57 protein-coding genes, 2 tRNA genes and 1 pseudogene (2 of these 60 only partly in view) are annotated in these 57671 nt (G+C 39.2%); 38 read left to right on the top strand and 22 right to left on the bottom strand.

The genetic code is table 11. From position 1 onward, the window contains the following. Positions 1-621, bottom strand: the beginning of a protein-coding gene (gene fruB / locus ACERCF_RS03660) for a fused PTS fructose transporter subunit IIA/HPr protein (RefSeq protein WP_373624650.1). Its footprint begins 855 nt before the window's first position; only the first 621 of its 1476 coding nucleotides appear in the window; it begins with the start codon at positions 619-621; its stop codon lies off the left edge, out of view. A 277-nt stretch (positions 622-898) separates the two neighbouring features. On the opposite strand from fruB, the gene glgB reads away from it, so the two are divergent. The 5 genes from glgB (at position 899) to ACERCF_RS03635 (ending at position 10634) form a co-directional block, all read left to right on the top strand. Further along, a complete protein-coding gene (gene glgB, locus ACERCF_RS03655; RefSeq protein WP_373624649.1) occupies positions 899-3154 on the top strand; it encodes a 1,4-alpha-glucan branching protein GlgB in 2256 nt (751 codons plus the stop codon). 24 nt (positions 3155-3178) lie between these two features. Next, complete coding sequence (glgX, locus tag ACERCF_RS03650) at positions 3179-5185, top strand: glycogen debranching protein GlgX (RefSeq protein ID WP_373624648.1); 2007 nt, start codon at positions 3179-3181, stop codon at positions 5183-5185. A gap of 1 nt (position 5186) precedes the next feature. Continuing rightward, positions 5187-6500 carry a glucose-1-phosphate adenylyltransferase gene (gene glgC, locus ACERCF_RS03645; protein WP_373624647.1) on the top strand — a complete coding sequence of 438 codons (1314 nt, stop codon included), beginning with the start codon at positions 5187-5189 and terminating at the stop codon, positions 6498-6500. Between the two features lie 98 nt (positions 6501-6598). After that, positions 6599-8035, top strand: a complete 1437-nt coding sequence (gene glgA / locus ACERCF_RS03640; RefSeq protein ID WP_373624646.1) for a glycogen synthase GlgA — start codon at positions 6599-6601, stop codon at positions 8033-8035. A 97-nt stretch (positions 8036-8132) separates the two neighbouring features. Continuing rightward, positions 8133-10634, top strand: a complete 2502-nt coding sequence (locus tag ACERCF_RS03635) for a glycogen/starch/alpha-glucan phosphorylase (RefSeq protein ID WP_373624645.1) — start codon at positions 8133-8135, stop codon at positions 10632-10634. 110 nt (positions 10635-10744) lie between these two features. Here the strand turns inward: ACERCF_RS03635 and ACERCF_RS03630 are convergent. The 3 genes and pseudogenes from ACERCF_RS03630 to trmJ all read right to left on the bottom strand — a co-directional run. Beyond that, a pseudogene (locus ACERCF_RS03630) lies at positions 10745-11122 on the bottom strand (DUF3037 domain-containing protein); the annotation flags it as partial. After that, positions 11119-11859, bottom strand: coding sequence for a HipA family kinase (locus ACERCF_RS03625; protein ID WP_373624644.1), 741 nt, complete (start codon positions 11857-11859; stop codon positions 11119-11121). The pseudogene ACERCF_RS03630 and the gene ACERCF_RS03625, both read right to left, overlap by 4 nt. A gap of 20 nt (positions 11860-11879) precedes the next feature. After that, positions 11880-12599: a tRNA (cytosine(32)/uridine(32)-2'-O)-methyltransferase TrmJ gene (gene trmJ / locus ACERCF_RS03620; RefSeq protein ID WP_373624643.1), complete on the bottom strand. Its 720-nt coding sequence runs from the start codon at positions 12597-12599 to the stop codon at positions 11880-11882. Positions 12600-12808: 209 nt separating this feature from the next. Between trmJ and pntA the strand changes: the two genes are divergently transcribed. Together pntA and pntB are read left to right on the top strand one after the other, a co-directional pair. After that, positions 12809-14347, top strand: a complete 1539-nt coding sequence (gene pntA, locus ACERCF_RS03615) for a Re/Si-specific NAD(P)(+) transhydrogenase subunit alpha (protein WP_373624642.1) — start codon at positions 12809-12811, stop codon at positions 14345-14347. A gap of 11 nt (positions 14348-14358) precedes the next feature. Next, the gene (pntB, locus tag ACERCF_RS03610) at positions 14359-15810 is read left to right on the top strand and encodes a Re/Si-specific NAD(P)(+) transhydrogenase subunit beta (RefSeq protein ID WP_373624641.1); all 1452 of its coding nucleotides are present in this window, start codon (positions 14359-14361) and stop codon (positions 15808-15810) included. A gap of 94 nt (positions 15811-15904) precedes the next feature. Here pntB and ACERCF_RS03605 read toward each other — a convergent pair whose 3' ends face one another. From ACERCF_RS03605 to udk, 3 genes are all read right to left on the bottom strand, one after another. Further along, positions 15905-16063, bottom strand: a complete 159-nt coding sequence (locus tag ACERCF_RS03605) for a DUF1328 domain-containing protein (RefSeq protein ID WP_373610832.1) — start codon at positions 16061-16063, stop codon at positions 15905-15907. A gap of 96 nt (positions 16064-16159) precedes the next feature. Continuing rightward, positions 16160-16741, bottom strand: a complete 582-nt coding sequence (gene dcd / locus ACERCF_RS03600; RefSeq protein WP_373624640.1) for a dCTP deaminase — start codon at positions 16739-16741, stop codon at positions 16160-16162. Between the two features lie 9 nt (positions 16742-16750). Beyond that, positions 16751-17398: a uridine kinase gene (gene udk, locus ACERCF_RS03595; RefSeq protein WP_373624639.1), complete on the bottom strand. Its 648-nt coding sequence runs from the start codon at positions 17396-17398 to the stop codon at positions 16751-16753. A gap of 99 nt (positions 17399-17497) precedes the next feature. Here udk and ACERCF_RS03590 point away from each other — a divergent pair, with 99 nt between their 5' ends. From ACERCF_RS03590 to ACERCF_RS03560, 7 genes are all read left to right on the top strand, one after another. Beyond that, positions 17498-18127 (top strand): LysE/ArgO family amino acid transporter, encoded by a 630-nt coding sequence (locus tag ACERCF_RS03590; protein WP_373610829.1) that lies wholly within the window; start codon positions 17498-17500, stop codon positions 18125-18127. Between the two features lie 110 nt (positions 18128-18237). Beyond that, positions 18238-19290 (top strand): rod shape-determining protein, encoded by a 1053-nt coding sequence (locus ACERCF_RS03585; RefSeq protein WP_373610828.1) that lies wholly within the window; start codon positions 18238-18240, stop codon positions 19288-19290. A 102-nt stretch (positions 19291-19392) separates the two neighbouring features. After that, positions 19393-20445, top strand: coding sequence for a rod shape-determining protein MreC (gene mreC, locus ACERCF_RS03580; protein WP_373624638.1), 1053 nt, complete (start codon positions 19393-19395; stop codon positions 20443-20445). Beyond that, a complete protein-coding gene (mreD, locus tag ACERCF_RS03575) occupies positions 20445-20933 on the top strand; it encodes a rod shape-determining protein MreD (protein ID WP_373624637.1) in 489 nt (162 codons plus the stop codon). The genes mreC and mreD overlap by 1 nt, the downstream gene beginning before the upstream one ends. Positions 20934-20942: 9 nt before the next feature. Next, positions 20943-22280 carry a replication-associated recombination protein A gene (locus tag ACERCF_RS03570; RefSeq protein WP_373610826.1) on the top strand — a complete coding sequence of 446 codons (1338 nt, stop codon included), beginning with the start codon at positions 20943-20945 and terminating at the stop codon, positions 22278-22280. Between the two features lie 58 nt (positions 22281-22338). Next, a complete protein-coding gene (gene znuB, locus ACERCF_RS03565; protein WP_373610825.1) occupies positions 22339-23124 on the top strand; it encodes a zinc ABC transporter permease subunit ZnuB in 786 nt (261 codons plus the stop codon). A 133-nt stretch (positions 23125-23257) separates the two neighbouring features. Next, positions 23258-24058 carry a class II glutamine amidotransferase gene (locus ACERCF_RS03560; RefSeq protein ID WP_373610824.1) on the top strand — a complete coding sequence of 267 codons (801 nt, stop codon included), beginning with the start codon at positions 23258-23260 and terminating at the stop codon, positions 24056-24058. A gap of 35 nt (positions 24059-24093) precedes the next feature. On the opposite strand, the gene ispA is transcribed toward ACERCF_RS03560, so the two are convergent. Continuing rightward, a complete protein-coding gene (ispA, locus tag ACERCF_RS03555) occupies positions 24094-24987 on the bottom strand; it encodes a (2E,6E)-farnesyl diphosphate synthase (RefSeq protein ID WP_373610823.1) in 894 nt (297 codons plus the stop codon). 15 nt (positions 24988-25002) lie between these two features. After that, complete coding sequence (gene xseB / locus ACERCF_RS03550; protein ID WP_373610822.1) at positions 25003-25233, bottom strand: exodeoxyribonuclease VII small subunit; 231 nt, start codon at positions 25231-25233, stop codon at positions 25003-25005. 124 nt (positions 25234-25357) lie between these two features. Between xseB and ACERCF_RS03545 the strand changes: the two genes are divergently transcribed. Further along, entirely contained in the window at positions 25358-26146 is a 789-nt protein-coding gene (locus ACERCF_RS03545; protein ID WP_373624636.1) for an MOSC domain-containing protein, read from the top strand. A gap of 44 nt (positions 26147-26190) precedes the next feature. On the opposite strand, the gene nagK is transcribed toward ACERCF_RS03545, so the two are convergent. The 3 genes from nagK to yhbY form a co-directional block, all read right to left on the bottom strand. Then, positions 26191-27108 (bottom strand): N-acetylglucosamine kinase, encoded by a 918-nt coding sequence (gene nagK / locus ACERCF_RS03540; protein ID WP_373610820.1) that lies wholly within the window; start codon positions 27106-27108, stop codon positions 26191-26193. Between the two features lie 2 nt (positions 27109-27110). Next, positions 27111-27842: a phosphatase PAP2 family protein gene (locus tag ACERCF_RS03535; RefSeq protein ID WP_373624635.1), complete on the bottom strand. Its 732-nt coding sequence runs from the start codon at positions 27840-27842 to the stop codon at positions 27111-27113. A 63-nt stretch (positions 27843-27905) separates the two neighbouring features. After that, positions 27906-28220, bottom strand: a complete 315-nt coding sequence (yhbY, locus tag ACERCF_RS03530) for a ribosome assembly RNA-binding protein YhbY (RefSeq protein ID WP_373624634.1) — start codon at positions 28218-28220, stop codon at positions 27906-27908. A 114-nt stretch (positions 28221-28334) separates the two neighbouring features. On the opposite strand from yhbY, the gene ACERCF_RS03525 reads away from it, so the two are divergent. After that, positions 28335-29096, top strand: coding sequence for a glycosyltransferase family 2 protein (locus ACERCF_RS03525; protein ID WP_373624633.1), 762 nt, complete (start codon positions 28335-28337; stop codon positions 29094-29096). 50 nt (positions 29097-29146) lie between these two features. Here ACERCF_RS03525 and ACERCF_RS03520 read toward each other — a convergent pair whose 3' ends face one another. Both ACERCF_RS03520 and ACERCF_RS03515 read right to left on the bottom strand, forming a co-directional pair. Continuing rightward, a complete protein-coding gene (locus ACERCF_RS03520) occupies positions 29147-30175 on the bottom strand; it encodes a glycosyltransferase family 9 protein (RefSeq protein WP_373624632.1) in 1029 nt (342 codons plus the stop codon). Between the two features lie 79 nt (positions 30176-30254). Further along, complete coding sequence (locus ACERCF_RS03515) at positions 30255-30770, bottom strand: M23 family metallopeptidase (RefSeq protein WP_373610815.1); 516 nt, start codon at positions 30768-30770, stop codon at positions 30255-30257. Between the two features lie 231 nt (positions 30771-31001). Between ACERCF_RS03515 and argG the strand changes: the two genes are divergently transcribed. The 4 genes from argG to purF all read left to right on the top strand — a co-directional run bounded on the left by argG (position 31002) and on the right by purF (position 35142). Continuing rightward, positions 31002-32336 carry an argininosuccinate synthase gene (argG, locus tag ACERCF_RS03510; RefSeq protein ID WP_373624631.1) on the top strand — a complete coding sequence of 445 codons (1335 nt, stop codon included), beginning with the start codon at positions 31002-31004 and terminating at the stop codon, positions 32334-32336. A 76-nt stretch (positions 32337-32412) separates the two neighbouring features. Next, complete coding sequence (gene rnhA, locus ACERCF_RS03505; protein ID WP_373624630.1) at positions 32413-32874, top strand: ribonuclease HI; 462 nt, start codon at positions 32413-32415, stop codon at positions 32872-32874. Between the two features lie 232 nt (positions 32875-33106). Beyond that, the gene (locus ACERCF_RS03500) at positions 33107-33610 is read left to right on the top strand and encodes a CvpA family protein (RefSeq protein ID WP_373624629.1); all 504 of its coding nucleotides are present in this window, start codon (positions 33107-33109) and stop codon (positions 33608-33610) included. A gap of 14 nt (positions 33611-33624) precedes the next feature. After that, the gene (purF, locus tag ACERCF_RS03495; RefSeq protein ID WP_373624628.1) at positions 33625-35142 is read left to right on the top strand and encodes an amidophosphoribosyltransferase; all 1518 of its coding nucleotides are present in this window, start codon (positions 33625-33627) and stop codon (positions 35140-35142) included. Between the two features lie 138 nt (positions 35143-35280). Here the strand turns inward: purF and ACERCF_RS03490 are convergent. The 3 genes from ACERCF_RS03490 to ACERCF_RS03480 all read right to left on the bottom strand — a co-directional run bounded on the left by ACERCF_RS03490 (position 35281) and on the right by ACERCF_RS03480 (position 37373). After that, positions 35281-35366, bottom strand: a tRNA-Leu gene (locus ACERCF_RS03490). 310 nt (positions 35367-35676) lie between these two features. Continuing rightward, complete coding sequence (xseA, locus tag ACERCF_RS03485) at positions 35677-37137, bottom strand: exodeoxyribonuclease VII large subunit (RefSeq protein ID WP_373624627.1); 1461 nt, start codon at positions 37135-37137, stop codon at positions 35677-35679. A 159-nt stretch (positions 37138-37296) separates the two neighbouring features. Beyond that, positions 37297-37373 (bottom strand) — tRNA-Met (locus ACERCF_RS03480). Positions 37374-37578: 205 nt separating this feature from the next. Here ACERCF_RS03480 and mltA point away from each other — a divergent pair. Then, positions 37579-38691 carry a murein transglycosylase A gene (mltA, locus tag ACERCF_RS03475; protein WP_373610809.1) on the top strand — a complete coding sequence of 371 codons (1113 nt, stop codon included), beginning with the start codon at positions 37579-37581 and terminating at the stop codon, positions 38689-38691. 113 nt (positions 38692-38804) lie between these two features. Beyond that, positions 38805-39128 (top strand): DUF5358 family protein, encoded by a 324-nt coding sequence (locus ACERCF_RS03470; RefSeq protein WP_373624663.1) that lies wholly within the window; start codon positions 38805-38807, stop codon positions 39126-39128. Positions 39129-39239: 111 nt separating this feature from the next. Here ACERCF_RS03470 and prmB read toward each other — a convergent pair whose 3' ends face one another. Then, positions 39240-40184, bottom strand: a complete 945-nt coding sequence (gene prmB, locus ACERCF_RS03465; protein ID WP_373624626.1) for a 50S ribosomal protein L3 N(5)-glutamine methyltransferase — start codon at positions 40182-40184, stop codon at positions 39240-39242. 104 nt (positions 40185-40288) lie between these two features. Between prmB and smrB the strand changes: the two genes are divergently transcribed. Both smrB and ACERCF_RS03455 read left to right on the top strand, forming a co-directional pair. Then, entirely contained in the window at positions 40289-40822 is a 534-nt protein-coding gene (gene smrB, locus ACERCF_RS03460; RefSeq protein ID WP_373624662.1) for an endonuclease SmrB, read from the top strand. A gap of 71 nt (positions 40823-40893) precedes the next feature. Next, positions 40894-41379: a YbaK/prolyl-tRNA synthetase associated domain-containing protein gene (locus ACERCF_RS03455; RefSeq protein ID WP_373624625.1), complete on the top strand. Its 486-nt coding sequence runs from the start codon at positions 40894-40896 to the stop codon at positions 41377-41379. Positions 41380-41392: 13 nt separating this feature from the next. Here the strand turns inward: ACERCF_RS03455 and ACERCF_RS03450 are convergent, their stop codons facing one another. Beyond that, a complete protein-coding gene (locus tag ACERCF_RS03450) occupies positions 41393-42148 on the bottom strand; it encodes an alpha/beta hydrolase (protein WP_373610807.1) in 756 nt (251 codons plus the stop codon). 174 nt (positions 42149-42322) lie between these two features. Here ACERCF_RS03450 and ACERCF_RS03445 point away from each other — a divergent pair, with 174 nt between their 5' ends. The 3 genes from ACERCF_RS03445 (at position 42323) to ACERCF_RS03435 (ending at position 46763) form a co-directional block, all read left to right on the top strand. After that, positions 42323-43186 carry an EamA/RhaT family transporter gene (locus ACERCF_RS03445; RefSeq protein WP_373610806.1) on the top strand — a complete coding sequence of 288 codons (864 nt, stop codon included), beginning with the start codon at positions 42323-42325 and terminating at the stop codon, positions 43184-43186. Between the two features lie 119 nt (positions 43187-43305). Continuing rightward, the gene (locus ACERCF_RS03440; protein ID WP_373624624.1) at positions 43306-44865 is read left to right on the top strand and encodes a subtype B tannase; all 1560 of its coding nucleotides are present in this window, start codon (positions 43306-43308) and stop codon (positions 44863-44865) included. A 56-nt stretch (positions 44866-44921) separates the two neighbouring features. Next, positions 44922-46763 carry an ATP-binding protein gene (locus ACERCF_RS03435; RefSeq protein WP_373624623.1) on the top strand — a complete coding sequence of 614 codons (1842 nt, stop codon included), beginning with the start codon at positions 44922-44924 and terminating at the stop codon, positions 46761-46763. A gap of 114 nt (positions 46764-46877) precedes the next feature. On the opposite strand, the gene ACERCF_RS03430 is transcribed toward ACERCF_RS03435, so the two are convergent. Then, complete coding sequence (locus ACERCF_RS03430) at positions 46878-47432, bottom strand: methylated-DNA--[protein]-cysteine S-methyltransferase (RefSeq protein WP_373624622.1); 555 nt, start codon at positions 47430-47432, stop codon at positions 46878-46880. 64 nt (positions 47433-47496) lie between these two features. Then, on the bottom strand, positions 47497-48831 hold the full coding sequence (locus tag ACERCF_RS03425; RefSeq protein WP_373624621.1) for an outer membrane protein transport protein: 1335 nt from the start codon (positions 48829-48831) through the stop codon (positions 47497-47499). Between the two features lie 357 nt (positions 48832-49188). Between ACERCF_RS03425 and ACERCF_RS03420 the strand changes: the two genes are divergently transcribed. The 11 genes from ACERCF_RS03420 to ACERCF_RS03370 all read left to right on the top strand — a co-directional run bounded on the left by ACERCF_RS03420 (position 49189) and on the right by ACERCF_RS03370 (position 56968). Continuing rightward, positions 49189-49641 carry an Rrf2 family transcriptional regulator gene (locus ACERCF_RS03420; RefSeq protein ID WP_373610801.1) on the top strand — a complete coding sequence of 151 codons (453 nt, stop codon included), beginning with the start codon at positions 49189-49191 and terminating at the stop codon, positions 49639-49641. Between the two features lie 56 nt (positions 49642-49697). After that, complete coding sequence (locus tag ACERCF_RS03415) at positions 49698-50918, top strand: IscS subfamily cysteine desulfurase (protein WP_373610800.1); 1221 nt, start codon at positions 49698-49700, stop codon at positions 50916-50918. A 115-nt stretch (positions 50919-51033) separates the two neighbouring features. Next, positions 51034-51417 carry a Fe-S cluster assembly scaffold IscU gene (gene iscU, locus ACERCF_RS03410; RefSeq protein WP_188156489.1) on the top strand — a complete coding sequence of 128 codons (384 nt, stop codon included), beginning with the start codon at positions 51034-51036 and terminating at the stop codon, positions 51415-51417. A gap of 108 nt (positions 51418-51525) precedes the next feature. Beyond that, on the top strand, positions 51526-51849 hold the full coding sequence (gene iscA / locus ACERCF_RS03405) for an iron-sulfur cluster assembly protein IscA (RefSeq protein WP_025217574.1): 324 nt from the start codon (positions 51526-51528) through the stop codon (positions 51847-51849). Positions 51850-51858: 9 nt separating this feature from the next. After that, positions 51859-52380, top strand: coding sequence for a Fe-S protein assembly co-chaperone HscB (gene hscB / locus ACERCF_RS03400; RefSeq protein WP_373610799.1), 522 nt, complete (start codon positions 51859-51861; stop codon positions 52378-52380). A gap of 53 nt (positions 52381-52433) precedes the next feature. Further along, positions 52434-53066, top strand: coding sequence for a DUF2625 family protein (locus ACERCF_RS03395; RefSeq protein WP_373624620.1), 633 nt, complete (start codon positions 52434-52436; stop codon positions 53064-53066). Positions 53067-53123: 57 nt separating this feature from the next. Next, positions 53124-54977, top strand: coding sequence for a Fe-S protein assembly chaperone HscA (hscA, locus tag ACERCF_RS03390; RefSeq protein ID WP_373624619.1), 1854 nt, complete (start codon positions 53124-53126; stop codon positions 54975-54977). A 9-nt stretch (positions 54978-54986) separates the two neighbouring features. Next, entirely contained in the window at positions 54987-55352 is a 366-nt protein-coding gene (locus ACERCF_RS03385) for an Imm51 family immunity protein (RefSeq protein ID WP_154704169.1), read from the top strand. A 16-nt stretch (positions 55353-55368) separates the two neighbouring features. After that, positions 55369-55710, top strand: a complete 342-nt coding sequence (gene fdx, locus ACERCF_RS03380) for an ISC system 2Fe-2S type ferredoxin (RefSeq protein ID WP_126302240.1) — start codon at positions 55369-55371, stop codon at positions 55708-55710. Continuing rightward, positions 55710-55904 (top strand): Fe-S cluster assembly protein IscX, encoded by a 195-nt coding sequence (gene iscX, locus ACERCF_RS03375; RefSeq protein ID WP_018651770.1) that lies wholly within the window; start codon positions 55710-55712, stop codon positions 55902-55904. Before fdx ends, iscX begins: the two co-directional genes overlap by 1 nt. A gap of 128 nt (positions 55905-56032) precedes the next feature. Next, positions 56033-56968 (top strand): TDT family transporter, encoded by a 936-nt coding sequence (locus tag ACERCF_RS03370; protein ID WP_373610794.1) that lies wholly within the window; start codon positions 56033-56035, stop codon positions 56966-56968. Between the two features lie 110 nt (positions 56969-57078). On the opposite strand, the gene ACERCF_RS03365 is transcribed toward ACERCF_RS03370, so the two are convergent. Continuing rightward, positions 57079-57671, bottom strand: the final stretch of a protein-coding gene (locus ACERCF_RS03365) for a multifunctional CCA addition/repair protein (RefSeq protein ID WP_373624618.1). The gene runs 661 nt beyond the window's last position; 593 of the gene's 1254 nt are visible here — the last part of the coding sequence; the start codon falls outside the window, past its right edge — the gene reads right to left on this strand; it ends in the stop codon at positions 57079-57081.

Genomic DNA, 57671 nt, shown 5'->3' with positions numbered 1-57671 from the left:
GCCTTTAGCTGAATCAGTAATAAAGAGATTGTTACCTAAATTTAAAGCAGTATTTGAAATAACATCGCTGATAAAGGCTTGAGAAACATAGCCCTGCTCTTGTAGTTTTGCGGCGTTAATGGCTGATAAAGTGATAAGGCTTGAAGACTCTACATTCAAAGAAATCAGCTCTGGAGATAAGGTAGGAAGGTTTTTCTTACCGCTTAATACAGCAATAAATTCATCTAAATTTTGCGTTTTCGCTAAGGTGGCAGCAGCCTCTTCATCGCTTAACACGGTAGTCAGTTGGCGGAGTAAAGTAAGATGTTCGTCTGATTTAGCTGCAATACCAATAACCACATAAGCCTTATTGCCTTCTCCCCATTCCACACCTTGTGGTACTTGGATAATTTGCACGCCTGTTTCTTTCACTAAATCACGGGTATCAAGTGTACCGTGTGGAATGGCAATACCATTGCCTAAAAAAGTGGAAGTTTGGGTTTCACGAGCAAGCATTCCGGTTTCATAACCTTCAGTGACATTACCATTTGCGACCAATTCAGCGGCAACAAGACGGATAACCTCTTCTTTGCTATTTGCTGAACCATTTAAACGGATGTTTTTTGCCGATAAATTAAGCATTTTAACTCCTTGCATTAAGGTTGATTTTTAAACTATAAATTTGCCTGCTAGTTTACTCTATTTTTGCTAAACCGTTATAGCTAAAAGTTTATAAAAATGTGATCTAGCTCACAAATTTTGCATTTAATCCTTAGCTCTCCAACTAAAACGGTTTAGTAGGAAAATTATTTTGTGATATACATCAAAAAACGAAATAAATTTACTTCTTTTATTTTTATTTAGTGATAGAGTAGAACTATTAAAATATAAGTATTCAACGTTTGAGCAAGGAGTGCCTATGCAAGATTATACTTACTCCGAAAGAGATTTAACTTTTATTGATCAATTATCTCTCGGTTATTGCAAAGACCCTTTTTCCTATTTAGGCATTCATTCTATTGATAATGGTATTATCATCAGAGCTTTCCTCCTGTCTGCTATTGCTTGCCAAGTTATTGATTTGAAAGGAAAACCTGTATCGTCAATGTTAAAAATTGATGATAGAGGTTTTTTTATTGCCGAAATTATTGGTAAAAAAATTGATTTTTCTTACCGCTTGTTGGTGGAATATGAGGGAGAAACAGTAGATATTGAAGACCCTTACCGTTTTAAAACCCACATTCAAGAGCTGGATAATTGGTTATTTGCCGAAGGTAAGCAGCTCCGCCCTTATGAAAAATTAGGGGCTCATCTTGTTACCCAAAACGAAGTGGGCGGCGTGCATTTTAGCGTGTGGGCACCGAATGCTCAGCGTGTTTCAGTAGTGGGCGATTTTAACCACTGGAATGGATTAGTTCATTCAATGCGTTTCCACCCAGATTCAGGGATTTGGGATATTTTCATTCCAAATGTACAAAAAGGGGCTTGTTATAAATTTGAAGTGTTAGATCGCAACGGTGTGTTGCGTTTGAAATCTGACCCTTACGCTTTTGCCTCACAATTCCGTCCAGAAACCGCTTCCATTGTTTCGGGGCTGCCAAGCATAGTACCTGTTGAAAATACTTGTCGTAATGCCAATGCACCAGACAAGCCGATTTCCGTTTATGAAGTGCATTTAGGCTCTTGGCGGCGAAATGTCGAAAATAATTATTGGCTAAGTTATGAAGAACTTGCTGATGAACTCATTCCTTATGTAAAAGATATGGGCTTTACCCATATTGAACTACTGCCTGTTTCTGAATTTCCATTCGATGGCTCCTGGGGCTACCAAACTACGGGTATTTATTCGCCAACCAGCCGTTTTGGTACACCTGAAGGCTTACGCTATTTTATCCAAAAAGCCCACGATAAAGGCATTGGGGTAATTTTGGATTGGGTAGTGGGGCATTTCCCTGTTGATGAACACGGTTTAGTCTATTTTGACGGCACGCATTTATACGAGCATTCCGACCCGAAAGAGGGCTATCACAAAGATTGGAACACCTTGATTTTCAACTATGGCAGACACGAGGTAAATAATTATCTCTCAGGCAATGCGTTGTATTGGATTGAGCGTTTTGGCATTGATGCGTTGCGGGTTGATGCCGTTGCTTCAATGATTTATCGAGACTATTCACGTTCAGACGGCGAGTGGATTCCAAACAAATATGGCGGACGTGAGAATTTAGAGGCCATCGATTTCTTACGTCATACCAACAATATTCTAAAAGATGAAAGTAAAGGTGGAGCAACGATTGCTGAAGAATCTACTTCTTTTGCAGGTGTTTCCCACCCAACCGAAAATGGTGGTTTGGGCTTTAATTATAAGTGGAATATGGGCTGGATGAACGATACCCTGCGTTATATGCAAAAAGATCCGATTTATCGCCGCTATCATCATAATTTAATGACTTTTGGTATGACATACCAATACAGCGAAAAATTTGTGCTACCGCTTTCACACGATGAAGTTGTTCACGGTAAAGGCTCGCTATTAAACAAAATGCCAGGGGATTATTGGCAAAAATTTGCGAACTTGCGTGCTTATTATGGTTATATGTGGGGCTATCCAGGCAAAAAATTACTCTTTATGGGCAATGAATTTGCACAAGGTAAAGAGTGGAATTTTGCAGAAAGTCTGGATTGGTATCTTTTAGGCGAAGAAGGCGGTGAGTGGCATAAAGGCGTATTAGGCTGGGTAAAAGCACTTAATCATTTATACACAAAAACGCCAGCATTATTTGAGCAAGATTACGACCCAGCAGGTTTTGAATGGCTTGTGGTAGACGATCACGACAATTCTGTATTTGCCTTTGAGCGTAGGGCAAAAAATGGCGGTAGCATTATTGTCGTAAGTAATTTCACACCTGTGGTACGTAAAGATTACCGTATTGGTGTGAATGAAGCAGGCGAATATCAAGAAATTCTCAACTCTGATTTAGCTTGCTATTGTGGAAGTAATGTAAGCAATGAAGATAAATTTGCGAGTGAAAAGATAGAATCACACGGCAGAAGGCATTCTATCAATATTACCTTGCCACCATTATCAACTATTTTCATCACAAAGACGAAAAAGCAACAGGCTAAAGAAGCTGTTCAGAAAAAAGCAACGAATAAAAAAGAAAAAGCAAAGTAGTAAAAGAAAAGAGCAGTAAAGTAAATGAAGTATTTTAGAGGTAAGCCTTTTCCGCTTGGCAGTTCACTCTGTATGCAAGCGGGCAAATTTGGCACAAACTTTGCAATTTTTTCGCAAAATGCGACCGCTATTGAATTATGCCTTTTTGATGAGAACAATCAAGAAACTCGCGTTCCAATGATTGCAAATGAAGGTACTTGGCATATTTTTGTTGAAGGTGTGAAAACTGGCTCAAAATATGGCTATCGGGTGCAAGGCGAACAAAATGAACAAGCCGGTTTGCTATTTAATGCAAATAAATTGTTGATTGATCCTTATGCCAAAGCCATTGAAGGAATGCCTGATCTGAGCAGTGAAGAAGCGGCAAAGTGGTATGTTTGGAACGATGAGCGAGATAACGGGCAGATTGCTCCTAAATCAGTAGTGGTTGATGAAACCTTTGATTGGGAAAATGATACACCACTTTACCACTCTTGGGCAGAAACTATTATTTACGAAATGCAGATTAAAGGGTTCAGCCAGTTAAATCCTGAGCTTCCCCAAGAAATTAGAGGTACTTTTGCAGGGCTAGCTCACAAAAATTCCATATCGTATTTGAAAAAGCTCGGTATTACTGCCGTTGAATTACTGCCCATTACTTACCATATTGACGAGCCTCATTTACAAAAGCAAGGCTTAGTCAATTATTGGGGCTATAATGTTTTAGGCAATTTTGCGGTTGATCCGAAATTAGCTGCAGATAAGCAAAATCCGCTTAAAGAGTTTAAGCAGTTAGTGAAAACGCTACACAAAGCCAATATTGAAGTTATTTTAGACGTGGTGTTTAACCACACTGCAGAAGGTGGGAAAGACGGTGCAATGCTCAGTTTTAGAGGGTTTGATAACCACGCTTATTGGCTAAATGAGCAGGGCGAATACGAGAATTGGACAGGTTGTGGTAACACACTTAATTTAACCAATATTAATATTCTCCGTTGGGCAATCGATTGCTTATGTTATTGGGTGGACGAATGCCATATTGATGGCTTCCGTTTTGACTTAGCCTCTATTTTAGGCAGAACTCCACGTTTTTCCGAAAAAGCCGATTTTTTCACAGCAATAAAAAGCCATTCGAAATTAGCGAATGTTAAGCTGATTGCTGAGCCTTGGGATATTGGAATGCACGGATACCAGTTAGGCAAATTCCCAGCCCCTTTTTACCAATGGAACGACCGCTATCGTGATGATATGCGTCGTTTTTGGCTAAGAAAAAAACTGGATTTAGCCACATTTGCCCGCCGATTTGCAGGAAGTGATGATGTTTTTTCGCACCATTCTGGCTCGAAAAGTATTAATTTTATTACTGCCCACGATGGTTTTAACTTACAAGATTTAGTGAGCTACAACAAAAAACATAATCTTGCGAATGGCGAAGAGAACCGTGATGGACACGGTACAAACCACAGTAATAATCACGGTGTTGAAGGCGAAACCAATAAGGAATTGGTAAAAAATCAGCGAGAAATTACCGCTTGTAGTTTATTGGCAACCCTACTTCTTTCAGGCGGTGTGCCAATGTTATTCGCAGGCGACGAAATGGGGCATACTCAACAAGGCAATAACAATTGCTATTGCCAAGATAATGAAACGACTTGGTTAGATTGGGAAAATCGTAATCAAACCAGAGTGGATTATGTGAGCGATTTAATTGCCATACGCAAACAAATTCCACTGTTATCACAACAAGATAAGTGGTGGACTGAAGATTCAGCTCAATGGCTAAATCCATCTGCTGAGCCTATGCAGGTAAGCGATTGGCATAATCAAGAGTTAAGGCAATTAACAATTTTATTCGAGGGGCAATGGCTCATTTTAATGAATGCCCATAAGCAGCCTCAAGAATTTATACTCCCTCAGGGCAACTGGCAAGTTGTTTTAGGGCAGGAAAAAGGTACTTTGATGACAGAAACGCAGTCAGTTACGCTCAATAATATGGGAGTATGCGTACTTCAAAAAAGTGATGGAGTTCACACAAAAATATTGGAGACATAACATGCTTAATCAAGAATCAACCGCACTTGTTGCCAGACAAGATTTAACGAATGAAACATTGGTTTTAATTTTAGCTGGTGGACGAGGTTCTCGTCTTTATGAATTAACAGATAAACGTGCAAAACCAGCTGTTTATTTTGGGGGAAGCCGTCGTATTATTGACTTTGCGTTATCTAACTGTATTAACTCAAATTTACTTAAAATTGGGGTGATTACTCAATATGCTGCTCATTCATTATTGCGTCATTTACAACGTGGTTGGTCATTCTTACCTTATGAGCGTAATCAATACATTGATATGTTACCTGCACGTCAGCAGTTAGACGAAAACACTTGGTATCGTGGTACAGCAGATGCGGTTTATCAAAATATGGCGATAATGAAATCTCACTATCGCCCTAAATATGTGGTGATTTTAGCAGGCGACCATATCTATAAAATGGATTACACTCAAATGCTGAAAGATCACGTTGATAAAGGAGCAAAATGTACGGTAGGTTGTATTGAAGTGCCACGTTCACAAGCCACAGAATTTGGGGTAATGGCGGTAAATGAAAAACTCAAAGTAAAAGAGTTTGTGGAAAAACCAGCTGATCCACCATCAATGCCGGGTAAGCCTGATTCGTCTTTAGCTTCAATGGGGATTTATGTCTTTGATGCAGATTATCTCTATGAAATGTTAGAAAAAGAGGCTTCAACGCCAGGTACATCGCACGATTTTGGTAAAGATATTATTCCAAAAGCGGTAGAGCAAGGCGTGCTATACGCCCACCCATTTGAGCGTTCTTGCAAAGGGCGTAATGCAAGCGGGGCAATCTACTGGCGTGATGTAGGTACGATAGATAGCTATTGGGCAGCCCATATGGATCTAGTATCGGAAGAGCCTGAGCTTGATTTATATGATGAATCTTGGCCTATTCATGGTCGTCCGCAACAAACTGCTCCTGCACGTTTCTTCTATAATCATACTCGTGCAAGAACACTAGATAATTCACTTATTGCAGGTGGTTGTGTGATTACGGATGCTGAAATCAGTAATTCGGTATTGTTTAACCGTGTTCACGTTGAAGCGGAATCAGTTATTGAACATACAGTTATTTTGCCACAAGTTACTATCGGCAAAAATTGTATTATCAAACGAGCGGTTATTGACCGACATTGCATAATTCCAGATGGCTTACAAGTAGGTGTGAATGCAGAAGAAGATGCAAAACATTTTAGAGTGAGTAAAGAAGGTATCGTATTAATTACCCAAAAAATGCTAGATAAATTAGCAGGAAAAGAAGTTAATACGGATATTAAATATACAATTTAAATATTGATGATATAATGCTTCGGATTTTAACGTCCGAAGTATTGTTTTCAAGCGGTCGAAATTTAATAAAAATTTGCAACAATATAAATGGTCAAAAAATGAAAGTTTTACACATTTGCTCTGAAATGTACCCTTTAATTAAAACCGGTGGTTTAGCTGATGTGATGGGGGCATTGCCTTTTGCTCAACAACAAATTGGAAATGATGTCAGAGTATTAATTCCTTACTATCCTAAAGTTGCTCAAAGCTTAGGTGAAACGGTGGAAGTGGCAACAATCGGCACATTTGCCGGTTTAGTGACGGTTAGATTTGCTTATTTCAATGGATTAGGCGTTTATGTGATTGACGCACCGCATCTATTTATGCGTGATGGCAATCCTTATCACGATGCGAACTATCAAGATTATATCGACAACTACAAACGCTTCGCGTTACTAGGCTATATTGGGGCTCAGCTTGCACAGGGTTTAGATCACTGGTGGGGTTCAGCCGAAGTATTACACGCTCACGACTGGCAAGCAGGGCTTACTTGTGCTTACCTGAAAAGCTGGGGTAGTAACGTCAAAACCGTATTCACTATTCATAATATCGCCTATGTAGGGCGTTTTAATGCGTTCCATTTGGCTGAAATTGGCTTGCCTTGGGAGTTTTTTAGTGCGGAAGGCTTAGAGTTTTATGGCGAAATTTCTTACCTTAAGGCAGGTTTATATTTTGCCGATCGTATTACAACTGTAAGCCCAACGTATGCACGTGAAATTACTGAAGAGATTGCAGGTGCAGGTTTACACGGTTTGCTTGCCACCCGCCAATATCAAGGCAGGCTGCGTGGGATTTTAAACGGGGTAGATGCTGACGTTTGGAACCCTGAAACTGACCCTCATATTGTGGCGAATTACCGCCCTAACTATATGCACGGTAAGGCGAAAAATAAAGCGGAATTGCAACGTATTTTTGGCTTACCAGAACAAAAAGAAGCTCTGTTAATGGTAATGGTTACTCGTTTAACCGAGCAAAAAGGGGCAGATTTCTTATTAGCGAACATTGATACGTTAATGCAGCACAATGTACAAATTATCGTGCTAGGTAGCGGCTCGCCTGATTTGGAAAATGCACTACGTTATTTCCAACATAAATATCCGAACCAAATCGGTATCAAAATTGGTTATGATGAAGCTCTTTCTCATCAAATTATTGCAGGTGGCGATGTGATTCTTGTTCCAAGCCGTTTTGAGCCTTGCGGATTAACGCAGCTTTACGGTTTGAAATATGGCACATTGCCGCTCGTTCGCCGCACAGGTGGATTAGCGGATACGGTATTTGATAGCCACAAAGAGAGTATTGAAAACCGCACCGCAACAGGTTTTGTATTTGATTACCCTGATGCACCGGCATTTTTAGAAGCCGCAATGCGAGCGATTAATTTATGGCAAAAGCAAAAATTGTGGTCAAGCGTTCGTCAAAATGCACTGGCTCAAGATTTTGGTTGGGCGAAAGTGGCAGAGCAGTATCAAAACTTATACCACGAAATTAGTTAATTTATATTTACAACATTGTTACAAGCGGTTGGATTTGCAAAAAAATTTGTAAATTCGACCGCTTGTAATGTTCATAAAAATTAGGAGAATTTACTCAATGAGCAGGCAGTCAATTAGCCCTGAAATGATTAAAAATGTAAAAGATGCAATTTTACATAAAATGGTATTCGCATTAGGTGTTGAACCTCGTGATGCCAGCAAACGTAACTGGTTAAATGCTGCACTTCGTGTGGTACGTGATTTATCTACCGAAGAGTGGTTACAAACCCGCCGTAGCCACGTTGCAAATGGCAGTCGCCGTGTTTATTACCTATCAATGGAATTTTTGATGGGGCGAACTTTCAGTAATGCGATGATCTCGGAAGGCGTTTATGAGCTAATCGGTGCTGCGTTAAAAGAGTTAGGGCAAGATCTGGAAGATATTATTAACGAAGAAGGCGATCCGGGCTTAGGTAATGGTGGTTTAGGTCGATTAGCGGCTTGTTATTTAGATAGCCTTGCGACAATGAAAATCCCTGCTATCGGCTATGGTATTCAATATGAATATGGTATGTTCCGCCAAGAAATTCGCAATGGCGAGCAAGTAGAACAGCCTGATGAATGGTTAGAAAATGAATTTGTGTGGCCATATTTACGCTCAAGTAAGCGTTTCCCGGTCCGCTTTGGTGGGAAAACTTGGCGTGAAGGCAAAAAAGTCGTATGGCAACCGGAAGAAGAGATTGTTGCTCAAGCTCACGATCAGCTCATTCCGGGTTTTGAAACCACATCAACCAATAGTTTACGTTTATGGTCTGCTCACGCTTCGGGTAAAGGTTTTGCGTTGTCAGAGTTTAATCGTGGCGATTACTTTGCTGCAATGGTTAAACAAAATAGCTCAGAAAACGTTTCTCGTGTGCTTTATCCTGATGATTCTACCTATAACGGTCGTGAATTGCGTTTACGTCAAGAATATTTTCTTTGTTCTGCATCGGTACAAGATATTATTCGCCGCCACGAAGCGGAATTTGGCTCTTGTGTAAATTTAGCGGATAAAGTAGCAATTCACTTAAATGATACCCACCCAACCCTTGCTGTGCCTGAGTTAATGCGTATTTTAATTGATGAAAAAGGCTATTCTTGGGAACAAGCGTGGGCAACCACCAGCAAAACATTCTTCTACACTAACCACACGTTAATGAGTGAAGCGTTAGAAACGTGGCCGGTTGAAATGTTAGCTCGTGTGTTACCACGCCATTTAGAAATTATTTTTGATATTAACGAACATTTCTTGGAAGAGGTGCGTAGCCAGTTCCCAGATGATAATGATCTGATCTCTCGTGTATCACTTATTGACGAACAAGGCGACCGCCGTGTGCGTATGGCGTGGCTTGCAGTTATCGCTTCTACAAAAGTAAATGGTGTGGCGAAAATTCACTCTGACTTAATGGTTGAATCTATTTTTGCCGACTTTGCTCGTATTTACCCGAACCGCTTTACCAACGTAACCAATGGCGTAACGCCTCGCCGTTGGATCAAAATTGCCAACCCGGGTCTTGCGAATATTTTAGATAAATATATCGGCGATAACTGGCTAACCGATTTAAGCGAATTAGAAAAATTCAATGAGTTTGCGGATAACGCTGATGTACAGGCTCAAGTTGCTGCGGTTAAATTTGAGAATAAGCGCCGTTTAGCAAATTATATTGAAGAAACACAAGGCATTACGCTTAATCCTGAAGCGATTTTTGACGTACAAATCAAACGTATTCATAAATACAAACGTCAGCAAATGAATGTGCTTCACATCATTACGCTTTATAATCGCATTTTACGCAATCCAACGGCGGATTGGACACCTCGTGTGTTCATCTTCGCAGGTAAAGCGGCAAGTGCGTATTATGCAGCGAAGAAAGTGATTCGCTTAATTAATGATGTAGCAAGTGTGGTAAATAACGACCCTCGCATCAATGATTTAATCAAAGTCGTATTTATTCCGAACTACAGCGTATCGTTAGCCCAGATGATTATTCCAGCGGCAGACGTTTCAGAGCAAATTTCATTAGCAGGTACAGAGGCCTCTGGTACATCGAATATGAAATTTGCCCTTAATGGTGCTTTAACCATTGGTACGCTAGACGGTGCGAATGTGGAAATTTTAGGCCGTGTAGGCAAAGAGAACATCTTCATTTTCGGTAACGAAGTAGAACAAGTGGAAGAACTCCGCCGCAATGGTTATTCGCCGTATCACTACTACGAAAAAGATAGTGAGCTGAATGAAGCGATTTCACAAATTCTAAATGGCAAATTCTCGCCAGAAGATCCATATCGCTACCAAGATTTGATCTTAAACTCTGGCGACTACTACCAAGCCTGTGCAGATTACCGCAGCTATGTGGAAGCTCAAGAGAAAGTGGCTCAAGCCTATCGCAATAAGAAAGCGTGGATTCGTTCGGCAATCATCAATATTGCCAATATGGGTTACTTCTCGTCAGACCGTTCGGTAATGGATTATGCCAATAACATCTGGAAAATCGAACCAATGAGCGAAGAGCAATTAAAAGGCGATGCAACGATGGACAGCATTATTGAAAGTTCAAACAAGTTGTTGAATTTAAAATAATGGTTTAGGCAAAACGGTAAGAGAAATCTTACCGTTTTTGTTTTAGAGGGATTTGCAAAATATAGCAGAAAAATGACCGCTTGGTATTATTGGCCAGCATTATCCAAATTAGAGGAGATATATTCTTTATAAAGTGTATCAAAATAAGTTTGTGGATCATCAACAATGCCAACAGCGGCATTGCTGTATTGCACGCATCCCTCTTTAACATCAACATAGTTGTGAAAAAAGCGAGCCATTTCCTCTACATTAAAGTCGAAGGGCTGTGAAGTGATATAACGGAGCTCTTCATCGATAATATCTCGAGTATGAGTAAAAATATCTCTATCATAGAAAAATTGTTTTACACGTTGGTTGTCCTTATCAACAAGGCGATAAGTGAGTTTTCTCTTTTCAGGCTCGCACATTAATAGACCAACATTAACGAATTCGCCCGTTTCGATATAAGGTCTAAATCTGACAAAACTGTATAAAATAGGTTGTTTCATTCAATATTATCCCAATAGTGTTTGTTTTTGATGCGTTCTAAAATTGCTTTAATTTGTTGTATATGATTTTCTATTTTTTGAAATTCATCTTCATCAGTTGGAAACCAATCATCGGGGATAGATTGATAAATATCTTCAAAATTGTTTAAGATGTTCGTCGCTTTTTCAGTAAATGCTTTTTTATCCGTGAGAGTTAATCGCCATTCTCTATTTTGAATAGAAAAGATATGTTCATTAAATTGAGCATTTTTATCAAAAGCGAGGTTGTGATCGATAACAAGGATTTTCTGCTTTTGCTCATCAAAAAGCAAGTTAATATTGCCCGTTCCCACTTTTGATGATGTTCGATCGGAATTTAATATCCAACGATCAAACATATATAACCATTTCTGCATTTCTTCTGGTAAGTAAAGCGGATTGTGAGCTTGAGAACTTTTGGCTGTAACAGTAGGCAATGTATATTCAGAGCCAAATACGGTTTGTGTTGTTAAGGCTGCTTTCCACTCAGACTGAATAAGCTGAAATACTAATTTATCAAAATGAAGTAATTGAATATTTGGACAAGGCAATTTCATTTTAATGGCTAATGTAGAACCAATCCATTCAGCAAGTAATTGATAGATTGGCATCATTCCTGATGTTTTTACGATATAGCTTTTGTTATCGTCAGCTTTACAAATAAATGGTCGAGTAATGCCCATTTGTGTACGTTCTTGGATAAATATAATTTTTGCCATCATTATTCCTCTCAAAGAATTTATTTTGATGCTTTCTCAACCGCTGTCAGCATTCCTCTCAACAAATTCAACTCATTGGTTTCAAGCTCTGCCCGTTGATAAAGTCGGCGGAGCTTCAACATTACCGCATCATTGCGGATAAACCCTAATTCTTTATACAATCGCTCGGTATGAGCAAAAAAATGCTCCAATGCTTCTGCGGTTGGATACTCTTTTTCCTCTACAAGCGGTCGTTTTTCTACTATTTTTTGCAAATATGCCATACGAATTTCATAACTTGCCAGTTGCACTGCCATTGCGAGATTGAGCGAGCCGTAATCAGGATTGGTCGGGAAATTAAGATGATATTGGCATTTCAGCAGCTCTTCATTGGTTAGTCCTACACGTTCTCGCCCAAATACAATGGCGACTTTGCCAAGATTAGCACGGTTTATCACGAGTTCCCCACAATCTCTTGGTGCAATTAGACTGTTTTGCAAATGACGAAGTCTAGCACTTGTGCCAATTACGAGCTGGCAATCGGCAATGGCGTCATCAAAAGTCGGGTAGATTTGGGCATTATCTAGTACATCTTTCGCCCCTGCGGCAAGGGCTTCAGCTTGTTCATCAATCGGTTGTAGTGGTGCAACTAAACGCAAATGGGTTAAGCCCATTGTTTTCATTGCACGAGCGGCTGAACCGATGTTGGCAGGGAGAGATGTTTCTACCAGAATAATCTGGATTTGATCTAAAATATTCATTAAATTGTTTCGTTTTTGTTAAATTTTTTACGCTAATAGTGTAGCAAAATTTTCGATAGCTTAAAATTTGAAAAAATACGAAATAATCCCTAAAAATAATCAGATTTTTTTACAAATTTAGTGTATTTAGTGGTACAGTTAGACAGTTTTTTAACTTGAATGGGGCTAATTATTTAGCCTTGAATAATAACAACCATACAGGAGTCTTTATGCTTATTGGTGTACCAAGAGAGCTGTTAGACGGTGAAACTCGTGTGGCGGCAACGCCTAAAACCGTTGAGCAGATTAAAAAACTTGGCTTTGATGTCCTCATTGAACAAGATGCGGGCTTTAAGGCGAGTTTTGAAGACAACGCATTTTTAAATGCAGGTGCGAATATTGGCACGCAACAAGAAGTTTGGAATGCGGACATTATTTTCAAAGTGAATGCTCCAACAGAAGCTGAAATTGATTTAATCAAAGAGGGTGCAACCTTAGTGAGCTTTATTTGGCCTGCTCAAAATCCAGAATTAATGGATAAATTGCAGTCTAAAAAAATCAATGTGCTGGCAATGGACGCTGTGCCTCGTATCTCTCGAGCCCAAGCATTAGATGCGTTAAGCTCAATGGCGAATATTTCAGGCTACCGTGCCGTAATTGAAGCGGCTAATTCATTTGGCAGTTTCTTTACAGGTCAAATTACCGCAGCAGGTAAAGTACCGCCTGCGAAAGTGCTTGTGATTGGTGCAGGGGTGGCAGGTTTAGCGGCGATTGGTGCAGCAAATAGCTTAGGGGCAATTGTGCGTGCCTTTGACTCTCGCCCAGAAGTAAAAGAGCAAGTAAAATCAATGGGTGCTGACTTCTTAGAAATTGATTTTGAAGAAGAAGGTGGCTCAGGCGATGGTTATGCGAAAGTGATGTCAGAAGAGTTTAACCGCCGTGCGATGGAACTTTACGCTGCTCAAGCGAAAGAAGTGGATATTATCATTACCACCGCAGCCATTCCGGGTAAACCAGCTCCTCGCTTAATCACAAAAGAGATTGTGGACTCAATGAAACCGGGTTCTGTGATTGTGGACTTAGCAGCGGCTACAGGCGGTAACTGCGAATATACTAAAGCAGGCGAAGTTGTGGTTACAGATAATCAAGTAAAAGTGATTGGTTATACCGATTTCCCAGCTCGTTTACCAACGCAATCTTCTCAACTTTACGGCACTAACTTAGTGAACTTGTTAAAACTGTTAGCCCCGAATAAAGATGGTCAAATTGACATCAATTTTGATGATGTCGTGTTACGCGGTGTAACGGTTGTGCGTGATGGCGAATTAACCTGGCCAGCTCCACCAATTCAAGTTTCCGCTCAGCCTCAAAAGCCAGCGGCAGCACCACAAGCGGTCAAAAAAGAAGAAAAACCTGCAAATCCAAAAGTGAAATATGGCGTGATGGCAGGTGTAGGGGCGTTATTCTTATGGATTGCCTCTGTTGCTCCAGCAGCGTTTTTATCGCACTTTACTGTGTTCGTACTCGCTTGTGTGGTAGGTTACTATGTGGTTTGGAACGTGAGTCACGCATTACACACACCACTTATGGCAGTAACCAATGCGATTTCAGGTATTATCATCGTAGGGGCTGTGTTACAAATTGCCCAACCTGTTGGTAATTTCTTTATTGATATTTTAGCCTTTATTGCGATTTTAGTTGCCAGCATCAATATTTTTGGTGGCTTTAAAGTTACGCAAAGAATGCTAGCAATGTTTAGAAAAGGTTAAGGAGAACGAAAATGTCTTTTGGATTTGTTACCGCTGCCTATATTATTGCAGCACTTCTCTTTATTATGAGCCTTGCAGGGCTTTCTAAACACGAAACCGCAAAAGCAGGTTGTTGGTACGGTATTGTAGGTATGGGAATTGCTTTAGTGGCAACCATTTTCGGCCCACAATCTCACGGCACAATTTGGATTTTAATTGCGATGGCAATCGGTGCATTCATCGGGATCAAAAAAGCGATTAAAGTTGAAATGACAGAAATGCCAGAATTAGTTGCTATTCTTCACAGCTTCGTAGGTTTAGCAGCAGTATTAGTTGGTTTTAATAGCTACGGTTTACATATTGAAGCACCAATGCCTGCTTATTTAGTAACTGAAGCGGAAAAAGCGGCATTCTTAGCAGAACAAGCAACCCTTGCGAATATTCACAATGTTGAAGTATTCTTAGGGATCTTCATTGGAGCAGTTACATTCTCTGGCTCATTAGTGGCATTCGGGAAATTAAGCGGCAAGTTATTTGGTCGTAAAGTCTCTTCTGCGGCATTAAATATCCCTCATAAACACAAATGGAATTTAGCGGCGATTGTTGTTTCAATCTTCCTGATGATTGTATTCTTAAATCGCCCTGAAAATATTTTCCCTGTGTTAATTATGACTGCTATTGCTTTAGTGTTCGGTTGGCACTTAGTGGCATCTATCGGTGGTGCAGATATGCCAGTGGTGGTTTCAATGCTCAACTCTTATTCAGGTTGGGCAGCAGCTGCAGCAGGCTTTATGCTAAGTAACGATTTATTAATCGTAACAGGTGCGTTAGTGGGTTCTTCAGGTGCAATTCTTTCTTACATTATGTGTAAGGCGATGAACCGCTCGTTTATCAGCGTTATTGCAGGTGGTTTTGGTAACGAAATGCAATCTTCTTCAGGCGATACGGAATACGGCGAACACCGTGAAACCAACGCAGAAGAAGTGGCAGAAATGCTGAAAAATGCAAGCTCAGTGATTATCACACCGGGATATGGTATGGCGGTAGCTCAAGCTCAATATCCAGTTGCAGAAATTACCGCAAAATTGCGTGAAAAAGGTGTGAATGTACGTTTCGGTATTCACCCAGTAGCGGGTCGATTACCGGGTCATATGAACGTATTGCTTGCTGAAGCGAAAGTACCTTACGATGTGGTATTAGAAATGGACGAAATCAATGACGATTTTGAAGATACTGATGTGGTATTAGTTATCGGTGCAAATGACACCGTAAACCCAGCAGCATTAGATGACCCATCAAGCCCAATCGCAGGAATGCCAGTGCTTGAAGTATGGAAAGCACAAAATGTTATTGTATTTAAACGTTCAATGGCAGTAGGTTATGCAGGCGTTCAAAACCCGCTCTTCTTTAAAGAAAACACCCAAATGCTATTTGGTGATGCGAAAGAAAGAGTAGATGATATTCTAAGAGCATTAAATAGCTAATTAAGAAAAAAGCGAACAACCATGTTCGCTTTTTTATCTTTAAATAGAGAACATAGCTTTTGCTGTGTTCTGTAAAATTCAGTAATTCAATCTTTTATTTTTTTCGTTTGAATAAGAAAGAAATAACAGTAAGCACCAAAAAGACGAAGAATAAAATTTTTGCAATTTCAGCTGCACTTCCAGCTATGCCGCCAAAACCGAAAAATGCAGCCACAATGGCGATAATAAAAAATACTACAGCATAATGTAACATAGAGATCTCCTTATATTATGTTTTTGATTAGTGCAGTTTGAATGTAACATAGCTAAATAATCGTTGCAAGCGGTAGTATTTAATTAAAATTTTTAATTAATCCTGGTTAATTCGACTAGAAACGGCACTTTGCTGATTTTTATATTTTGCATCTTTACGAGCGTTATAAGGTTTTGCTGCATTGCCGCTTAGCACTTCAAAACTTAAAGCACCAATTGCCATATTAGGGCGAAGCGCAAGAGGGAGTTTGCCCGCATTAAAAAATTCTAATACGATTTTTCCTTCCCAACCTGGGTCAATCCGATGAGCTGTTACGTGTACCATTAATCCTAATCGAGCTAATGATGAGCGGCCATCTAACCAACCCACAATATTAGCAGGCAGGCTAACAGATTCTAATGTGGTTGCAAGGGCTAGTTCTCCAGGGTGAAGGAAAAATGCTTCACCATCACTGATAATGATTTCATCGCTCATTACCTTATTTAGTTGAGCGGTTACTTCTTCACGAGGCCCACTTAGATCAATATAAGGCGTGTTATGCTCACGAAAAACACGGAACGAATTACCTAAACGCACATCAGCCGTTGCACCAGAAATTTTATCATTAGAAGGACGAGGCGTAATGCTGATGATACCTTCATCTAAGTAACGTTTAATATCGGTGTCGCATAAACGCATATTTTTCTCCTATTTGAGTAATTGCTTGATTTGGGCTTTAAGAATATCAATTGCAATACGGTTCTTACCGCCTTTTGGTACAATAATATCGGCATATTGCTTTGATGGCTCAATAAATTGTAAGAACATCGGGCGAACCGTTTTGCGATATTGTGTAATTACCGATTCCATTGAACGACCACGTTCCACCATATCACGTTGTAAGCGGCGAATAAAGCAAATATCTAATGGCGCATCAACGAAAATAGAAACGTTTAGCTCATTGCGAATATGTTCATCAGTTAGAAGTAAAATACCTTCTAAAATAATTATTTTTTTCGGTTCAAAGTGTTTGGTGGTGTTTTTTCGATTATGCTCAGTGTAATCGTATTCGGGAATTTCAATGGCTTTACCTTGCTTTAGTTGGCGTAGATGATCAACCAGTAAATGATGATCCATTGAGTTAGGGTGGTCGTAGTTGGTTTTAATACGTTCTTCCATTGTTAAATGAGATTGATCCCCGTAATAAGCATCTTCAGAAATAATGCCGATATTATCAGTTCCTAATTCATTTTTTAATTCTTTATAAATGGTTGAAGCAATCAGGCTTTTCCCCGATGCCGAAGCACCGGCAATGGCAATGACAACACAAGAGGATTGTTGAGCAGTATCAGTCATAAAATTTCCTATTCAGTCAAAAAGTATCCTGCAAATTATACCGAATTTTTGCAAAATTTTCTGTATAATCGACCGCTTGTAATCAATTTCGAGGAAAAAATGAATACTTTTATTCAAGGGTTTATTGTTTGTTTTGGTTTAATTGTCTCTATAGGAGCTCAAAATGCCTTTGTGCTAAAACAAGGCATACTTAAACAACACGTTTTTTGGATTGCTCTTACTTGCTTTCTAGGTGATGTGTTGCTAATGACGATTGGTGTGCTAGGGCTAGGCACACTCATTTCAGAATTACCTATTCTCAGTTTAGTTATTTCACTATTAGGTGCAATTTTTCTCTTCACTTACGGTAGCCGTTCGTTTATCAGTGTATTTAAAAGTAGTGATTACCTTGTAGCAAATGGGGAAAATGCCTCGAGTCTTAAAAAAGCCTTAATGATTACTTTTGCAATTACCTTTTTAAATCCTCACGTTTATATTGATACTGTTGTGATTGTGGGGAGTATTGGCGGAAAATTAGATTTTGAAGGTAAGATATATTTCTTAGTAGGGGCGTTGCTTTGCTCATTTATATGGTTTTTTGGGTTAGGGTACGGAGCAAGATTGCTTTCCCCTTATTTTGCTAAACGTATAACTTGGCAAATTTTAGATGCAGTTACAGGGTTGATTATGTATTTTATCGCCTTTAGCTTGTTGATTTATGCTTATCAACTGGCAAAGCAAATTTTCTAACAGCCTAAATTTTTCATTGCTGAATACCCCCATTTTTTGGTATATTAACGGCAATGTTCGCACAATATTGTGCCTAATTTATTTAATAATTTTATTTGACGGATTCTTGTATGTTTAAAAAATTTTTAGGGTTATTTTCAAACGATCTTTCCATCGATCTCGGAACAGCTAATACATTAGTTTATGTGAAAGGGCAAGGAATTGTTTTAGATGAACCTTCGGTGGTTGCAGTGAGACAAGATCGTATGGGATCGCTAAAAAGCATCGCAGCAGTAGGCTCACACGCAAAATTAATGTTAGGTCGTACCCCAAAAAGCATTATGGCAATCCGTCCGATGAAAGATGGTGTTATTGCAGACTTCTTTGTAACAGAAAAAATGTTGCAACACTTTATTAAACAAGTTCATAGCAATAACTTTATGCGTCCAAGTCCGCGTGTTTTAGTGTGTGTGCCGGCCGGGGCAACGCAGGTAGAACGCCGTGCAATTAAAGAATCAGCAATCGGGGCAGGGGCTCGTGAAGTCTATTTAATTGAAGAACCGATGGCAGCGGCTATCGGTGCAGGTTTGCCTGTACACGAAGCAATGGGATCGATGGTAATTGATATCGGCGGCGGTACAACTGAAGTTGCGGTGCTTTCGTTAAATGGTATTGTGTATTCAACCTCTGTTCGTATTGGAGGCGATAAATTAGACGATGCTATCATTGCCTATGTTCGCCGTCATTTCGGCTCTGCTATCGGTGAAGCAACGGCTGAGCGTATCAAGCAAGAAATTGCAACCGCTAAAATTGAATCTGATGATGATATTAAAACAATGGAAGTGCACGGTCATAATTTAGCAGAAGGTGCTCCTCGTACTTTTGAGCTTAGTTCAAAGCACGTTTTAGAAGCTATCGAGCAGCCGTTAGATGGTATTGTTGAAGCGGTTAAATCAGTTTTAGAGCAATGTCCTCCGGAATTAGCCGCAGATATTTTCGAACGAGGAATGGTATTAACAGGTGGTGGAGCTTTATTACATAACCTAGATCGCTTACTTGCTGACTCAACTGGTGTACCTGTTGTCGTAGCGGAAGATCCTCTTACTTGTGTTGCACGTGGCGGCGGTAAAGCCCTCGAAATGATCGATATGCACGGTGGAGACGTATTTAGCTCTGATGAATAATCATCTTTTCTAGTTAAATAGTAAATTGAAAGTTGGCAATGGATATGATCTATTGTCAATTTTCGTTATATATTCCCAATAAATTTCACATTATATTTTCTAATGAAACCAATTTTTGCTAAAGCTCCTTCACTAGGAATGCGTCTGATAATTGCAGTGATATTATCTATTATCCTGATTATTTCTGATGGTCGAAGCTCATTGATGATTCAAGCTCGTAATATATTAGAAACGGCGGTTAGTGGCTTATATTACTTTGCAAATACTCCTCGCTCGATCTTAGATGGTGTGAGTGGTAATTTTATTGATAACAACAAGCTACAGTTAGAAAATAATCTACTAAAAGAGCAACTAAGAGAAAAAAATGCGGATTTATTATTACTCGATCAATTAAAGGTAGAAAATCAACGTTTAAGATTACTGCTAAGTTCGCCGCTCCGCCAAGATGAATATAAAAAGATCGGGGAGGTTCTGGCCGCCGAAATGGATGCTTACCGCCAGCAAGTTATTATTAATCAAGGTCGTTTAGATGGTGCTTTTGTTGGACAACCTGTGATTGATGAAAGAGGTGTTGTAGGGCAAATTATTTCCGTAGGCGAAAAATCAAGCCGTGTTCTGCTTTTAACCGATATTACCCACGCCACTCCGGTGCAGGTATTGCGTAATGATGTGCGTGGTATCGTAAACGGAACAGGGCTAAATAATGAACTAATTGTTGATAATCTACCTCGCTCTATTGATGTTGTAAAAGGCGATGTGTTAGTTACTTCCGGTTTAGGCGGACGCTTCCCCGAAGGTTATCCTGTTGCGATTGTGGAAACGGTCGAAAATGATACAAAAAGCCAGTTTGCTAGGATTGTTGCTCGACCGCTAGCCTCATTTGACCGCTTGCGTTATCTACTATTACTTTGGCCAACAGCAGAAGAGAAGAATTACAGCCAAAGTTTATCGCCTGAACAAGTGCGTGAAATCGTAGAAGAGAGACGAAACAGCGTAAATCCATTTGACCGATTAAAACAGATGTCGAATAAGAAAACAGAAGTTCAACTAGATGCTAAAGAAGAGCAGATTGATCTTGATGAAATTAACGAAAACCCTGCTTCACAGCCTGATGTGGAAGTAGAAGAGCATCATATAGAACAAGGAGCGGAATAATGAGAACAAACCCAATTTTTCAGATTCTGGTTATTCTTGCGATTTTTGTAATTGCCTTTGTACTAGAAATTATGCCTTGGCCAGTTGGATTTCAAGGCTTACGCCCAACTTGGGTTGTATTGGTGTTGATTTACTGGGCATTAGCATTACCGGATAAAATCAGTGTCGGCACCGCTTTTTTAGCAGGCATTGTGTGGGATCTAATCTTAGGCTCAATTTTAGGTATTCACGCCTTAATATTGTCTATAGCCATTTATTTTGTCGCGAAGTACCACCTCATTTTGCGTAATTTGTCGCTTTGGTTACAAAGTTTGCTGGTAATAGCATATATCGTACTGATCCGTTTCGCCATTTTTGTGGTTGAATTCATTTTGCATAGTGCTGAATTTAACTCACAAGAAATACTAGGAGCAGTCATTAGTGGCGTGCTTTGGCCTTGGATTTTCCTACTAATGCGTCATATTCGCCGCCAACTTCGCTTACGCTAAGAGGTAAAGATGAGTAGCTTGTCTTTTGATTTTGCAGAAGATTTTCGACCGCTTGCAGCTAGAATGCGTCCTCAAAATTTAACTGAATATGTAGGGCAATCTCATCTGATTGGCGAAGGCAAACCGCTACGCAGAGCAATTGAAGCAGGGCATAGCCATTCTATGATTTTCTGGGGCCCACCGGGAACGGGTAAAACTACCTTAGCTGAAATTATTGCCCATCATTTTGATGCAGAAGTAGAACGTATTTCAGCCGTAACTAGTGGTGTAAAAGAGATCCGAGAAGCCATTGAGCGAGCAAAACTAAATCGACAATCAGGCAGACGCACGTTGCTCTTTGTTGATGAAGTCCACCGCTTCAATAAAAGTCAGCAAGACGCATTTTTACCCCATATTGAAGATGGTACGATCATCTTTATTGGAGCAACAACAGAGAACCCTTCGTTTGAACTCAATAATGCGTTACTTTCTCGAGCCAGAATTTATATCTTAAAGCCACTACAAGCGGTCGAAATTTTAAAAATTTTGCAAATGGCGGCGGCAGATACAGAACGTGGGCTAGGCAATGAAAAATTACATCTTGAAGATGATGTGCTGAGCTTACTTGCCGATTATGTTAATGGCGATGCTCGCTTTGCCTTAAATTGCTTTGAATTGATGGCAGATATGGCAGAAAACTCCCCTCAAGGAAAAGTATTAAACAAAGATTTGCTTACGGAAGTGCTGGGCGAACGACAAGCTCGTTTTGATAAAGGGGGCGATCGTTATTATGATCTCATTTCTGCTCTACATAAATCCATTCGAGGCTCATCTCCGGACGGTGCACTATATTGGTACGCTCGCATTTTAACCGCAGGTGGCGATCCGCTTTATGTGGCAAGGAGATTACTTGCCATCGCTTCGGAAGATGTAGGCAATGCAGATCCAAGAGCAATGCAAATTGCCATAGCGGCGTGGGATTGCTTTACCCGAGTCGGTGCTTATGAGGGAGAAAGAGCTATTGCCCAAGCCATTATTTATCTTGCAGTTGCTCCTAAAAGTAATGCGGTTTACCAAGCCTTCAATGAAGCAAAACGCCTAGCAAAAGAGGCAAAAGATTATGATGTGCCGGAGCATTTACGCAATGCTCCAACGAATTTAATGAAATCATTAGGTTATGGTGAAGAATATCGTTATGCCCATAATGAACCGAATGCTTACGCCGCAGGGGAGAATTACTTTCCGCCTGAACTTAAAGATACGCAATTCTATTTTCCTACAGAACGAGGAATGGAAAAACAGATTAAAGAAAAAATGGCGTGGCTGAAATCACAAGATGAATTAAGTGAGATCAAGCGGTATAAATAATCCGTAAATTTGCAAAATTTTAGGGAAAAACAACCGCTTGTTGTTATTTGGAAGAGATATGTTTGATATTTTACTGCCTGCGTGGCTTGCAGGTGTTTGTTTAGCCTTTATTACCGCACCCTTGGGTGCTTTTGTTGTTTGGCGAAAAATGGCGTATTTTGGTGACACACTTTCCCATTCAGCACTATTGGGTGTGGCACTTGGCATTTTTCTGCAAATTGATCCCTACATCGCAGTTATTGCGATGACGATTATTTTAGCCGTTTTGCTGGTTTGGCTTGAGCAAAAAACCAACTATTCGGTGGATACGGTATTAGGTATTATTGCTCACACCAGCCTTTCGCTTGGTGTGATTACCATTAGTTTGCTGGATAACGTGAGAGTCGATTTAATGTCTTACCTATTTGGCGATTTACTGGCAATTAATTTTTCTGATGTGATTTTTATCGGTATCGGAGCAATTCTGATTTTATCAGTGCTGATGATTTTTTGGAAACGCTTATTATCCATCACAATTAGCCCGGAACTCGCCCAAATTGAAGGCTTAAATGTCGCTCGCTTGCGTCTATTATTGATGATTTTAACTGCATTAACCATTGCATTAAGTATGAAATTTGTGGGGGCATTAATCATTACCTCACTACTGATTATTCCGTCTGCAACAGCAAGACGATTTGCGAAAACGCCCGAGAAAATGGTCTTTATTGCTATTTTATTCAGCATTATTACGGTAACGGGAGGGTTGTTATTATCGGGTTGGAAAGATACCCCTGCTGGACCATCGGTAGTGATTTGTGCCGGAATGCTCTTTTTAATGTCGCTATTTAAAAAAGAATACAATTAAATAGCATAAAAAAGTCATATATTATAAAAATAAGGCATAAGCTTTTTATGGAAATAGCATTGAAGTTTTCTATCAATCTGTTTAAATATCACTATTGATTTGTTGTAACTTATTAAGAATAAAAGATTAAATTATGTGTCAATTACTTGGAATGAATTGTAATACGCCAACGGATATTACCTTTTCTTTTGAAGGCTTTCGGCGGCGAGGGGGATTAAGCGATCACCATACTGATGGCTTCGGCATTGCGTTTTTTGAAGGTAAAGGCGTACGAGTTTTCCGTGATAATCGTCCGGGGGCTTCCTCGCCAATGGCGGAATCAATTAGCCAGTATCAAATTAAATCGTTAAATGTAGTTGCCCATATCCGTAAAGCGACTCGTGGTGATGTAAATTTGGAAAATACCCACCCTTTTATTCGTGAATTATGGGGCGAGAACTGGGTTTTTGCTCACAACGGTACGGTTGAAGGGGTTGGTGTTTGCAAAGAGTGTCATTATCAGCCGATTGGCACAACAGATTCTGAAGCGGCATTTTGCCGTATTGTGTCGGAATTAAAAGAGCTGTATCCGGCTAAACCAAGTGAAAAAGAGATTTTTGATGCGGTAGTGCAAATTACCTCAAAAATTGCAGAACACGGGGTATTTAACTTTGTTTTATCCAACGGTCATTGGATGATTGCCCGTTGTACGACTAATCTGCATTACGTTTGCCGTAAAGCACCGTTTGGCAAAGCCTTGCGTGATGATGATGTATCGATTGATTTTAGTCAATATACTAAAATTACCGATAAAGTGACGATTATTACCACCCAGCCACTTACCAAAAATGAAAACTGGACCAAAATGAAAAATGGCAGTTATGTTTTCTTTAAAGACGGCGATGTGGTATATGAAATTGAAGGCACATTGCCAGAAGCAGGACACCACGTTTAACCATAAAAAACCTAGCAAATGCTAGGTTTTCTTTTTTAGTTTTCACGTTTTACAATAAAATCGGCTAACTCTTTTAATGCTGTAGTATCAAAAGGAAGCTGCTGCAAAGAATTTAAGGCTGTTTGGTAGAGATTTTCAGCTTTTTGTTTTGCTCCTTCCAACCCTAATAATTTTGGATAGGTGCTTTTATTTAAGTTTTCATCAGAACCAACGGTTTTACCAATTTTATCAGTTTCGCCAACCACATCTAAAATATCATCTTGCACTTGAAAAGCTAAACCAATGGCTTTTGCATAATTTACAAGCGGTTGTTTTATCGCTAAATTTTGCGAATTCTCGGAAAGATTAAATCCCATCATTACAGAAGAGAGAATTAACGCTCCTGTTTTGTTACGATGAATTAATTCCAATTCCTCTAAATTGACCGCTTTATTTTCCGCAATCAAATCCAAACTTTGCCCTAAGCACATTCCTTTAGCACCAGCAGCAGCTGATAATTCTCTGATTTGAGCCACTTTTTCTTTATCGGAAAGGTATGGGTCGGTTGCAATCAACTCAAAGGCAAAACTTTGCAATGCATCGCCTGCTAAAATAGCGGTGGCTTCATCAAAGGCGATATGGCAAGTTGGTTTACCTCGACGTAATTTATCATCGTCCATTGCGGGCAAATCATCGTGAACTAATGAATAGGCGTGGATAGATTCCATCGCCCCTGCACTATGATCCAATTTCTCAAGCGGCACGCCTAGCATTCTACCTGTGGCATATATTAAAAACGGGCGAACACGCTTTCCGCCTAATAAAACCGCATATTCCATTGCTTTAATTAATGGAGAATGAAAGGCTGCGTACTCAGTTAGCTTTGAAGCCAAAAAATCATTTATCCGTATTTGTTGAGTGGTAAGATCGGTCGCTAAACAATAGCTCATTTTATTGCTCTCTTATTATTCTTTTGTGTAGTCGCTCAGTTCGGCAGAATCGTTTTTATTGAGTAAAATTTGGATTCGTTGCTCTGCTTTTTGTAAGCGTTCTTGACCTTGTTGCACTAATTTAATTGCGGTTTCAAATTCATTAAGTGCCTCTTCAAGTGGCAAATCCCCAGCCTCTAAATGGGTAACGATAGCTTCTAATTCTTTGAGAGTAGTTTCAAAATCTTGGGTCGGTTTTTTTGCCATTTTTTATATTACCTGTAACGATTAAAGAACCTCAAGTTTACCGCTCAATAAAGGGATTTGCAAATTCCTTTTACTTTTTGACCGCTTGTAGTATTGTACCTAGTTTTCGAAAAGAGGATTTTCTATGCAAGTAACAGAACTCAATATTTACCCGATAAAATCCACTCAACCAACCCAAGTTTCGCAAGCCTTTGTTGAATCTAAGGGGCTAAATTTTGACCGTGAATTTATGATTACCGAATCAGATGGTAAATTTATTACCGCTCGCAAAGATTTGGAGCTATATCGTCTAACCGCTTTTCCGATTTCAACAGGGCTTGTGATTACGCATACAAGCGGTCAAAAATGTGTTGCACTTTATCAAGATTTCCTTGAAGAACAATCAAGCGAAGTATGGGGAACTCATTTTAATTCTAAGGTAGCAGATAAGCGTGTTAATCAATGGCTAAGTGAAATTTTAGGTAGAGAAGTGCAACTTCGTTGGTTGGGTAACCAAAGCCAACGTGTTGTCGAAAATTTTGCAGAAAACCTGCTTAGTTTTGCAGATAGCAACCCTGTTACGTTGATGTCATTAAAATCCCTTGAACAAGTGCAAGAATGGTCACCCATTCCTATCGAAATGGCTCGTTTTCGCCCAAATATTGTGATCGATGGCAATATCGCCTTTGAAGAAGAAAGCTGGGAACAAATTCAAATTGGTGAAGTCTTATTTCGCAAGTCAGCCCTTTGTACTCGATGTGTGCTGATTACCCGCAATTTATCTACGTTAGAATTAGACCCTCAAGCAGAGCCTTTCCGAACGTTGAAACAAAAGCATACAAATGATAAGGGAAAGCCTGTTTTCGGCATTCACCTTGTGCCACAAAGCAGCGGTGTGATTAGAGTAGGAGATAAGATTACCGTTAAATCTTAAGTATAAAAAAGCCCTTTCTACTGTAAAAGAAAGGGCTGGTAAATCTACTTTAAGAAGAGTGCTGCCGCACCTCGTGTACCACCTGAATCACCGTGAATGGCTTTTTTAATAACAGGCACTTTCGCTGAACGCATTAAATGTTTTGGCAGAGCTTTTGGCAGAGCATCGTAAATGTAATCGAAGTTTGATAAGCCACCGCCAAATACAATCATGTCTGGGTCTAAAATTGTAACCAGATTACTAATGCTAATTGCCATTAGCTCAATATATTTCTTGACAAATTCGACCACTTTCTGATCGTTATTGTAGAAACGTTCAATGATCTCTTTCGCAGAGATTTTCTCGCCCACTAAATCATTAAAAAGTAGCTCAAAGCCACGACCAGAAATATAAGTATCTAAGCAAGCCTGATTACCACAACCACATTCGTAAATTGGTGCTTTATCCCAACCTAATAATTTTAGTGCGTGATAATTTAGCTGGATATGCCCAACCTCGCCAGCCATACCAATTCTGCCTGAGTGAACTTTGCCATCAAACACAATGCCGCCACCAAAGCCTGTGCCGATAATTAAGCCAAGCACTGTTGAGAAAGATTGGTTATTTGCGTCCCAAGCTTCAGAAAGGGCAAAACAGTTAGCATCGTTTTCAGCACGCACTTCACGCCCTAAGTATTCGGCTAAATCTTTTAGAATAGTTTTACCGTCAGCTACTCGGATATTGGTAATTTCCGCAATGCCTGTTTCACGGTTTACAAAGCCAGGAATGCCTAAGCCGACAGTCCCTTTTTCGCCAAATTTTGCATCAGCAGTATCAACCAATGTCTTAATCGCTGTCAGCCAATCTTGATAATGGGTTTGTGGGGTTGGCACTCGTTCACTATGTAATTTTTCTAATTTCTCATTAAAAGCGGCTAATTCAATTTTTGTACCGCCAACATCTAAGCCGTAATAAATTGCCATAATTATGTTCTCTTATGAAATAAATTAAATGGGTTCTTCTTTTCCAACCAAGGTACAAACCAGACAAAGAGTGCTAAGTTTGTTACAAAGGCGAGTAAGCTACTAATAAATAAATCAATCGGGTAGTGCATACCTAATCTTAAACGGCTAACTAACATTAATGCCGCCCATACAACTGCAAAAATATGAGCAAAAATGACCGCTTGTCCTCGCATATTCAGGCAGAAACCAATCACTAAAAGCAACCAAGAAACGGCAAAGATGGTATGACCTGATGGGAAAGAGTAGCCTACTTCTTTCGCCTGATGAATTGTTACAAAGTTTTGTTGTGTACCGATTTTTTCATTAACGGCTAAGCCTCTTTGTTCACGGGTTAACTTATAGAAATCAACGGATTTATCCTCAAAAAGTGCAGACACAAAAGGCCTAGGCTCTTGGAAGGTTGATTTCATTGCGGTTTTGATCGCTTGAGTTGCCACCATTGAAGCCACACAAACGGTAATCACAAAAAACAATGAATAACGCTTTCTGACTACCCACGCTAACAATAAGGTAAAAATCACACAAGTAGCGATGGCATAAGGCACAGAGCCTGTTTCAGTAATCAAAAATAAAAAGTAGTCAAAACCATATTCAGGGTATTGAATGGCTAAAGACCACTGCCAGTTTGCAAGCCAAGTAACAACTGGAATTAGTAACATCGCCAGCGTATAAAGAGAGAATTTTTTAAACATAAGAGTTCCGTTAAAAAACCGCTTGAAAAACAAGCGGTTATGTTTTTGAAAAATTTTGCAAATTTAGATAGTTTTAGTCGCTTTTGGTAAAGTGATTTTCTTCTCTTCGCTTTGGCGGTAAAGCACTAGAATATGCCCGATGGTTTGCACTTCGGCAGCCTTTGTTTCACGCAAAATCGCATCAATAATGAGTTGTTTCGTTTCACGATCTGCACCTGCTACCTTTACTTTAATCAGTTCGTGGTGTTCTAATGCGTTATCGATTTCAGCTAGAACACCTTCGGTTAAGCCGTTACCGCCTAGCATTACAACAGGGCTTAAATGGTGTGCTAAACCTTTTAAATATTGCTTTTGTTTGGTTGTTAATTTAATTGACATTCTTTTATCCATTCATTTGGTTGTAAAATAAAATTTGGCGTAGAAAATAGCACAAAACCGCTCATTTTTAAAGTAAAATGAATGAATTACCGCAATAACAAAAAAGGACAGATTATGCCAACATTAAGTGTTGCAATGATTGTAAAAAACGAAGCTCAAGATTTGGCAGAGTGCTTAGACACCGTAAAAGGCTGGATTGATGAAATTGTGATTTTAGATAGCGGCAGTACAGATGAAACAGCACAAATTGCCGCAGCCTATAACGCAAAATTTTATACCAATACCGATTGGCAAGGTTTTGGTAAACAACGCCAGCTTGCTCAACAATATGTAACAAGCGATTATGTGCTTTGGCTTGATGCCGATGAGCGAGTAACCGAAGAACTAAAGCAATCCATTTTACAAGCGGTCGAAAAAGACGAAAAAAATACGGTTTACAAAATTAGTCGCTTAAGTGAAGTCTTTGGCAAGCAAATTCGTCATTCGGGTTGGTATCCTGATTATGTGGTGAGATTATATAGAACGGATTTTGCTAAATATGGCGATGAATTAGTTCACGAAAAAGTCCATTATCCGAAAGAGGCAATCATCAAGAAACTACAAGGTGATTTATTGCATTTTACCTACAAAGATATTCATCATTATTTAGTGAAATCTGCAAGCTATGCTAAAGCGTGGGCGGTTCAACGAGCGAATGCAGGGAAAACCGCTTCTTTGTTTGATGGCGTCACACACGCTATTGGCTGTTTTGTGAAAATGTATCTGCTAAAAACAGGTTTTTTAGATGGGAAACAGGGCTTTTTATTGGCTGTACTTTCCGCACATTCTACTTTTGTAAAATATGCGGATTTGTGGAATCGTACAAGAAAAGCGTAATTTTGCTTGGTTAAATCCCCTCTGACTCAAAGAAAGAGGGGATTTATGATCTAAGCCCAGATTTTCCTTATAAAGGGAACAATAGTTTCCAGTGTGTTAGGGATTGAAATTAAGGTTAAATTCATCTGCGAGGCTTTATCAGATGGTGGGCAGAATGCAATGTGCTTATCAATATCATTAATCGGTTTCCAACGGCGAGGAATCGCAGAAAGACGGCTTGGGTAAAACCCAATCGTTGGAATATTCAATGCACCGCTAATATGCAGTGGCCCCGTTGAGCCTGCGATAAACAGATCAGCACAAGCAAGCGAGCGAGAGAAATCTTGCAACCCGTCATTTTTATCATACGCCACCACATTTTGATGATTTACTTTTTCAGCTAAAGCATTTGCTTTTTCACTCTCGCCTTTTCCTGCCGTTAAAATCACATAGCAATCAAACTCCGCCAAAATACCTTGAATTAAATCAGCATATTGCTCAAGGGATAAATTATTGGCAGACCCACCTGTGGAGCTATGTACAAACAGCCATTTTTTAGCACTAGTAATATTTAGTTGCTCGTATAATTTTGCTTTTTGCGTTTGAATAGTTTTTTCATCAAATGTTAAATAAGGCGTACTAGGCTCTACAATGTTAGTTTTATGTTTAGTTAAAAAAGCACGAGCTAAATCTAAATTATATTCTGATTCCGCTTTCGCTGATTGAGAACGGCGTTGAGTTAAGCGGTGGTTATATAAAAATTGGAATAACTTCGTTGCTGGAGCTAGACGATGCTTAATGCCACTTTGCCAAGTCAGTTTTGCATTGTACCAATCTGATACAAAACAAATTACTGCATCAAACTGCTCATTTTTAACCGTTTGTAAAATACGATTGAACTCATTTTTATCTTTCTTATCTGGTGTATCAATAATTACCTTATCAATAGAAGGACAAAGCTCTGCAAGTGGGGCGGTATAACTTGGCACAAGTGCAGTTATTTCCACTTCGGGCAATGATTGCTTCAACATTGCAAATGCGGGAAAACAGACCATAAAATCGCCGATTTTGTCATTTCGGATCACAAGTAGTTTTTTCATTTTGATTTCTCTAGTTCAAACAGTTGAATAAATTATACCTTTTTTATAGGTGATTTTTGAATGAATTGATTTTTCCAAATTATTGCTTAATCAACGGATACGGGTTTATCGCTCCACTTGGGGTATAAATACCATAATGTAAATGAGGCGGAGTGCCTTTAGCATTACCGCTGTCGCCTACTGTGCCGATGATTTCGCCTTGTTCAATCCATTGATGACGAGAAATATTGCCATAATCTTCTAAATGGGCGTAATAATGCACGGTTCTGCCTGTCATTATTGAAACTACTTTACCGCCTAATTTGTTTGTACTAATTCTTACTACTAGTCCGCTCGTGGTACTACGAATTGGTGTTCCTCTCGGGGCAAAAATATCTACGCCTTCGTGCTTACGCCCGCCACTTCTGGGGCTATGCCAACTATCAATGAAACGTTGCCCTGCAACAGGGTTTGGCAAACTTTTTTCAGTTGGAATGCCTTGCTGTAATGTGGGTATCCATCGCAAATAATCATAGAGATAAGGAATTTTGAAGTGTTCAATACTGATAAAAACCATAAAAATCACGATAATCCCTATTAAGCATTTTTTAAACATATTGTTCTCTTAAAAAAATTAATATAACAAGCGGTTGTTTTTACTCGCTACTTCGGAACCATTGGCAAAGCCAACGTTTAAACGCAAGGCGTTTGTTACGGAAAATTTGCAAATCGTATGCACAAATTTTAGATGAAATTTTAACGGTTTTCAGCTAGAATATATGCCTTGAACGCATACGAAAGCGTTTGCGTTTAATTGTTTTTACTTTCAAAATGTATAGGAATTCGTATGTCAGCAACAATTTTAGAAGCTTTACCTTTAGGTCAGAAAGTTGGTATCGCATTTTCAGGCGGTTTAGATACTTCAGCAGCACTTTTATGGATGCGTAAAAAAGGGGCAGTGCCTTATGCTTACACCGCAAATTTAGGTCAGCCAGATGAAGATGACTATAATGCAATTCCGAAAAAAGCAATGGAATATGGTGCGGAAAATGCTCGTTTAATTGATTGCCGCCAACAATTAGCCCACGAAGGGATTGCAGCTATTCAATGTGGTGCATTCCATATTTCAACAGGTGGCATTCCTTATTTCAATACAACTCCGCTTGGTCGAGCGGTAACGGGTACAATGCTTGTTGCAGCAATGAAAGAAGATGATGTAAACATTTGGGGTGATGGTTCAACCTTTAAAGGTAATGATATTGAGCGTTTCTACCGTTACGGTTTATTAACTAACCCAAAATTAAAAATCTATAAACCGTGGTTAGACCAACTTTTCATTGATGAGCTTGGCGGTCGTTTAGAAATGTCAAAATTCTTAATTGAGAACGGCTTTGATTATAAAATGTCTGTTGAAAAAGCCTACTCAACCGACTCAAATATGCTAGGTGCAACGCACGAAGCGAAAGATTTAGAAGAATTAAGCACAGGAATGAAGATTGTTAAGCCAATTATGGGCGTAGCATTCTGGGACGAATCAGTTGAAATCAAACCAGAAACGGTTTCTGTTACCTTTGAAGAAGGTGTACCTGTTGCATTAAACGGTAAACGTATTGATGATGCAGTAGAGCTTATTATGGAAGCTAACCGTATCGGTGGCAGACACGGTTTAGGTATGTCAGATCAAATTGAAAACCGCATTATTGAAGCGAAATCTCGTGGTATTTATGAAGCACCGGGAATGGCGTTATTACACATCGCTTACGAGCGTTTAGTAACAGGTATTCATAACGAAGATACGATTGAACAATACCGCATCAACGGTTTACGTTTAGGTCGCTTATTATATCAAGGTCGTTGGTTTGACCCACAAGCCTTAATGCTACGTGAAACGGCTCAACGTTGGGTGGCAAAAGCGATCACAGGCACTGTAACCCTTGAGTTACGTCGTGGTAATGACTTCACTATTCTGAACACAGAATCGCCAAACTTAACTTACGAAGCAGAACGTTTAAGTATGGAAAAAGTGGAAGAGGCACCATTTACGCCAGCAGATCGTATCGGTCAATTAACAATGCGTAACTTGGATATTGTGGATACACGAGGCAAATTAGCAGTGTACACCGATGCTGGTTTATTAGCGGCTAACAATAGCGTAATTCCGCAATTAGGGAAAAATAGTTAGGTAAAAATAATACTTATATGAGTAGCACAGCCCCAAAGTTAAGGCTTTGGGGCTTTTGTTTTCAAAGATAAATACGATGAAACTAGTTGAAATTTTTACAGATGGTTCTTGTTTAGGCAATCCCGGTAAAGGGGGGATTGGCATTTTACTTCGCTATAACGGACACGAGAAAACCGTCAGCAAAGGTTATTTCCAAACCACCAATAACCGAATGGAATTGCGTGCCGTCATTGAGGCATTATCAATGCTGAAAGAGCCTTGCAAAGTGCAACTGAATAGTGATAGCCAATATATGAAAAATGGCATTCAGAAATGGATTTTTAATTGGAAAAAAAATGACTGGAAAACCAGTGATAAGAAACCCGTTAAAAATAAAGACTTATGGATTGCGTTAGATAAAGAAATTCAACGCCATCAAATTGAATGGGCTTGGGTGAAAGGGCATTCAGGGCATCGTGAAAATGAAATTTGTGATGAGCTTGCGAAAAACGGGGCAAATAATCCGACTTTAGATGATGTCGGCTATATTGTAGAATAGGCATTTTTTACAAGCGGTTATATTTACTTGCTACGCTAGCTCCTTCGGAGCCGTTGGCAAAGCCAATGTTCAAACGCAAAGCGTTTGTTACGAAGAATTTGCAATCTGCAAAATTTTCAAAAAATCTTACCGCTTATTATTTTGCGTAGATTATCATCTTTTAACAAAATAGGGCTACGCAAACGTTTTCTTTTTTTGTAGAATAGCAGGGCTTAAGCTCTTAAGGTTTTTTATGGTTGATTTAATTGTTATCGGAATCATTGCTTTTTCTGTATTGGTAAGTTTATGGCGAGGGTTTACTAATGAGGCGTTATCGCTATTGGGGTGGGTAATTGCTTTTTTTGTGGCAAGCTCGTTTTACCCTTATCTAAGTGGCTATTTCACGCAGATAAACTCAGTTTACCTGCAAAATTCAGAATTTTTACGCAATGGCTTAGCAGCAGCTATTTTATTCGTTTTAACCTTAATTGTATGTGGCGTAATTAACGGTTTATTAGGCAAGGTGATTGACTTAAGTGGTTTGTCTGTTACCGACCGTATTTTAGGTGGTGCTTTTGGGGCATTACGCGGCATTTTAATTGTTTCGGCAATTTTATTTTTCTTAGATACCTTTACGCAAGCAAGCCAAACGGAATTATGGAAATCATCGTTATTAATTCCACATTTTGACTTTATTGTGAAATGGTTTTTTGAACAGTTACAAACAAATTCTACTTTTCTAAACTCGACTAAATAAAGAGGTTTTTCTATATGTGCGGCATTGTCGGTATTATTGGGAACTCGCCGGTTAATCAGGCGATTTATGATGGTTTAACATTACTTCAACACCGAGGACAAGATGCCGCAGGTATCGTTACCATAGATGACGAAAATCGTTTCCGCTTACGTAAGGCAAATGGCTTAGTAAGCGATGTATTCCAACAAGAACATATGTTGCGTTTACAAGGTAATGTGGGCATCGGACACGTTCGTTACCCAACGGCGGGTAGCTCAAGTGTATCAGAAGCGCAACCTTTCTATGTAAATTCGCCGTTTGGTATTACGCTTGTGCATAATGGCAATTTAACCAATAATGCGGAACTTAAAGAGCGTTTGTTTAATGAAGCTCGCCGTCACGTTAATACCAATTCAGATTCTGAATCTCTGCTTAATATTTTTGCTTATTTCTTAGATCTTTATTCAACTCAACATTTAAGCCCAGAAAATATTTTTGAAACGGTACGCAAAACCAATAATAGCATTCATGGGGCTTATGCCTGTATTGCAATGATTATCGGACATGGTATGGTTGCATTTCGTGATCCTTTCGGCATTCGTCCACTTGTATTAGGTAAACGTGAAGTTGAAGGCAAAACCGAATATATGTTTGCTTCAGAAAGTGTTGCATTAGATGTAGTAGGATTTGATTTCGTGCGAGATGTGTTACCGGGGGAAGCCATCTATATTACTTTTGATGGTGAATTACACTCCCAAATTTGTGCCGATAACCCCAAATTAAATCCTTGTATTTTTGAGTACGTTTACTTTGCCCGCCCTGATTCTGTGATTGATGGTGTTTCTGTTTATGCAGCTCGTGTGCATATGGGAGAGCTATTAGGCGAAAAAATCAAACGTGAGTGGGGGCGTATTGTTGATGATATTGATGTGGTTATCCCAATTCCAGAAACTTCAAACGATATTGCGGTGCGTATTGCAAATGTACTTTATAAGCCGTATAGACAAGGTTTTGTGAAAAACCGCTATGTAGCTCGCACCTTTATTATGCCAGGTCAAGCACAGCGTAAAAGCTCAGTTCGCCGTAAGCTCAATGCGATTGCCTCTGAGTTTAAAGGTAAAAGTGTGTTGTTAGTTGATGACTCTATTGTTCGAGGCACGACTTCTGAGCAGATTGTAGAAATGGCAAGAGCCGCTGGGGCAAAACGTGTTTATTTTGCATCAGCAGCTCCGGAAATTCGCTACCCAAATGTGTATGGCATTGATATGCCGACTTGTGAAGAATTAGTAGCTTATGATCGCTCGGTAGAAGAAGTAGCAGATATGATTGGCGTCGATAAACTGATTTTCCAGGATTTAGACGCACTTTATAAATCAATTCAAATAGAAAATCCAACCATTCACAATTTTGATGATTCCGTCTTTACGGGCGAATACATCACAGGCGATGTGGATAAATGCTATTTAGATGCGATTGCGAAATCTCGCAACGATAAAGCTAAGGTAAAAGCGGCAAAACAAGCTACAAACTTGGAAATCCATAATGAAAGATAAAAAAACTCGCAGCCTAAGCTGCGAGTTTTTTTGGAATTAGACAAAATAGCTGCTAACCTTATTTGCAGAAAAGCCAAACTTGATCTGGTAATTAGTTCTAAAAAATCAGAGTTTCTTTAAGCAAAGAAGAATTTGAAATGGTGCCTGAGGTCGGACTCGAACCGACACGGTTATTCACCAACGGATTTTGAATCCGTCATGTCTACCAATTTCATCACTCAGGCTAGGAGTGCTTTTTACTCAATTGCCTGTATGTCCTATTTAGTTTATACATAAGATTTTGATCCGCTGCGTCTACCAATTTAGCCACACTAGCTTAATTTTGTGAGATTATAGAAAAATATGACCGCTTGTGCAAGCGTAAAAAACACCTAAAAAATTGGTTGATTTAAAATTCAGCATTCGATTCATTTTTACAAAAATAGTTATACACATCATCTGTGGATAAGTAAGTGAACAACCCTGTTTATAAATATTTAACCTACTGATTTTTATATAATTAATTTTTAAAATTGGTAACGTTCAAAAAATCCCCTACAAAAAATCCACTACTTGACTTCTTATTTTTCCTGTTTTTAGTTGGGTAATAATGATCTCTCCTGCCTTGATATCACTGCTTGAAGTGAGCATTTTTCCCTCTTCTGTTTGTGTGATTGAGTAGCCACGAGTGAGGATTTTCAATGGGCTTAGCCCTTCCAATTTAGTACAGAGTTCTTGGAAATATTGTAGCTCTTTAAGCATTGTTTTTTCGATTGCATAATTTAAGCGTTGAGAAAATTTTGCCAACACTGTTTGTTGTTGATTTACTTGGTAGGGAAGTGGGTTTCGCTCAAAACGCTGAATAACATTTTTCCATTGCTGTTGTTTTTTATTAAGTTTTTGCACTATTTGCCTGTGTAGTCTTTGTTCAATTTGAGCTAATCGTTGGCATTGGCGTTCTATCTGCTTTTGTGGGTGTTGGTTGGTTAAGCGTAAATTGAGTTCTTTCGTTTGCTGGGCTTTCTTAGAAAGTAATTTATAGATAGCCTGTTCGAGCCTATATTCAATATAGTCAAACTTTTGTTGGCGAGCTTGAATATGCTTCATTGGGTGTTGAGGATTTAGGCGTAAATTCAGCTGTTGGAAGCGAGTTATTTTTGCAGTCCAAAGTCTGTCAAAAGCTAAATTGACTTTATCAAATTGATGTTGTAATTGGCGTTTTAGCTCGTTTTGATCACGGCTAACCAATTCTGCCGCAGCCGAAGGGGTTGGCGCTCGCAAATCGGCAACAAAATCGGCAATGGTTACATCGGTTTCGTGCCCAACCGCACTGATAATCGGAATGTTGGAACGGTAAATCGCATAAGCCACAGCTTCTTCGTTAAAGCACCATAAATCCCCTAATGAGCCACCACCACGCCCAACAATCAGCACATCACATTCATTACGGTGATTGGCAAGTTCTATAGTATTCACAATATCTTTTGTGGCTTCTTTTCCTTGCACTAAGGTTGGGTAAATCATCACTTCTAAACTCGGATCTCGGCGTTGTAAAATATGCAGAATATCTTGTAATGCCGCCCCACTAGATGAAGTAATAATTCCAACCCGTTTTACAAATGGTGGAATAGGCTTCTTATACTCTTGAGCAAATAGCCCTTGAGAGGCTAATTTCATTTTAAGCTCTTCAAATTGTTGTTGTAGCAAACCTTCTCCCGCTGGTTGCATACTTTCAATAATAAGCTGATAATCGCCTCTTGGTTCATACAAGGTTACACTTGCCCGAACTAAAACCTGCATACCATTTTGCGGACGAAAATTCACTCTCGCATTTTTCATCTTGAACATCGCTGCACGCACTTGGGCTTTGTCATCTTTTAAGGTGAGATACCAATGCCCTGAGACGGGTTGACTGAAATTAGAAATTTCGCCTGTGAGCCAAACTTGATTGAGCTCCATTTCAAGCAGATTGCGAACAGAATAATTTAGTTGGGTAACAGTTAAGATATTGCACATAATTCAAGAAGAAAATAAAGAAATTGATTTTAGTGTAGCGAGAAATCAAGGATAGAGGAAGTATTTGTCAGAAACAAGCGGTCATTTTTTGAGAATTTTTTGCAAATTGCGAATAGCCAGATAAAGAAAAACCCTCGATAAAATCAAGGGTTTGAAATTTGGTTGCGGGGGCCGGATTTGAACCAACGACCTTCGGGTTATGAGCCCGACGAGCTACCAAGCTGCTCCACCCCGCGTCTGATGTGTATATAATATATCAATTTGGCATAATGACAAGTGAAATTATAAAAAATCATTCTAAGTGATTTAATTTAAAACAGTAATAGTATAAAAATTCGTTTGCTGTGTTAAAAAACAAACAAACTATATTCTTGTTTTATTTAAATAGCATTTTTGCTATGCTTCATCTTTTACATTTTATTAACGATGAAAGGATTTTCGATGAATTGGAAAGCATATAAAAAATCAATCGCTGCTACAACGGTGGCTTTAGTTGCCGGTATTTTGGTTGGTTGTTCTTCTACACCGAGTAAAAAGAGTGGCTCAACCTCTTATGATGCCGATAAGGCAAAATTTGGAGCGAAATATAGTGGTCGTCAATTTATGCCTTATGGTACACATTTTCAGAGTGGTCGTTTAAGTTTAAATGCTGCTCCTGTGAATCAGAACGATTTTTTACAACAGCTGTCTAATGTCAGAACTTATAGTAGTCGCTTAGCGAATACACACGCATTGTCTTATGGTAAAGTCAGCCGTTGGATTGCATCAGGTGCAAATATTAATGATCTTGCTCAATATGGAATCAGTACACGTTTAATGCGTGGCGAAGATGGTTATCAAAATGTATTAGTGACAGGTTATTATTCGCCTGTAATTAAAGCTCGCCGCACGCCACAGGGGCAATTCCAACACCCTATTTATGCAATGCCATCGAACAAACGTTTTTCTCGTGCAGAAATTTATGCAGGAGCATTGCGTGGTCAAGGTTTAGAACTCGCTTATAGTAATTCGATGCTCGATAACTTCTTATTAGGCGTGCAAGGCAGTGGCTATGTCGATTTTGGCGATGGCAACCTAAACTATTTTGCTTATGCAGGGCAAAACGGCTTTAAATATGCAAGTGTTGGGCGTTTATTAGTTGAAGATGGCGAAATTCCGAAAGAGAAAATGTCTGTTCAAGCCATTCGTGAATGGGGAGCTCGTAACCCTAGTCGTGTTCAAGGCTTGTTAGAGCGTAATCCATCTTATGTGTTCTTCCAAAACGATCCTTATGGCAAAGTAAAAGGTTCTGCAGGTGTGCCGTTAATTCCATTAGCTTCTGTGGCATCAGATCGTAGTATTGTACCTTCTGGTAGTGTGTTGTTGGTTGAAATGCCATTGATTGATAACAATGGTAACTGGACTGGCAGACACGAGATGCGTTTAATGGTTGCCCTTGATGTAGGTGGTGCAGTGAAAGGTCATCACTTCGATTTATATCAAGGCATTGGCGATAAAGCAGGACACGTTGCAGGTTTAATGAAGCACTACGGACGTGTTTGGGTTCTCAACTAATTTAAGCTGATAATATGTTAAAAAAAGCGTTAATAGCTCTCTTATTTAGTTAGTCTTTTACATTTGCAAATAATTCGGAAAATTCGCCCGCTTCTAACGAGCCGAAATATAAAATTTCCGAATTAGACGTTAAGATTTTAGTCCGTCAGCTAAATAATATTGAACAATGTATCTATCCTGCTCTAGCGAAGCCTGATTATCAGAAGATTTATGCCAACTGGAACATGGCTGAGCATTTAACAATGCAATATTTTGAGCAGCAAGTATTAAATGAGTTATTGGGGCGAGAAAATTTTCTTACGATGCAAAATGATAAAGCCTCAATGGAATATTTTCACCAGCAACATCATAAGTTCAATCATCAAGAGGCAAACGTAGATCAAGAGAAGTGTAATGCTTTTAAACCGACTTATCGAGAAATATACCAGCGTATGTAAAATGCCTTAGCAGAACAGCAGAGGAAAAAGCAATAACAAAAAACAGGCATAGTAGTAACTATTATGCCTATTTTGTTATAGGGGCTATCAGCCCCCTTCAGGAAGCATTATTTAGATAAAAAAATGACGATATTTTACTAGTTCTTCTTTAGTTAAACTAAACACACCCAACCCACCATTTTCAAATTCCAGCCAATTAAACGGCACACTTGGGAATTGTTCAATTAAATGCACCATACTATTGCCTACCTCGCACACTAATACGCCATTATCATTCAAATAATCGGCGGCTTGAGCTAGAATTCGTTTGGTTAAATCTAAGCCATCTTTGCCAGAACCGAGTGCTAATTCAGGCTCGTGATGAAACTCTTGTGGCATATCGCCTAAATCTTCTTCGTCCACATAAGGCGGATTCGTTACGATTAAATCATATTTATCTTGCGGAATATCGTTAAAGAGATCAGAGTTGATCGGGAAAACTCGGTGCGATACTTGATGACGTTCAATATTAATTTGAGCCACATCTAACGCATCAAGTGAAAGATCAACCGCATCAACTTCTGCTTCAGGAAAACGTTCTGCACAAGCAATGGCAATACAACCGCTGCCTGTACACATATCTAAAATGCGGCAAGGTTCGTTTTTAATAATACCTTTAAAGCCTTTTTTAATTAGCTCACCGATTGGTGAACGTGGCACTATTACTCGCTCGTCCACATAATATTCGCTGCCACAGAACCACGCTGAATGCGTTAAATAAGCCACAGGTTTGCGAGAGCCTAAACGCTCGCAAATTAAATGAATAACCCGCTCTTTTTCCGCTCGGGTTAATCGGGAAGAGTAAAGTGCTTCCGGTACGTCAAAAGGCAGATAAAGCCCTGCTAACACCAATTGTTGAGCTTCGTCCCAAGCGTTATCATAGCCGTGTCCGTAGTAAAGATCAGAAGCATTGAAATAGCTATACGCCCAACGCATCATATCTTGAATAGTGGATAGATCATTTACAACAGGAAGAGCGGCAATTTCATCAAGGAGTTCGATATTATATTTAAACATTTTAAGTGCCTTTTACATAATTATAGAATTGCTGTTTTATACCATATTTTGCTTTGTGTTAGAATGTAAAAATCAATAAGAAGGAAAAGATTATGTCAGAGAAGATGTTAGAAGATGAATTTGCCTTATTTAGAGAGGCAACAAAAGGCACGAAAAAGATTGAGCAGAATACTTATGTCGCAAAATCAGAACCTCGTAAAAAATTACAGGAATTGCGGGAATTAAAAGAAAAAGCAGATATTGAGTTCTATTTTTCTGATGAATACGAGCCTTTGCTCAAAGAAGAAAATGAAAAAGTGAAATATCTACGTGAAGATGTTGATCCTTACATTTTAAAGCAGCTCAGACGGGGCGATTTTCAGCCAGAACTATTTTTGGATCTGCACGGTTTAACCAGAGAAAAAGCAAAGAAAGAGTTAGCCGCATTAATTCTAGCGTGTGAGCGTGAAAAAGTATTTTGTGCCAGCATTATGACAGGCTTTGGTACTCGAACGCTGAAAGATCAGATCCCTCGCTGGTTGGTTCAACACCCGAAAATTATGGCTTTATACCAAGCTCCAAAAGAGTGGGGTGGCGATGCGGCTATTCTGATTTTAGTTGAGCAACCCGAAAACCCTGAGAAAATGTTTGGGCGTTAAAATTAGAAAATTGCAAGTTTTGAGTAAAAAAGACCGCTTGTTATTGTTTTGTAAGTTTTTAAGGAGAAACAATGTCAGAACAAACTTTTCAACAACTCACAGCATTATTAGATTCACATCAGGCTCGTTATCGAGTGGTGGAGCATTCTTCTGCTGGGAAATCGGAAGAAGTGGCGAAAATTCGTGGCACGGAGCTAGGGCAAGGGGCAAAGGCATTAGTCTGTAAAGTAAAAGGAAATGGCATTAAACAGGCGGTGTTGGCAATATTACCTGCAGATTACCAAGCAGATTTAAGCAAAATTGCCGAACATCTTGGCGGAGCGAGAGCCTCGCTTGCAAGCCCTGCGGAAGTGGCAGAATTGACCGACTGTGTATTTGGGGCAATTCCGCCGTTTAGTTTTCATTCCGATTTATTGTTAGTGGCTGAGCCAAGTTTATTTGAACGCTATGATGAATTAGCCTTTAATGCAGGTACGTTGGAACGTTCCATTATTTTGAATACGGAAGATTACCAACGTATTGTCAATCCAACCTTAGTGAACTTTGCCAAAGATTAGGCATAAGTTGAAACTAAGGGGCAAAAAAATCAACAATTTTGCCGATAGAAATATCCATTAATTTCGGGTTAGAAAAGGCGTGATCAGCCCCCTCAATCGGAATAAGCTCAATCACATTATTATCGGCAAATTGTTGTGATGTGCTTAATGCCACCATTTCATCTTCCGTGCCGTGTAAAATTAACATTTGATCGGCATAGTCTAAGTAATCGTTTTGGGTAATATCCGCTTCGGCTAGTTCATCGAAAAAGGATTGGCTGATTTTCATTTGGCGGTCGAAGCCCCATAAAATTTCTCTCCCTTTAGCTAATTTCTGCCGTTCTTCTTCAGACATTCGGTTCATTAATGAGTGATAAATTTGTAGCGCAGGGGCTCGAAACGCTATTTTCTGAAACGGATTGCCTTTTTCATTTATATATTTCAGCGTTAAATAGCCACCGAAACTTGTGCCGTAAGCGTAGATATTTTTGGTTTTCAAGGTGGTTTTAACATACTGAATGACTAATTCAAGATAGGTTTGGCATTCAGCAACGGAAAGTTTTTTACGAGCATCATTGCCGTGGCAAGGGAAATCAAAGGCAAGAGCCGCATAGCCTTTATATTTTGAGGTTAAACGCTCGCCAAATTTAGTGTTTGATTTTAAATCTTTTGACGAACCGAAACCGTGCAGAATCAGCACCACATTTTCAATATTGTGAAGATCTTTTTCATAAAAAAGCTTACAGCGAATGCTAAAACCTTGTTCGTTAATATCAAAGAGCTTTTCCATTTTATTCAATCTCATACAGCTTGTGTGAAATTATTCTAGCATTTTTCTGTTACAAGCGGTCGGATCTCTCTACTTTTTTGCAAATTTTCAGCAAAATTTAACCGCTTGCTACTAGCGAAATGTTCATCATATTTATAGAATAAGGCGTTCATTTTTAAAAGGAGAGAACAAAAAATGTTACAACTGATTTTAGCTATTTTATGTAGTGTAACTGTTGGGGTGTTGATTAAAATTGCACGCCAAAAAGGTATTCGTATCGATCAAAGCATTGCGGTAAACTACATTGTAACCACATCAATGACGTTTTTATTACTCAAGCCTGATTTTCAGGGGCAATCTATTACCGATATTATTGCTAACAACCCATCGTCCTATATTTTTGTGATTTTAAGCATCACGCTCCCGACTATTTTCTTAGTGCAAGCAAAAGCATTGGAATTTGCAGGCATTATCCGAACCGATGCGGCACAGCGTTTGTCATTATTCCTCCCAATTTTGGCGGCATTTACCATTTTTGGCGAACAAGTAACAAGCAATAAACTGATCGCTCTGTTATTGGCTTTTGCGGCATTAGGTTGTTTATTGTGGAAAGGCAATCAGGGTATGGAAAAGGGCGGCAAGATTGCGATTATCAGCCTTGCGCTTGTTTGGATTGGTTACGGCGTAAACGATATTTTATTCAAACAGATGGCAAAAACAGGCTCAGCATTCCCAGTTACCTTAGCCATTGCTTTTATTGGGGCAGGCTGTTTTATGTTTATCTATTTACTGCTAAAACGCACACAATGGCATATTCCAAGCGTATTAACTGGCTTGTTATTAGGTGTGCTGAATTTCGGTAATATTTTATTCTACATTCAAGCCCACCAAGCAATGAAAGATGACCCAACCTTAGTTTTCACTGGAATGAACTTAGGGGTAATCTGCTTAGGCACATTTGTTGGGGCGTTCTTCTTTAAAGAGAAAATCCACAAAGTGAACTATTTAGGTGTGGCGATAGCGATTGTAGCGATTATTTGCTTGTTTTATTGGCGGTAAATTTTATTGGGGGCGAACTAAGGTTCGCCCTTAATTTTAGCTAAAAATAATTGTAAAATTCTGAACAAATTTGACCGCTTGTAAGTCTTATAGGCATATATTCCAAAAAGGAACAAATAATGAAACTGAAAGCCTTATCAATATGTATCTTATCTAGTATTTTTACAGCCCAAACCTTTGCAAATACTGCGGAAAAGCCATCAGAGTCTCTCCCTTTTTTTAATAAAACTGAAACGGGTTATGATCTGAATTTTAACGCTCAAAACTACCATCCTGTTGAAGCAGAAGTAAATAGCGAGAAAATCCAATTCCGAGCTTTTGAACGAATTGTTTATGTGAGTAAGCCCATTGATCCTGAATATCAAACAATCAATATTTATGTGCCTGAAGCCTATTATAACGAGGGCGAGATCAACGGCTATAACGCGGCTACTGCCCCTATTTTCTTGCCAAATTCGGTAGGTGGTTATATGCCGGCTAAAGCTGCGAGCTATGATAAAAAAGGGCGTGATGGTTCACCAAGTGCGATTTTGGTTGCCTTGTCTAAAGGCTATGTGGTGGCTAGTGTTGGGGCAAGAGGTCGTACATTACAAAAAGAGGGGAAATTTATCGGCAAAGCCCCTGCTGCGATTATCGATTTAAAATCAGCTGTGCGTTATTTGCACGCAAATGATGAAACAATGCCGGGTGATGCGAATAAAATTATCTCAAACGGCACTAGTGCAGGAGGGGCATTATCTGCCTTGCTAGGGGCTTCAGCCGATCATTTTGATTATGAGCCTTATTTCAACGAAATTGGGGCATTGAAAGCAAGTGATAAAATCTTTGCTGTGTCGGCTTATTCGCCAATTACTAACCTTGAAAATGCAGATATAGCGTATGAATGGCAGTTTAACGGCGTTAATGAATATAGCCGAATGGATATGAGCCGCTTAAATGCAGATAGTTATAATAATCGCTCAAAACCAATGCCAAAAATTGAAGGATCGCTAAATGAGGCTGAAATCAAGCTCTCTAATGAGTTGGCAGAGCGTTTTCCTGTCTATCTCAATAGCTTAAACTTAGTAGATGAAGCAGGTAACTCATTAATTCTTGATTCAAAAGGCAATGGATCTTTCAAAGATTATTTAGCAAATGTAATTAAGCATTCGGCAAATAAAGCCTATAGCCAATTAGCGGAAAATAGCGAGGAACAAAAAGCCTTTCAAGACATTAGCTGGCTATCTTTTGAAGAGGGAAAAGTGAGCAAGGTTGATTGGTTCGGTTATGTATTTTCAGATAAACGAATGAAATCGCCACCTGCGTTTGATACGTTAAATGCCACATCGGGCGAAAATAATTTATTCGGTACGGCAACGGAAAATAATCGCCATTTTACGTTCTATAGTGCAGAACGATCATTAAATCAAAATATCAACTTAGCCGATCCGCAAATTGTGAAGCGAATGAACCCAATGTATTATGTAGATAATCCAAATGCCGCAGAACATTGGCGAATTCGAGTGGGCACGGCAGATCGTGATACCTCTCTTGCCATTTCAGCTATTTTAGCGATTAAACTCCAAATGGCAGGCAAAAATGTAAGCTATGAAACCCCGTGGGGTGTGCCACATTCGGGCGATTATGACTTAGACGAGATATTCCAATGGGCAGATGAAATCGTTAAAGGTAAAAAGTAAAAAAATAGCGTAGAATAAGCAGATCGAAAGATCTGCTTTTTTATGGTTTGAAGATTATGCAAGTTAAAAAATTTAGTCAAAAATATGTAAATTGGGTGCTGAAACTCGGGCGGTTAAAAGCTTCTCTACTTGGCTTTTTTATTGTGGCGGTTTCTGCAATTTTAATTCAAAGTGGATTAACCTACCTATTCATCGGACAAGTTGTGGTGATGGATATTCTCCGTTCTATCGCATTTGGCTTGATTTCTGCTCCTTTTGTACTCTATTTTTTCACCCTTTTGGTCGAAAAGTTGGAACGTTCTCGTTTACGATTAGAAAAAGCAGTAAAAGATTTAGAAGAACTACGAGAACAAGACGCTTATCTCCACGCAAAATTAGAGAAAAATAACCGTGATAAAACCATTTTAATGGCAACCATCAGCCACGAGTTACGCACTCCACTAAATGGCATTATTGGCTTAAGCCAAATTTTGCTTGATGAACAACAAAGCGAAAAGCAACAAGAGTATCTAAAAACCATCAATATGAGTGCAACGACATTGGCTCATATTTTTGGCGATATTATCGACCTAGAAAAAATTGACAGCAGCCGTATTGAGCTGTTTAGAAAAGAGGTGGAATTTGAGCAACTCATTCAAGATATCGCCAATTTCGGTAACTTTATGGCGGGCAATAAAAATATTGAGTTTAAATTAACCTATCCGCCGAATTTACCTAAATATATTTACACAGACTATGCTCGCCTAAGCCAAATTTTATGGAATTTAATCAGTAATGCAGTAAAGTTTACCCCAACAAGCGGTCAAATTTTGCTAGAAATTTACCAATTAGAGAAAGAGCAATTTAGCTTTAGCGTGGCGGATTCAGGCATTGGTATTCCTGAAAAAGATCAACGCAAAATTTTTGATATGTTCTACCAAGCTGAAAACTCGAAAGAGAAAAAAGCACAAGGAAGCGGCATTGGTTTATCGGTTTCAAAACGGATTGCGAAGCTGATGGGCGGCGATTTAACGGTAAAAAGCCAAGAAAATCAAGGCTCAACCTTTACTTTAACCATTCAAGCGGAAAGCACAGAAACCAAGCCCGAATTAGCTATTCAAAAGCACGGATTAAAAGTGCTTTTAGTTGAAGATATTGAAATGAATGTGGTGGTTGCTCAAGCAATGTTGGAAAAAGTCGGCTGTGAGGTTGATGTTGCAATGACGGGTGCAGAGGCTTTTAAACGTTTTGAGCAAAATAGCTACGACCTAATTTTATTAGATATTCAGCTCCCAGATATGACGGGTTTTGATATTGCACAAACATTAAGAAGCCGTTATGAAAATGAGGAAATAGAGTATCTACCACTACTTATTGCCCTAACGGCGAATGTTATTCAGAGCCAACAAGATTACCAAGCACAGGGTATGGACGATGTACTTCGTAAGCCTTTATCTTTAGAGGCGTTAGTGAATTGCCTAAATCATCACTTTGATAATCAATTTTTACAAAAAAGTGAAGAAAAACAACCGCTTGTATTAGAAAATACTGAAAATTTACCTTATAACATCACAATACTAAATGAATTAATTGAGGTAATGGGAAAAGAGAATATGCTTGCCAATATGACGTTATTTGCGGATTTAATGCCAACTTATTTGGAAAATTTACAGCGTTATCTAACCGATTGGCAAATAACCAATTCTCCCGAAAGCCGTAAATTAACGGCTGATGAAGCTCATAAAATCAAAGGAGCATTAGCTTCTGTTGGGTTACATCAACTACAACAAATCGCTCAGCTTGCTCAATCTGATAATGGCGAGCAGTGGGCACAAAATATTGCACATTGGGTGGAAATGATTTATTCCAAATGGCAGATGGATTTACAATTAGCTAAGGAATATGTATCCAGCCATTAAGTAGGTTTAGCTAAATTTGAAATGCTATGATGGCACAAGTGTCCGCTTGTGCCATTTTTTATATATAAGCACAAGCGTGGATGCTTGCGCTAGCAAAATTCAACGTACAGCTGTTTACCATTTCTTAGTTTTCGGTTTGACAAATTCAATGCCTTTATCTTTATAGGCAATGCCTTCAAGCTGTAGTAGAAAACGTTTATTCGGTAATCCACCGCCGAATCCGGTTAAGGCTTGATTTTTCCCTAATACTCGGTGGCAAGGCACTAAAATCGAAATTGGGTTTCGCCCAACTGCACCGCCAACGGCTCGCATCGCACTTGGCTTGCCTAATTGATTTGCAATTTCGCCATAAGTAGTAGTTTGCCCGTAAGGAATTTCACGCAATATTTTCCAAACTGATTGCTGGAATGGTGTGCCTTGCGGAGCAAGAAAATCCAATTGATGAAAATTCACGGGCTCGCCGGCAAAATAGCGGTCTAAAATCTCTTTGGTTTTGCAAAAAATTTCTAAAATTGCACCGCTTGCCACTTTAGTCGGAAAGAAATTATCAAGTGATGTGGTTTGCTGCTCTTGCCCTAATTCAATATAAATTAAGCCTTCTTCTTTTGCTAAAAGTAGTAATTGCCCGATAGGGCTTTGGTAATAATCGTAGTAAATTTGAGATTTCATTTTTAATCCAATAAAAAAAGAGGTGTAATTTAGTTTACACCTCTTTTCACATTAATTCATTAAATTAGAATTTGTAGTTTACATTTAAACCGTAAAGGTTTGCACGTGATTTCACATTAAATATACCACTACCTTCTTTAAAAGTATTTTTTGAACCTCTAAGATGAGCATAGCCTAAATCAGCAGAAAGATTTGGAGTGAAACGGTAAGTTGCACCAAGTGTATACCAAGTACGATCTGTATCAGGGATTGAAATAGATGGACTTCTTACACTTGCTGTTTCATCATAAGCAATACCTGTGCGTAAGGTTAATACCTCATTTACATCATAAGAGAAACCTAGCGCAACACGTGAAGAATTATTGTAATTTTCTTCTTTATGAAGAAGCACATTACCTGATTCGCCGTAAGCAGTTAAAGCTTTAAATTTTTCCCATTCAGTATGTTTATAGCTATATTGCATTGCTAATTTTTCGGTTAATTTGTGATAACCTGAAATTTCCCAGTAAGCTGGAAGATGTAATGTTAAACGACCAGGAATTTCTTGACCGGCAGTTGCTTGGCTAATAGGGGCTTGCGCTGCAATAGCTGGAATAGCTAATAATCCATTAAACACTGTTGGGAAGGCATTTGAGTAATGGCCTTTAAACTTCACATTAACTGCTGAGTGATAAGCAACACCAAAGCGGTTTCTCTCATTTATTTCATACATTAAACCTGCATTCCAGCCTAAGCTCCATTCATCGCCGTGTACACGAGAAACTTCTGTACCATTTTCCATTTGATCAAGAGAAGCTGCTGCTGATGAGGGGAGATGTGCTAAACGTGAAGCTAATACTTTACCACCAACACCTAAATGACGGATAAATTCCGCTTTAGAATAGATAACATTTAAGCCAGCACCAGCACTAAATCCGTAACCTAAGTTATATGCACCACTTAAATTAAAATTGATAGCTTGAAGTTGAGTATTACCTCCATAAACGCCTGCAGCATAGTCAGGAGCAAAACGAGATTTTAACCCGTAGTTTACATTTACTCCACCACCAATAGCAAAACGGTCATTGATTGGGGAGACAATGTATAAATTTGGTACTACAGCTGTAGGAATAATATTTTTTTGTGAAGCCTTGAATACGCCACCGAGTGTACCATCAACATCAACGTCTGCATTTACAACAATTCCACCCGCCGAAAGCTCAGTTTGTTTGAATAATGTCATTAATGCAGGGTTGGTTGCAACTACAGAAGCATTATCCGCTACAGCTGCATCACCAGCGTAAGCTCTACCTAAACCTGAGGTTGAAATTTCGGCTAATTGGAATGCAGCTGCGTGAGCAGTGCCTGCTGAACAAAGTGTAACTAATGATGCAAGTAATGTTTTTGAAAAAATTTTCATAATAAGTCTCTTAAATAATATGAAAAATAGTGAGTTTTAATAAAGAATTTGGATTGTTAAAATGTTATAACGCACTGATTTTAGAGAGCAAGACGTATGCTATCAATCAAATTTTGCAAAATTTCAACTGTTCCGATCAGTTGATATGAATAGTAATACAATTATATTGTCTATAAAGGTTTATTTTTTGGTATTTTGAGTTATTTTTTCGTATAATAGATTTCACTATTTTTGCATTTTTTTAATATATAAAACCTTTCACACTAATTAGTGCTAAATGATTGACTAAATTAGTTGGTTATATCAAAATTTACACATTGCTCCAGAGGTTTTCTGGATAAACTATGAGGATATTTTATGAAACTTACCTCAAAAGGGCGTTATGCAGTAACGGCTATTATCGATATTGCCTTACACGGCAAATTAGAGCCTGTGAGTTTAGCGGATATTTCAGATCGCCAAGCGATTTCCCTTTCTTATTTAGAGCAGCTTTTTGCACAGCTTCGCCGTGATGGCATTGTGCAGAGCGTTCGAGGACCGGGCGGCGGCTATCAGTTAGGCAAAAAGCCGGAAGAGATTAGCGTAGGAATGATTATTTCTGCGGTAAACGAAAATATTGATGTAACCAAATGTAAAGGTAGCGGTAACTGCCGTAAAGATTCTCAATGTTTAACGCATTCTTTGTGGGAGCGATTAGAAGATCAAATTGAGCAGTTTTTAGGGACAATTTCAGTAGCAGACTTAGCTGCAGAACACGCTGATCACGATTGTGAAAAAGAGCATTGTCACGAACATCCTCATCATCACTAATTACAAAATTTTTAATAAAAACAACCGCTTGTAAGTTGTTTTAACTAGGAGTAACAATGAAATTACCAATTTATTTGGACTATGCAGCAACCACGCCAATGGACGAACGTGTTGCGAAAAAAATGATGGAATATATGACCAAAGACGGTATCTTTGGTAACCCGGCTTCTCGTTCACACAAATTTGGTTGGGAAGCAGAAGAGGCGGTTGATGTGGCTCGTAATCAAATTGCAGATTTAATCGGTGCAGATAGCCGTGAAATCGTGTTCACTTCAGGTGCGACAGAGTCAGACAACCTTGCAATTAAAGGGGCTGCACATTTCTACCAAACTAAAGGTAAACACATTATCACTGTGAAAACCGAGCATAAAGCAGTATTAGATACTTGTCGTCAATTAGAGCGTGAAGGTTTTGAAGTAACTTATTTAGACCCTGAAGAAGACGGTTTATTAGATTTAGCAAAATTTGAAGCGGCAATTCGTCCGGATACCATTTTAGTATCAGTAATGCACGTAAATAACGAAATGGGCGTGATTCAGCCAATTAAAGAGATTGGTGCAATCTGCCGTGCGAAAAAAATCATTTTCCACGTGGATGCAACGCAATCTGTTGGTAAAATCGAAGTGAATGTACAAGACTTAAATGTTGATTTAATGTCTTTCTCAAGCCACAAATTATACGGACCAAAAGGTATCGGCGGTTTATATGTTTGTCGTAAACCACGTGTTCGTTTAGAAGCGATCATTCACGGTGGTGGTCACGAGCGTGGTATGCGTTCAGGTACATTACCTGTTCATCAAATTGTGGGTATGGGTGAAGCTTACCGTATCGCAAAAGAAGAAATGGCAACTGAAATGCCACGTTTAAGAGCGCTTCGTGATCGTTTATACAATGGCTTTAAAGATATTGAAGAAGTTTATGTAAACGGTTCAATGGAAGAAGGTAAACGTATTGATTCAAACTTAAATATCAGCTTTAACTTTGTTGAAGGTGAGTCTTTAATGATGTCATTACGTGATATCGCAGTATCATCAGGTTCAGCCTGTACCTCTGCAAGTTTAGAGCCTTCTTATGTATTACGTGCTATCGGCCGTGATGATGAATTAGCACACAGCTCAATTCGTTTCACTTTAGGTCGTTGGACAACCGAAGAAGAAATCGATCACACTATCGAAATCGTGAAAAAAGCGATTGTGAAATTACGTGAACTTTCTCCACTTTGGGAAATGTTTAAAGACGGTGTGGATTTAAGCAAAATCGAATGGAATCACCATTAATTGTTGTGGGCAAATGATAATTTGCCCCTACAAAATACGGTTTCATCATAAATATTAAATTGAATGTAGGGACGAAATATTTTTCGCCTGAACCTGAAATAGAAGGAACATCAAAATGGCATATAGCGAGAAAGTAATTGATCATTACGAAAATCCACGTAACGTGGGTACATTTGATAAAGAAGCATCAGATGTAGGCACAGGTATGGTAGGTGCACCTGCGTGTGGTGATATTTTACGTTTACAAATTAAAGTAAACGAGCAGGGTATCATTGAAGATGCACGTTTTAAAGCTTACGGTTGTGGTTCTGCAATCGCATCAAGTTCGTTAATTACAGAGTGGGTGAAAGGCAAATCTTTAGATGAAGCGGGTGCAATTAAAAACAGCGATATCGCAGAAGAGCTTGAATTACCACCGGTAAAAGTTCACTGCTCAATTCTTGCAGAAGATGCGATTAAAGCAGCGATCGCAGACTATAAAGAAAAACAAGCGAAGTAATATGATACAATAAATGCAAGCGGTCGATTTTTGCAAAAAATTTGCAAAATTTTACCGCTTGCATTTGCTATTTCTATCTTGATTTAATCCATTCACATAAGGACACCTATGAGTATTACCTTAACAGAAGCCGCCGCAAACCGAGTTCGTACATTCTTAGAAAACAGAGGCAAAGGTATAGGTTTAAGACTTGGCGTGAAAACGTCGGGTTGTTCAGGCTTAGCCTATGTGCTGGAATTTGTTGATGTATTAAATGAAGACGATCACGTATTTGAGCAACACGGAGTAAAAGTAATTGTGGACGAAAAAAGCCTCACTTATCTTAATGGCACGCAATTAGATTTCGTAAAAGAGGGCTTAAATGAAGGCTTTAAATACACTAACCCAAATGTCAAAAATGAATGTGGTTGTGGCGAAAGTTTTAGTGTGTAAGGAGAATAAATGAGTAACCCATTTACGCTTTTTGATCTGCCTGTTCAATTCCAAGTTGATAACGCCCAGCTTTCTGAGCATTATCTTGCTTTACAAAAACAGCTCCACCCGGATAATTTTGCGCACAAATCAAGTGCTGAACAGCTAGAAGCGGTGCAAAAATCGGCAGATGTGAACGATGCCTTAAATATCCTTAAAGATCCGATTTTACGAGCAGAAGCGATTATTGAAATTCATACAGGTGAAGCAAAAAATCTCGAAGAAAAAAGTATGCGGGATGTGGATTTCTTAATGCAACAACTGGAATGGCACGAAAAGCTCGAAACCATCGAACACCGTAAAGATGAAACAGAATTAACCGCTTTTTTAAAACAGATCAAAACAGAACAAAAAGCAGTTATTCAACAGCTTGAAACAGAATTAAATTTAGAACAATGGCAAACAGCCAATGCCTTAACCGATAAACTCCGTTACTTCAAAAAATTGATTATTCAGATTGAGAAAGTGGAAGAAAAATTCTTTGATTATTAGTCCTATATTTGTATGGTTTTCGCAAGCGGTCAAATTCTAAGGAAATTTTGCAAATGAAGAGTTTAGAAGAATTATTAGATAAAAATTCAGCTTGGTTAATTTTAAGAGACTGGTTTACCCAAGCAAAAAATCATTACCAGATTTTAGCTAGTTACCCTGAAGATGCAGGTTCGGCGTTAGTCGGAATGCAGCTTTCCACTCGCTCTCCGCTTGGGGCTATGCTTTATGAGACAGGTGGTGTATTAATTGATCACGGTTGGTTACGCATTTTAGGTTCGGGAAATGAGAAATTGCCTCGTGGCTTATTTGATTGGAACTTCGGTAAAACGTTTAAACAATCGGGCGAGCAACCAAGTCACTTGCTGGTAGCAGATGATGCAATCGGCGGTTATTTCGCGATTAACGCTGGTGGAATCGGCTCAGAACTCGGCAAAGTTTATTATTATCACCCAACAGCTAAAAAATGGGAAAACACTCAATTAGGTTATTCAGAATTTCTAGGGTGGGCATTAGCAGGGGATTTGAACCATTTTTACCAAGAGTTACGTTGGGAAAACTGGCAAGCGGATGTAGAAAAATTGCAAGGGCATCAAGTATTAGAGCTAAACAGCAAAATTGCTGTACCGATTGAACGCCACTACCAAAGCGTATTTGCCCCTGAAAATATGGGATATTCAGTAGCTTAAATATTTACTCTCCCCATAAAAGGAGAGAGCGATAGAATTTAGAGAGATAAAAATATAATGGCATTATTACAAATTTCTGAACCAGGTCAAACCGCTGCACCACATCAACACAGATTAGCAGTGGGAATTGATTTAGGCACAACAAATTCATTGGTTGCAACTGTGCGTAGCGGGCAGGTTCAAGTATTACTTGATGAACAAGAAAGAGCATTAGTGCCGTCAGTAGTGCATTATGCAGAAGCAGAAAAAACGCTTGGGGTTGAAGCGTTTGCCAAAGCAGCTCTTGACCCGAAAAATACGGTTATTTCAGCTAAACGTTTAATTGGGCGTTCTTTGGCAGATGTTCAGCAACGTTATCAAAATTTACCTTATCAATTTGTGGCGAGCGAAAACGGTTTGCCTTTAATTCAAACAGCTCAAGGCAATAAAAGTCCGATTGAAGTTTCGGCAGATATTTTAAGCCACTTGGCACAATTTGCCGAAAAGCGTTTAGGCGGAGAGCTTTCAGGTGTGGTGATTACTGTGCCTGCCTATTTTGATGATGCACAACGCCAAAGCACCAAAGATGCAGCACGCCTTGCAGGTTTAAATGTGTTGCGTTTACTCAATGAACCAACCGCAGCAGCGATTGCTTATGGTTTAGACAGCGGACAAGAAGGTGTGATTGCCGTTTACGATTTAGGTGGCGGTACTTTCGATTTATCTATTTTACGTTTACGCAAAGGTGTATTCGAGGTATTAGCAACAGCTGGAGATACGGCTCTCGGTGGCGATGATTTCGACCATTTATTAGCTGATTGGATTGCTGAGCAAGCCAATTACAAGCCACAAACCGCAAGCGAGCAGCGTGAGTTATTAACCTTAGCCACTCAAACAAAAGTTGCTCTTTCACAAGCGATCGAATTTGAGGTGAAATTTGCAAATTGGGTTGGAACTGTCAGCCGTTCGCAATTTAATGAGCTAATTCAACCGCTTGTAAAACGCTCACTGATGACTTGCCGTCGTGCATTGAAAGATGCGGGCGTTGAATCTGAAGAAGTGATTGAAGTTGTGATGGTGGGTGGTTCAACCCGAGTTCCATTTGTGCGTGAACAAGTGGGCGAATTTTTCGGAAAAACACCATTAACTTCTATCGATCCTGATAAAGTAGTGGCGATTGGTGCAGCTGTGCAGGCGGATATTTTAGTCGGTAACAAGCCTGATTCTGATATGCTATTGCTAGATGTTGTGCCATTATCATTGGGTATTGAAACAATGGGCGGCTTGGTGGAAAAAATTATTCCACGCAACACGACAATTCCTGTTGCCAGAGCCCAAGAATTTACTACAGGTAAAGATGGACAAACCGCAATGACAATCCACGTTTTACAAGGTGAGCGTGAATTAGTCGAAGATTGTCGCTCTCTCGGTAAAATCACTTTGCGTGGCATTCCGGCAATGGCAGCAGGGGTTGCACAGGTTCGGGTAACTTACCAAGTTGATGCCGACGGTTTATTAAACGTGACCGCAATGGAGAAATCGACCAAAGTGCAGGCTTCAATTCAAATCAAACCGTCTTATGGCTTAACCGATGAAGAAGTTACGCAGATGATTAAATCCTCAATGGCAAATGCCAAAGAAGATATGGAAGCCCGCCAGTTAGTTGAACAGCGAGTAGAAGCCGACCGAGTGATCGACAGTGTTGTAACGGCATTGAAAGAAGATGGCTCTGCGGTGTTGAGTGTGGAGGAGTTCCAAGCGATTGAAGCACAATTAGCCCGTTTAATCGAATTAAAAGAAGGTACTGATCGCTTTGCAATTCAGCAAGGTATCAAAGAGGTGGATTTAGCTACGCAAGAATTTGCAGCACGGCGTATGAATTTATCAATTCAAAAAGCGTTAGCCGGTAAAAAAATGGACGATTTAGCATAAGGGGGCAGTATGTCTAACTATGTAAAAACCGAGATTTCAGAACAATTCAGAACCGTTGCAGTTGAATTTGATTTAGAGGATAACCGCATTTTTGAGCTGGGCGAGCGGATTAATGCTGAGTATGATGTTGCCTATATGAACGGCTACAACTGGGCAGCATTTTTACGAGCTTATCTTAGTATTTATCGTCCAAGCCTATTAGAGTTATTAGAAGAAGATCCGGACGTAGGATGTTATTATGTTACCTATCCGCTTTCCGAGAAAAGTAAAGAGAAAGCAAGGGAACTAAAGAATATTATTGTTTATCTGGTTGAGAATGAGGAAGAGATTTTAAACTTCATCGGCGAACATCTGGATAATATTGAATGGGATTAGTAAAAGGAAACTAAAAATGCCAAAAATTGTTTTTCTTCCACACGAAGAGTTCTGTCCGGAAGGTATGGTTGTTGAAGCTAAAGCCGGCGATAATTTATTAGAAGTTGCACACGAAGCAGGTGTTGAAATTCACCACGCTTGCGATTGTTCTTGTGCTTGTACCACTTGCCACGTGGTGATTCGTGAAGGTTTTGATTCTTTAAATGATACTTCAGATCAAGAAGAAGATATGCTGGATAAAGCTTGGGGTTTGGAAATGGACAGCCGTTTAAGTTGTCAATGTATTGTTGGTGACGAAGACTTAGTCGTTGAAATTCCGAAATATAATTTAAATCACGCAAATGAGGCAGCACACTAATGAAATGGTCAGATACTCGAATGATTGCAGAAAATCTGTATGATATGAATCCAGATTTAGACCCAACTACGGTTCGTTTTACAGATATGCATAAATGGATTTGCGAAATGGAAGATTTCGATGATGATCCGGAAGCATCAAATGAACATATTCTTGAAGCAATTTTAACTATCTGGCTAGAAGAGTATGAATAGTAGTAGGAACCTAAAGCAAGTGCTTTAGGTTTTTCTTATTACAAGCGGTTAGAAAAATAAAATTTTTTACATATGACTGTTATAAAGCCAAATACAGTTATGCATTATTTCAATATGAGGATAAATTTATGAGTGAATCTAAACCTTTTCCAATAACTACAGGCTTTTTTGCAATGCCATTAGGGCTGGGGGCGTTAGGCCTTGCCTGGTTAAATGCAACACCTATCACTCCTTATGCTACAACAATTGGTAATATCATTGCTGGAACGTCAGTCATACTTTGGGTAGCCTTATTAGGCTGTTATGTGTATCGTGTGTTTTTTTGCTTTGAGCAGATTAAAGCAGAATTTATGCACCCTGTGCAATGTTGTTTATTTTCCTTAGTGACAATGACAACCATGATAAGCGGTGATGTATTCTATGTATGGGGTTTTTATTTAGGCGAACTATTGATTTTTTTAGGCGTCATTGTGCATTTAATTTTCTTGGTTTTTATTATTGGTGGATTATGGAAAGGCACACAATTTTTGCCAGAAACGCTACACCCGGTACATTACCTACCGCCAATTGCAGGGAGCTTCACTATGGCAAGTTCATTAAGCTTAATTGGCTACAGTGAAATTGCCTCTTTATTTTTAGGCATTGGCATAATTTCCTGGTTAGTATATGAACCCACTATGTTACAAAGAATTCGGCTTAGTCCGCTTTTTCCGATTGCTAGACCATCTTTAGGAATTGTTCTTGCTCCGGCATTTGTGGGCGCTTCTGCCTATTTTTCTATGGGTGGAGAATTAGACTTGTTGGCAAAAATGTTATGGGGATATGGATTCTTACAATTCTGTTTTATTTTACGAAACCTCAAATGGATAGCTGAAAATGGCTTCTCGATGGGTTTCTGGGCATTTTCATTTGGTTTAGCTGCAATGGCAAGAGGTGCGATTGAATTTTATCAATTTGAACCTTTATCTTTTATTGGGTTAGCCGGCTTCACTATTGCCAATTTCGGCATTGGGTTATTGCTGATCTTTACCCTGAAATTGTGGCTACAACAATCAAGAGCATAGGAACATTATAAATTCACTAAAATAACGCCACCTTTTAAACAATCCATACATTTAACCAACGTTTTTCTAATTGAACTTTGGGAATTGATTTTGAGAAAGTGGCGGATAACCTAATGGTTTATTATTAGGTCGCTATCTAGCTTGATGCTTCTTACCGCATACACTCTGCGTTTATTCAGCTCTTCCCGAATTGCTTGTTTTTCAAAACCGTCTTGAATGACTTGTTGCACATCAATTTCCATTGCGGCTTGGTAATATGCTTTCGCTAATTCAGGTTGAGGGTAGTCTCGCTGTTCAAAACCTAATCGCCCTCTAGCATCTGCTTCACAGGCGAGCAGGAAATCAAAAAAGCGGTTTGGCTTACGCCACACATCTAGGCGGTTAAACAGCTTTATCACCGTTTCAGGGCGAAGTTCCGCCATTTTGTGGCAATGCGTGTGGTATTCGGTCACTAAAAGGGCAAAATCTTTAATGTCAGTTGGGATTTTTAATCGATTGGCTAACTCTCGGGTTGGTTGAATACCTTTGGCTTCGTGTCCGTAGTGATGAGGCAAAATATCAGCAGGCGTTAAGCCTTTGCCTAAGTCGTGGCAAAGGGCAGCAAAGAGTAAAGCGGTAGGATTTTCCGCCTTTTTTGCAAGTCGTTTAGCTTGTTCTAATACCATTAAAGTATGTGCGCCTGAATCAATTTCCGGGTGATGTT

Source organism: Mannheimia kashgarensis (assembly GCF_041807705.1).
Lineage (GTDB): Bacteria > Pseudomonadota > Gammaproteobacteria > Enterobacterales > Pasteurellaceae > Mannheimia.
This window is presented reverse-complemented; position numbering and strand designations above follow the sequence as displayed.

Bases quoted from the DNA above. Each gene is read 5' to 3' on its own strand.
- iscX (WP_018651770.1), top strand. From the start codon at position 55,710: ATGAAATGGTCAGATACTCGAATGATTGCAGAAAATCTGTATGATATG.
- ACERCF_RS03440 (WP_373624624.1), top strand. From the start codon at position 43,306: ATGAAACTGAAAGCCTTATCAATATGTATCTTATCTAGTATTTTTACA.
- ACERCF_RS03535 (WP_373624635.1), bottom strand. From the start codon at position 27,842: ATGTTTAAAAAATTCTCTCTTTATACGCTGGCGATGTTACTAATTCCA.
- ACERCF_RS03525 (WP_373624633.1), top strand. From the start codon at position 28,335: ATGCCAACATTAAGTGTTGCAATGATTGTAAAAAACGAAGCTCAAGAT.
- nagK (WP_373610820.1), bottom strand. From the start codon at position 27,108: ATGGCAATTTATTACGGCTTAGATGTTGGCGGTACAAAAATTGAATTA.
- ACERCF_RS03635 (WP_373624645.1), top strand. From the start codon at position 8,133: ATGAGCAGGCAGTCAATTAGCCCTGAAATGATTAAAAATGTAAAAGAT.
- ACERCF_RS03450 (WP_373610807.1), bottom strand. From the start codon at position 42,148: ATGGAAAAGCTCTTTGATATTAACGAACAAGGTTTTAGCATTCGCTGT.
- ACERCF_RS03435 (WP_373624623.1), top strand. From the start codon at position 44,922: ATGCAAGTTAAAAAATTTAGTCAAAAATATGTAAATTGGGTGCTGAAA.
- ACERCF_RS03605 (WP_373610832.1), bottom strand. From the start codon at position 16,063: ATGTTACATTATGCTGTAGTATTTTTTATTATCGCCATTGTGGCTGCA.
- rnhA (WP_373624630.1), top strand. From the start codon at position 32,413: ATGAAACTAGTTGAAATTTTTACAGATGGTTCTTGTTTAGGCAATCCC.
- iscA (WP_025217574.1), top strand. From the start codon at position 51,526: ATGAGTATTACCTTAACAGAAGCCGCCGCAAACCGAGTTCGTACATTC.
- purF (WP_373624628.1), top strand. From the start codon at position 33,625: ATGTGCGGCATTGTCGGTATTATTGGGAACTCGCCGGTTAATCAGGCG.
- ACERCF_RS03445 (WP_373610806.1), top strand. From the start codon at position 42,323: ATGTTACAACTGATTTTAGCTATTTTATGTAGTGTAACTGTTGGGGTG.
- pntB (WP_373624641.1), top strand. From the start codon at position 14,359: ATGTCTTTTGGATTTGTTACCGCTGCCTATATTATTGCAGCACTTCTC.
- hscB (WP_373610799.1), top strand. From the start codon at position 51,859: ATGAGTAACCCATTTACGCTTTTTGATCTGCCTGTTCAATTCCAAGTT.
- glgB (WP_373624649.1), top strand. From the start codon at position 899: ATGCAAGATTATACTTACTCCGAAAGAGATTTAACTTTTATTGATCAA.
- prmB (WP_373624626.1), bottom strand. From the start codon at position 40,184: ATGTTTAAATATAATATCGAACTCCTTGATGAAATTGCCGCTCTTCCT.
- znuB (WP_373610825.1), top strand. From the start codon at position 22,339: ATGTTTGATATTTTACTGCCTGCGTGGCTTGCAGGTGTTTGTTTAGCC.
- ACERCF_RS03425 (WP_373624621.1), bottom strand. From the start codon at position 48,831: ATGAAAATTTTTTCAAAAACATTACTTGCATCATTAGTTACACTTTGT.
- fdx (WP_126302240.1), top strand. From the start codon at position 55,369: ATGCCAAAAATTGTTTTTCTTCCACACGAAGAGTTCTGTCCGGAAGGT.
- ACERCF_RS03520 (WP_373624632.1), bottom strand. From the start codon at position 30,175: ATGAAAAAACTACTTGTGATCCGAAATGACAAAATCGGCGATTTTATG.
- dcd (WP_373624640.1), bottom strand. From the start codon at position 16,741: ATGCGTTTATGCGACACCGATATTAAACGTTACTTAGATGAAGGTATC.
- mreC (WP_373624638.1), top strand. From the start codon at position 19,393: ATGAAACCAATTTTTGCTAAAGCTCCTTCACTAGGAATGCGTCTGATA.
- ispA (WP_373610823.1), bottom strand. From the start codon at position 24,987: ATGAGCTATTGTTTAGCGACCGATCTTACCACTCAACAAATACGGATA.
- trmJ (WP_373624643.1), bottom strand. From the start codon at position 12,599: ATGAATATTTTAGATCAAATCCAGATTATTCTGGTAGAAACATCTCTC.
- ACERCF_RS03420 (WP_373610801.1), top strand. From the start codon at position 49,189: ATGAAACTTACCTCAAAAGGGCGTTATGCAGTAACGGCTATTATCGAT.
- ACERCF_RS03430 (WP_373624622.1), bottom strand. From the start codon at position 47,432: ATGAAATCTCAAATTTACTACGATTATTACCAAAGCCCTATCGGGCAA.
- glgC (WP_373624647.1), top strand. From the start codon at position 5,187: ATGCTTAATCAAGAATCAACCGCACTTGTTGCCAGACAAGATTTAACG.
- ACERCF_RS03385 (WP_154704169.1), top strand. From the start codon at position 54,987: ATGTCTAACTATGTAAAAACCGAGATTTCAGAACAATTCAGAACCGTT.
- smrB (WP_373624662.1), top strand. From the start codon at position 40,289: ATGTTAGAAGATGAATTTGCCTTATTTAGAGAGGCAACAAAAGGCACG.
- ACERCF_RS03515 (WP_373610815.1), bottom strand. From the start codon at position 30,770: ATGTTTAAAAAATGCTTAATAGGGATTATCGTGATTTTTATGGTTTTT.
- mreD (WP_373624637.1), top strand. From the start codon at position 20,445: ATGAGAACAAACCCAATTTTTCAGATTCTGGTTATTCTTGCGATTTTT.
- hscA (WP_373624619.1), top strand. From the start codon at position 53,124: ATGGCATTATTACAAATTTCTGAACCAGGTCAAACCGCTGCACCACAT.
- ACERCF_RS03415 (WP_373610800.1), top strand. From the start codon at position 49,698: ATGAAATTACCAATTTATTTGGACTATGCAGCAACCACGCCAATGGAC.
- ACERCF_RS03370 (WP_373610794.1), top strand. From the start codon at position 56,033: ATGAGTGAATCTAAACCTTTTCCAATAACTACAGGCTTTTTTGCAATG.
- ACERCF_RS03625 (WP_373624644.1), bottom strand. From the start codon at position 11,859: ATGGCAAAAATTATATTTATCCAAGAACGTACACAAATGGGCATTACT.
- iscU (WP_188156489.1), top strand. From the start codon at position 51,034: ATGGCATATAGCGAGAAAGTAATTGATCATTACGAAAATCCACGTAAC.
- ACERCF_RS03570 (WP_373610826.1), top strand. From the start codon at position 20,943: ATGAGTAGCTTGTCTTTTGATTTTGCAGAAGATTTTCGACCGCTTGCA.
- ACERCF_RS03500 (WP_373624629.1), top strand. From the start codon at position 33,107: ATGGTTGATTTAATTGTTATCGGAATCATTGCTTTTTCTGTATTGGTA.
- mltA (WP_373610809.1), top strand. From the start codon at position 37,579: ATGAATTGGAAAGCATATAAAAAATCAATCGCTGCTACAACGGTGGCT.
- argG (WP_373624631.1), top strand. From the start codon at position 31,002: ATGTCAGCAACAATTTTAGAAGCTTTACCTTTAGGTCAGAAAGTTGGT.
- xseA (WP_373624627.1), bottom strand. From the start codon at position 37,137: ATGTGCAATATCTTAACTGTTACCCAACTAAATTATTCTGTTCGCAAT.
- yhbY (WP_373624634.1), bottom strand. From the start codon at position 28,220: ATGTCAATTAAATTAACAACCAAACAAAAGCAATATTTAAAAGGTTTA.
- ACERCF_RS03560 (WP_373610824.1), top strand. From the start codon at position 23,258: ATGTGTCAATTACTTGGAATGAATTGTAATACGCCAACGGATATTACC.
- glgX (WP_373624648.1), top strand. From the start codon at position 3,179: ATGAAGTATTTTAGAGGTAAGCCTTTTCCGCTTGGCAGTTCACTCTGT.
- glgA (WP_373624646.1), top strand. From the start codon at position 6,599: ATGAAAGTTTTACACATTTGCTCTGAAATGTACCCTTTAATTAAAACC.
- ACERCF_RS03585 (WP_373610828.1), top strand. From the start codon at position 18,238: ATGTTTAAAAAATTTTTAGGGTTATTTTCAAACGATCTTTCCATCGAT.
- ACERCF_RS03545 (WP_373624636.1), top strand. From the start codon at position 25,358: ATGCAAGTAACAGAACTCAATATTTACCCGATAAAATCCACTCAACCA.
- udk (WP_373624639.1), bottom strand. From the start codon at position 17,398: ATGACTGATACTGCTCAACAATCCTCTTGTGTTGTCATTGCCATTGCC.
- ACERCF_RS03455 (WP_373624625.1), top strand. From the start codon at position 40,894: ATGTCAGAACAAACTTTTCAACAACTCACAGCATTATTAGATTCACAT.
- pntA (WP_373624642.1), top strand. From the start codon at position 12,809: ATGCTTATTGGTGTACCAAGAGAGCTGTTAGACGGTGAAACTCGTGTG.
- ACERCF_RS03395 (WP_373624620.1), top strand. From the start codon at position 52,434: ATGAAGAGTTTAGAAGAATTATTAGATAAAAATTCAGCTTGGTTAATT.
- xseB (WP_373610822.1), bottom strand. From the start codon at position 25,233: ATGGCAAAAAAACCGACCCAAGATTTTGAAACTACTCTCAAAGAATTA.
- ACERCF_RS03590 (WP_373610829.1), top strand. From the start codon at position 17,498: ATGAATACTTTTATTCAAGGGTTTATTGTTTGTTTTGGTTTAATTGTC.